This window comes from Streptomyces turgidiscabies Car8 (assembly GCF_000331005.1).
Taxonomy (GTDB): Bacteria; Actinomycetota; Actinomycetes; order Streptomycetales; family Streptomycetaceae; genus Streptomyces; species Streptomyces turgidiscabies.
The window spans coordinates 1-54,494 of record NZ_AEJB01000515.1 but is presented as its reverse complement, the minus strand read 5'-3'; the positions used below and the strand labels follow the sequence as shown (position 1 = coordinate 54,494).

At 68.9% G+C, this 54,494-nt stretch carries 43 protein-coding genes and 7 pseudogenes; 24 read left to right on the top strand and 26 right to left on the bottom strand.

Annotated features, from left to right (window positions below; all coding sequences use genetic code 11):
- Positions 1 to 185 precede the first annotated feature (185 nt).
- Positions 186 to 854 carry a maleylpyruvate isomerase N-terminal domain-containing protein gene (locus STRTUCAR8_RS37870; protein ID WP_006381600.1) on the bottom strand — a complete coding sequence of 223 codons (669 nt, stop codon included), beginning with the start codon at positions 852 to 854 and terminating at the stop codon, positions 186 to 188.
- Positions 855 to 1,075: 221 nt separating this feature from the next.
- On the opposite strand from STRTUCAR8_RS37870, the gene STRTUCAR8_RS37865 reads away from it, so the two are divergent.
- The 5 genes from STRTUCAR8_RS37865 to STRTUCAR8_RS37845 all read left to right on the top strand — a co-directional run bounded on the left by STRTUCAR8_RS37865 (position 1,076) and on the right by STRTUCAR8_RS37845 (position 4,624).
- Positions 1,076 to 1,444 (top strand): type II toxin-antitoxin system RelE/ParE family toxin, encoded by a 369-nt coding sequence (locus STRTUCAR8_RS37865; RefSeq protein ID WP_044473566.1) that lies wholly within the window; start codon positions 1,076 to 1,078, stop codon positions 1,442 to 1,444.
- On the top strand, positions 1,441 to 1,758 hold the full coding sequence (locus STRTUCAR8_RS37860) for a helix-turn-helix domain-containing protein (RefSeq protein ID WP_006381580.1): 318 nt from the start codon (positions 1,441 to 1,443) through the stop codon (positions 1,756 to 1,758). The genes STRTUCAR8_RS37865 and STRTUCAR8_RS37860 overlap by 4 nt, the downstream gene beginning before the upstream one ends.
- A 184-nt stretch (positions 1,759 to 1,942) precedes the next feature.
- Positions 1,943 to 3,244, top strand: coding sequence for a M48 family metalloprotease (locus STRTUCAR8_RS37855; protein ID WP_006381610.1), 1,302 nt, complete (start codon positions 1,943 to 1,945; stop codon positions 3,242 to 3,244).
- A gap of 43 nt (positions 3,245 to 3,287) precedes the next feature.
- The gene (locus STRTUCAR8_RS37850; protein WP_006381591.1) at positions 3,288 to 4,016 is read left to right on the top strand and encodes a DUF4253 domain-containing protein; all 729 of its coding nucleotides are present in this window, start codon (positions 3,288 to 3,290) and stop codon (positions 4,014 to 4,016) included.
- Positions 3,995 to 4,624, top strand: coding sequence for a DUF6461 domain-containing protein (locus STRTUCAR8_RS37845; protein WP_006381576.1), 630 nt, complete (start codon positions 3,995 to 3,997; stop codon positions 4,622 to 4,624). The genes STRTUCAR8_RS37850 and STRTUCAR8_RS37845 overlap by 22 nt, the downstream gene beginning before the upstream one ends.
- Before the next feature lie 140 nt (positions 4,625 to 4,764).
- Here the strand turns inward: STRTUCAR8_RS37845 and STRTUCAR8_RS37840 are convergent, their stop codons facing one another.
- Positions 4,765 to 4,977: a hypothetical protein gene (locus STRTUCAR8_RS37840; RefSeq protein ID WP_006381616.1), complete on the bottom strand. Its 213-nt coding sequence runs from the start codon at positions 4,975 to 4,977 to the stop codon at positions 4,765 to 4,767.
- Between the two features lie 633 nt (positions 4,978 to 5,610).
- On the opposite strand from STRTUCAR8_RS37840, the gene STRTUCAR8_RS37835 reads away from it, so the two are divergent.
- Positions 5,611 to 6,888, top strand: coding sequence for an NsdA family TPR-like regulatory protein (locus STRTUCAR8_RS37835; RefSeq protein ID WP_234372507.1), 1,278 nt, complete (start codon positions 5,611 to 5,613; stop codon positions 6,886 to 6,888).
- A gap of 7 nt (positions 6,889 to 6,895) precedes the next feature.
- Here the strand turns inward: STRTUCAR8_RS37835 and cutA are convergent, their stop codons facing one another.
- From cutA to STRTUCAR8_RS37825, 4 genes and pseudogenes are all read right to left on the bottom strand, one after another.
- Positions 6,896 to 7,228 (bottom strand): divalent-cation tolerance protein CutA, encoded by a 333-nt coding sequence (gene cutA / locus STRTUCAR8_RS37830; RefSeq protein ID WP_006381597.1) that lies wholly within the window; start codon positions 7,226 to 7,228, stop codon positions 6,896 to 6,898.
- Between the two features lie 25 nt (positions 7,229 to 7,253).
- Positions 7,254 to 7,477, bottom strand: a pseudogene (locus STRTUCAR8_RS55895) (helix-turn-helix domain-containing protein); the annotation flags it as partial.
- Between the two features lie 142 nt (positions 7,478 to 7,619).
- Complete coding sequence (locus tag STRTUCAR8_RS50690; RefSeq protein ID WP_078507435.1) at positions 7,620 to 8,057, bottom strand: DUF4259 domain-containing protein; 438 nt, start codon at positions 8,055 to 8,057, stop codon at positions 7,620 to 7,622.
- 360 nt (positions 8,058 to 8,417) lie between these two features.
- Positions 8,418 to 12,999, bottom strand: a pseudogene (locus STRTUCAR8_RS37825) (polymorphic toxin-type HINT domain-containing protein); the annotation flags it as partial.
- A gap of 46 nt (positions 13,000 to 13,045) precedes the next feature.
- On the opposite strand from STRTUCAR8_RS37825, the pseudogene STRTUCAR8_RS37820 reads away from it, so the two are divergent.
- From STRTUCAR8_RS37820 to STRTUCAR8_RS37810, 3 genes and pseudogenes are all read left to right on the top strand, one after another.
- Positions 13,046 to 13,759 (top strand): annotated as a pseudogene (locus tag STRTUCAR8_RS37820) (DNRLRE domain-containing protein); the annotation flags it as partial.
- Positions 13,760 to 13,918: 159 nt separating this feature from the next.
- On the top strand, positions 13,919 to 14,515 hold the full coding sequence (locus STRTUCAR8_RS37815) for a Uma2 family endonuclease (protein WP_006381605.1): 597 nt from the start codon (positions 13,919 to 13,921) through the stop codon (positions 14,513 to 14,515).
- Positions 14,516 to 14,639: 124 nt separating this feature from the next.
- The gene (locus STRTUCAR8_RS37810) at positions 14,640 to 15,047 is read left to right on the top strand and encodes a VOC family protein (protein ID WP_006381582.1); all 408 of its coding nucleotides are present in this window, start codon (positions 14,640 to 14,642) and stop codon (positions 15,045 to 15,047) included.
- Here STRTUCAR8_RS37810 and STRTUCAR8_RS37805 read toward each other — a convergent pair.
- Positions 15,042 to 15,701, bottom strand: a complete 660-nt coding sequence (locus STRTUCAR8_RS37805; protein ID WP_006381593.1) for a Uma2 family endonuclease — start codon at positions 15,699 to 15,701, stop codon at positions 15,042 to 15,044. The genes STRTUCAR8_RS37810 and STRTUCAR8_RS37805 overlap by 6 nt on opposite strands.
- A gap of 169 nt (positions 15,702 to 15,870) precedes the next feature.
- On the opposite strand from STRTUCAR8_RS37805, the pseudogene STRTUCAR8_RS54785 reads away from it, so the two are divergent.
- From STRTUCAR8_RS54785 to STRTUCAR8_RS37790, 3 genes and pseudogenes are all read left to right on the top strand, one after another.
- A pseudogene (locus STRTUCAR8_RS54785) lies at positions 15,871 to 16,277 on the top strand (hypothetical protein).
- Between the two features lie 14 nt (positions 16,278 to 16,291).
- Positions 16,292 to 16,819 (top strand): thiol-disulfide oxidoreductase DCC family protein, encoded by a 528-nt coding sequence (locus STRTUCAR8_RS37795; protein WP_006381587.1) that lies wholly within the window; start codon positions 16,292 to 16,294, stop codon positions 16,817 to 16,819.
- 9 nt (positions 16,820 to 16,828) lie between these two features.
- Entirely contained in the window at positions 16,829 to 17,614 is a 786-nt protein-coding gene (locus STRTUCAR8_RS37790; RefSeq protein WP_006381615.1) for a TetR family transcriptional regulator, read from the top strand.
- 17 nt (positions 17,615 to 17,631) lie between these two features.
- Here the strand turns inward: STRTUCAR8_RS37790 and STRTUCAR8_RS37785 are convergent.
- From STRTUCAR8_RS37785 to STRTUCAR8_RS37765, 6 genes and pseudogenes are all read right to left on the bottom strand, one after another.
- A pseudogene (locus tag STRTUCAR8_RS37785) lies at positions 17,632 to 18,037 on the bottom strand (ATP-binding protein).
- Between the two features lie 95 nt (positions 18,038 to 18,132).
- Positions 18,133 to 19,689, bottom strand: coding sequence for an ABC transporter substrate-binding protein (locus STRTUCAR8_RS37780; protein ID WP_006381601.1), 1,557 nt, complete (start codon positions 19,687 to 19,689; stop codon positions 18,133 to 18,135).
- A gap of 404 nt (positions 19,690 to 20,093) precedes the next feature.
- Positions 20,094 to 20,261 (bottom strand): hypothetical protein, encoded by a 168-nt coding sequence (locus tag STRTUCAR8_RS52965; RefSeq protein ID WP_006381609.1) that lies wholly within the window; start codon positions 20,259 to 20,261, stop codon positions 20,094 to 20,096.
- A gap of 55 nt (positions 20,262 to 20,316) precedes the next feature.
- Positions 20,317 to 26,583 carry a DNRLRE domain-containing protein gene (locus tag STRTUCAR8_RS55265; RefSeq protein ID WP_006381574.1) on the bottom strand — a complete coding sequence of 2,089 codons (6,267 nt, stop codon included), beginning with the start codon at positions 26,581 to 26,583 and terminating at the stop codon, positions 20,317 to 20,319.
- A 325-nt stretch (positions 26,584 to 26,908) separates the two neighbouring features.
- The gene (locus STRTUCAR8_RS37770) at positions 26,909 to 28,216 is read right to left on the bottom strand and encodes a metallophosphoesterase (RefSeq protein WP_006381602.1); all 1,308 of its coding nucleotides are present in this window, start codon (positions 28,214 to 28,216) and stop codon (positions 26,909 to 26,911) included.
- A gap of 79 nt (positions 28,217 to 28,295) precedes the next feature.
- Positions 28,296 to 28,538: an SCO4848 family membrane protein gene (locus STRTUCAR8_RS37765; protein WP_044473570.1), complete on the bottom strand. Its 243-nt coding sequence runs from the start codon at positions 28,536 to 28,538 to the stop codon at positions 28,296 to 28,298.
- A 91-nt stretch (positions 28,539 to 28,629) separates the two neighbouring features.
- Between STRTUCAR8_RS37765 and STRTUCAR8_RS37760 the strand changes: the two genes are divergently transcribed.
- Positions 28,630 to 29,940, top strand: a complete 1,311-nt coding sequence (locus STRTUCAR8_RS37760; protein ID WP_044473564.1) for a D-alanyl-D-alanine carboxypeptidase family protein — start codon at positions 28,630 to 28,632, stop codon at positions 29,938 to 29,940.
- On the opposite strand, the gene STRTUCAR8_RS37755 is transcribed toward STRTUCAR8_RS37760, so the two are convergent.
- From STRTUCAR8_RS37755 to trpS, 3 genes are all read right to left on the bottom strand, one after another.
- Positions 29,937 to 30,881: a YihY/virulence factor BrkB family protein gene (locus tag STRTUCAR8_RS37755; RefSeq protein WP_006381579.1), complete on the bottom strand. Its 945-nt coding sequence runs from the start codon at positions 30,879 to 30,881 to the stop codon at positions 29,937 to 29,939. The two genes, STRTUCAR8_RS37760 and STRTUCAR8_RS37755, sit on opposite strands and share 4 nt — an antisense overlap.
- Positions 30,882 to 30,920: 39 nt before the next feature.
- Positions 30,921 to 31,499 (bottom strand): 2'-5' RNA ligase family protein, encoded by a 579-nt coding sequence (locus tag STRTUCAR8_RS37750; RefSeq protein ID WP_006381614.1) that lies wholly within the window; start codon positions 31,497 to 31,499, stop codon positions 30,921 to 30,923.
- A gap of 174 nt (positions 31,500 to 31,673) precedes the next feature.
- Positions 31,674 to 32,687, bottom strand: coding sequence for a tryptophan--tRNA ligase (gene trpS, locus STRTUCAR8_RS37745; RefSeq protein ID WP_044473569.1), 1,014 nt, complete (start codon positions 32,685 to 32,687; stop codon positions 31,674 to 31,676).
- A 235-nt stretch (positions 32,688 to 32,922) separates the two neighbouring features.
- Between trpS and STRTUCAR8_RS37740 the strand changes: the two genes are divergently transcribed.
- Complete coding sequence (locus tag STRTUCAR8_RS37740; protein WP_044473563.1) at positions 32,923 to 33,573, top strand: hypothetical protein; 651 nt, start codon at positions 32,923 to 32,925, stop codon at positions 33,571 to 33,573.
- A gap of 156 nt (positions 33,574 to 33,729) precedes the next feature.
- Here STRTUCAR8_RS37740 and STRTUCAR8_RS37735 read toward each other — a convergent pair whose 3' ends face one another.
- The 3 genes and pseudogenes from STRTUCAR8_RS37735 to STRTUCAR8_RS37725 all read right to left on the bottom strand — a co-directional run bounded on the left by STRTUCAR8_RS37735 (position 33,730) and on the right by STRTUCAR8_RS37725 (position 37,034).
- Positions 33,730 to 35,193: a glycine hydroxymethyltransferase gene (locus tag STRTUCAR8_RS37735; RefSeq protein ID WP_006381567.1), complete on the bottom strand. Its 1,464-nt coding sequence runs from the start codon at positions 35,191 to 35,193 to the stop codon at positions 33,730 to 33,732.
- Between the two features lie 271 nt (positions 35,194 to 35,464).
- A pseudogene (locus tag STRTUCAR8_RS37730) lies at positions 35,465 to 36,654 on the bottom strand (glutathionylspermidine synthase family protein).
- 8 nt (positions 36,655 to 36,662) lie between these two features.
- Positions 36,663 to 37,034, bottom strand: a complete 372-nt coding sequence (locus STRTUCAR8_RS37725) for a hypothetical protein (protein ID WP_006381570.1) — start codon at positions 37,032 to 37,034, stop codon at positions 36,663 to 36,665.
- Between the two features lie 131 nt (positions 37,035 to 37,165).
- Between STRTUCAR8_RS37725 and STRTUCAR8_RS37720 the strand changes: the two genes are divergently transcribed.
- Positions 37,166 to 37,999 carry a DMT family protein gene (locus STRTUCAR8_RS37720; protein WP_006381566.1) on the top strand — a complete coding sequence of 278 codons (834 nt, stop codon included), beginning with the start codon at positions 37,166 to 37,168 and terminating at the stop codon, positions 37,997 to 37,999.
- 130 nt (positions 38,000 to 38,129) lie between these two features.
- On the opposite strand, the gene STRTUCAR8_RS37715 is transcribed toward STRTUCAR8_RS37720, so the two are convergent.
- Complete coding sequence (locus tag STRTUCAR8_RS37715) at positions 38,130 to 38,909, bottom strand: DUF3050 domain-containing protein (RefSeq protein ID WP_006381611.1); 780 nt, start codon at positions 38,907 to 38,909, stop codon at positions 38,130 to 38,132.
- 189 nt (positions 38,910 to 39,098) lie between these two features.
- Between STRTUCAR8_RS37715 and STRTUCAR8_RS50680 the strand changes: the two genes are divergently transcribed.
- From STRTUCAR8_RS50680 to STRTUCAR8_RS37690, 6 genes are all read left to right on the top strand, one after another.
- On the top strand, positions 39,099 to 39,731 hold the full coding sequence (locus STRTUCAR8_RS50680) for an antibiotic biosynthesis monooxygenase (RefSeq protein WP_006381608.1): 633 nt from the start codon (positions 39,099 to 39,101) through the stop codon (positions 39,729 to 39,731).
- Between the two features lie 45 nt (positions 39,732 to 39,776).
- Positions 39,777 to 42,044, top strand: coding sequence for an aminodeoxychorismate synthase component I (pabB, locus tag STRTUCAR8_RS37710; RefSeq protein ID WP_006381604.1), 2,268 nt, complete (start codon positions 39,777 to 39,779; stop codon positions 42,042 to 42,044).
- Complete coding sequence (locus tag STRTUCAR8_RS37705; RefSeq protein ID WP_006381613.1) at positions 42,041 to 43,645, top strand: benzoate-CoA ligase family protein; 1,605 nt, start codon at positions 42,041 to 42,043, stop codon at positions 43,643 to 43,645. Before pabB ends, STRTUCAR8_RS37705 begins: the two co-directional genes overlap by 4 nt.
- Positions 43,646 to 43,740: 95 nt before the next feature.
- Positions 43,741 to 45,327: a class I adenylate-forming enzyme family protein gene (locus STRTUCAR8_RS37700; protein WP_044473568.1), complete on the top strand. Its 1,587-nt coding sequence runs from the start codon at positions 43,741 to 43,743 to the stop codon at positions 45,325 to 45,327.
- Positions 45,324 to 46,562, top strand: a complete 1,239-nt coding sequence (locus tag STRTUCAR8_RS37695; protein ID WP_006381568.1) for an FAD-dependent monooxygenase — start codon at positions 45,324 to 45,326, stop codon at positions 46,560 to 46,562. The genes STRTUCAR8_RS37700 and STRTUCAR8_RS37695 overlap by 4 nt, the downstream gene beginning before the upstream one ends.
- A 52-nt stretch (positions 46,563 to 46,614) precedes the next feature.
- Complete coding sequence (locus STRTUCAR8_RS37690) at positions 46,615 to 47,442, top strand: aminotransferase class IV (RefSeq protein ID WP_078507431.1); 828 nt, start codon at positions 46,615 to 46,617, stop codon at positions 47,440 to 47,442.
- 74 nt (positions 47,443 to 47,516) lie between these two features.
- Here the strand turns inward: STRTUCAR8_RS37690 and STRTUCAR8_RS37685 are convergent, their stop codons facing one another.
- Positions 47,517 to 48,008 (bottom strand): carboxymuconolactone decarboxylase family protein, encoded by a 492-nt coding sequence (locus STRTUCAR8_RS37685; protein WP_006381589.1) that lies wholly within the window; start codon positions 48,006 to 48,008, stop codon positions 47,517 to 47,519.
- Between the two features lie 126 nt (positions 48,009 to 48,134).
- Complete coding sequence (locus STRTUCAR8_RS37680) at positions 48,135 to 48,551, bottom strand: hypothetical protein (protein WP_006381599.1); 417 nt, start codon at positions 48,549 to 48,551, stop codon at positions 48,135 to 48,137.
- Positions 48,552 to 48,732: 181 nt separating this feature from the next.
- Between STRTUCAR8_RS37680 and STRTUCAR8_RS37675 the strand changes: the two genes are divergently transcribed.
- Together STRTUCAR8_RS37675 and STRTUCAR8_RS37670 are read left to right on the top strand one after the other, a co-directional pair.
- Complete coding sequence (locus STRTUCAR8_RS37675) at positions 48,733 to 49,554, top strand: helix-turn-helix domain-containing protein (RefSeq protein WP_006381578.1); 822 nt, start codon at positions 48,733 to 48,735, stop codon at positions 49,552 to 49,554.
- Complete coding sequence (locus STRTUCAR8_RS37670) at positions 49,551 to 49,832, top strand: DUF397 domain-containing protein (protein ID WP_006381575.1); 282 nt, start codon at positions 49,551 to 49,553, stop codon at positions 49,830 to 49,832. Before STRTUCAR8_RS37675 ends, STRTUCAR8_RS37670 begins: the two co-directional genes overlap by 4 nt.
- 3 nt (positions 49,833 to 49,835) lie before the next feature.
- On the opposite strand, the gene STRTUCAR8_RS37665 is transcribed toward STRTUCAR8_RS37670, so the two are convergent.
- Positions 49,836 to 50,576: an SDR family NAD(P)-dependent oxidoreductase gene (locus tag STRTUCAR8_RS37665; protein WP_006381607.1), complete on the bottom strand. Its 741-nt coding sequence runs from the start codon at positions 50,574 to 50,576 to the stop codon at positions 49,836 to 49,838.
- 115 nt (positions 50,577 to 50,691) lie between these two features.
- On the bottom strand, positions 50,692 to 51,858 hold the full coding sequence (locus STRTUCAR8_RS37660) for a DUF5954 family protein (protein WP_044473567.1): 1,167 nt from the start codon (positions 51,856 to 51,858) through the stop codon (positions 50,692 to 50,694).
- A 101-nt stretch (positions 51,859 to 51,959) separates the two neighbouring features.
- On the opposite strand from STRTUCAR8_RS37660, the gene STRTUCAR8_RS37655 reads away from it, so the two are divergent.
- The gene (locus STRTUCAR8_RS37655) at positions 51,960 to 52,157 is read left to right on the top strand and encodes a hypothetical protein (RefSeq protein WP_044473562.1); all 198 of its coding nucleotides are present in this window, start codon (positions 51,960 to 51,962) and stop codon (positions 52,155 to 52,157) included.
- A 123-nt stretch (positions 52,158 to 52,280) separates the two neighbouring features.
- On the opposite strand, the pseudogene STRTUCAR8_RS37650 reads toward STRTUCAR8_RS37655, so the two are convergent.
- Both STRTUCAR8_RS37650 and STRTUCAR8_RS37645 read right to left on the bottom strand, forming a co-directional pair.
- Positions 52,281 to 52,931 (bottom strand): annotated as a pseudogene (locus STRTUCAR8_RS37650) (RNA-guided endonuclease TnpB family protein); the annotation flags it as partial.
- A gap of 397 nt (positions 52,932 to 53,328) precedes the next feature.
- Positions 53,329 to 54,318 (bottom strand): malate dehydrogenase, encoded by a 990-nt coding sequence (locus STRTUCAR8_RS37645; RefSeq protein WP_006381590.1) that lies wholly within the window; start codon positions 54,316 to 54,318, stop codon positions 53,329 to 53,331.
- Positions 54,319 to 54,494 lie beyond the last annotated feature (176 nt).

The following is a 54,494-nucleotide window of genomic DNA, read 5'->3' as shown; positions in this document are numbered from 1 at the left end:
TCCGCCCCACCCACCACGCCTGCCAGGGAAAGAGCGGCAGCCGTCAGTAGAGGAGCAGCCACAAAGAGAGCCATGGCCCCGGCCGGCCCGTAACCGAGAGGTTCGGGTGTGTTCCAGGCATAGCCCGCGCCGGGCTGCGGAACTCCGGGCTCTGTCAAACCACCTCGGCCCGGGTGGCGCGCCACTCAGCCGAGGATGAGCGGCAGCCTCGCGGCGAGGTCGACACCGAGACCGAGCGCGGCCGTCTCCGCGTTCGTGGGTGTACGGCGTCCGGTGCCGATGAGGAGCGCGTCCTTGTCGGACAGGGCGGCGGGGAACGGGGCCCCGCCGATCGCCTCCAGCAGGGCGCGCGCCGCCGCGAGGGTCTCGGCGGGCGGGTCGGTGGCGGCCGGCAGGTGCGCGACCAGGTCGAGGTGGTGCAGGGTCCATTCGAGGACGTACGCGGAAAGGTAGTCCCCGACGGTCAGCACCTCGTCGCGGGTGCTGACGCGAGCGGCGGGATCGGCGAGCCGGGCAGCCCGGCCGGCGGCGGAACCGACGTCGTCGAGATGGAACTTGAGGAGTTCCGGGTCACAGTACGCGGCGGCCAGGCGCGGGATCAGCGCGTCGAGGGGGTCGTCGCCGGTCGGGGGTTCGGGGAGGACGTCCCAGTAGGCGACGGCGTCCACCGTCGGTTCCCTGTCCGGAGCGGGCGTGACGAGGGTGATCAGGACGTCCTGCGCATCGATGACCAGGTGACACACCAGGTCCCGTACGAGCCAGCCGGTACAGCCGGAGGGGCGCTCGAAGTCCTCGTCGGGGAGTGCGGCTACGGCTGTGCGCAGCGCTGTCCAGGAACGTGAGAAGGGGTCCACGGTCCGCGACCGTAGTGGCGAACCTGAACCGCCGCCAAGGGCATCCGGGCGGGTTGGTTCGTGTAGCTGAGGGTGGGGCTGTGCGTGCGACCTCGGGACGTTGTCGTTGTCCACGATCGGGTGAACAGGGTTGGCAATCCCTCCGCAGTGGTCGACAGTACGCAAGGGTACTAGTATGAAGGCGTACTACTCGATGAGGATCGATGGCCTGGCATCTTGAAATGGCCGGGGAGGTCCGCGACTGGCTGCACACACTTCGCAAGGACAACCGGGCCACGGCACAGCTCGTGGGCCAGGCGATCCAGGCCCTCGTCGACGAAGGCCCCGATCTCGGACGTCCCCTGGTGGATCGAATCAAGGGTTCGACCCTGCACCATCTCAAGGAGCTGCGCCCCGGATCGGCCGGAAGCAGCGAGATCCGCATCCTGTTTGTCTTCGACCCGGAGCGCAACGCGGTCCTTCTCGTGGCTGGCGACAAGGCGGGCCAGTGGTCCGAGTGGTACCGCCGCGCCATCCCCATGGCCGAAGCCCGGTATGCGGAGTGGCTCGTTCATCTGAAGCAGCGGCAGCAGAAGGAGGCACAAACATGACCAGCTTCCACTCCTGGGACGAGGTCAAAGCGGAGGTCTTCGACGCGGAGGACCTCGACGAGATCTCGGCAGGAGCCCGGCGCATGGTGGCCGAAGCCCGCGCGCACCGACTCGCCGAGATGCGTCGCCAGCTCGGACTCACACAGCGCGAAGTAGCAGATCGCATGCACGTACGACAGGAACGGGTGTCCGCCATCGAACGTGGCAGGACATCATCGGCCGAGGTGGGGACGGTGGCCGCCTACGTCGCGGCCTTGGGCGGAGAGTTGGAGGTCGTCGCCAACTTCAACGGAACGCGGGTGGTTGTGGCGTAAGAGGGGGGCAGCCACAGGGAAATTTCCAGCAAAGGCGCACCAGTGGCCCCAGGACGAAGTCTGAGATCTCACACTCTGACGCCCCGCACCGTTGCAGCTTCGACGGCACTGGCATGATCGGCCCCTACGTGTCATGGACAGAGCAGCCTCTGGGGAGGGGCCGCAGGGGGAGGGGGACGCGGTCGTGCGCGCCATCAGAGAAGCCATGCTGGAGTCGAGACAGTGCCCCGAGTGCGGTACGGGGATCCAGGCGGACAGCCGTTTCACCACATGGTGTCCGGCCTGCGACTGGAACGTGGACCCGGGCGGCCCGGAGCCGAAGAAGGGCAGGCTGGAGACACTGCGCCGCACGCTGGCGCGACGGCACGGCGAGAAGCTGCTGGCCACGATGAGCACGGACACGGCTGATGAGCAGCGGGCTCGTCGTGATGTGTCCGGTGTGCTGGCGTACGTCATCGCGCTGCTGATCCACGGGGTGACCGGCGTGCTCGCCGTGACCGGCGTCTGGTGCGTGGTGAGCGGCTGGGGCAGCTTCCTCATGGTGCCGGGCCTGTTCCTGTTGCTGCTGGGCTGGGCGCTGCGTCCGAGGCTCAACCGGCTGCCCAAGGACGAGGGCACCGGCGTCGTCCTGCGCCGCCCGGAGGCGCCCGAACTGTTCGCGCTGATCGACGAGATCGCCGTGGCGTCGGGTACGAGAGGTGTGGACGCCGTCGCGGTCAACGCCGAGGTGAACGCGAGTGTCCGGACGTACGGCCTCCGGGGCCGCCTCCTGACCCTGGGCCTCCCGCTCTGGGAATCCCTGTCCCCCGAGCGCCGAATCGCCCTGCTGGGACACGAGTTGGGCCACTACAGCAACGGGGACACGCGTCGCGGCCTGGTACTGGCGACGGCGTACCACTCGCTCAACCTCTGGCTGTACTACCTCTCCCCCACCCCGAACCCGACTCCCATCCAGGCGATCACCAACCTGGCGTACGTCGTGCCGCGGTTCCTCATCCTGGGTGTGCTGATGCTGCTCGACACCCTCACCCTGCGCGCCACACAGCGCAGCGAGTACCTCGCCGACTCGGCTGCGGCGAGGGCCGGTTCGACGGAGGCCGCGGTCGGCCTGATGGACATCCTGCTCGTCACCGACTCCATCGACATCACCCTGCGCCGCGAGGTGAACGGACGCCGGTTGCGCGGTGGTGGACGGACACGGGGTACCGAACACGACGACCTGTGGGTGGAGTTGGCGGCCCACATGGACTCCATCCCCGAGTTCGAGTACGAACGCCAGCGCCGCGTCGGCGCATTGCGCGGCCACGCCGTGGACACGACCCACCCGCCTACCCACTTGCGACGGCGGCGCCTTCTCGATGCGGGGCCGGTGGCCGGGGTGGTTGCTGCGGACGGCGAGCGGACCGCCCGTATCGCGGCCGAGTTGGCGGGCGCTCGGGGGACTGTGGCTCGGGAGGTTGTCAGGGACGGGGTTGGCGGGGTGTAGGTCTGGGGGCGGCATTGTCAGTGGTGCCTCATATGGTCCGGTCATGTCCAAAGCACTTCACGAAAATCGCGCACGACTGCTGACCGACCTGCCGCCCGGCCACCTGCTGGGCCCGTCTCAGGATTCGCATCCTCTGGTGTGGCTCAGCGATGGCCCGGTCCGGGGCGCGGCCGACTGGTGGGCGCGGCTGTACTCCAGGCATCCGGAGACCGGTCTGTACCCGCTGCTGCTCGAGTATCCGGACGACTCGTTCGAGCCCACCCGAGGCGACTACGGAGCGGGCGTCGATGCGGCTTCCTACCTGCGGCGTGAGTGGACGCAGGATGCCTGGCCGGCGTTCGAGGAGTGGCCGGGTCTGGCAGCGCCTGCCGCTGCGGTTCCGGACGCCGCCCAGCCCGCCGGGGAACTCGCGACCGCGCTGGTCCGCAAGAGTCGGGCCCCGTGTCTGGCCCTCGTGGAGGTCTCCCGGGGTGCCGACGCACCCGCTGCCCTCAACTGGACCGGACCGGCGAACCACATGACCGCGGAAGAGCTGTCGGTGGTCCTGCGTTCCTGGGAAGACCGGTTCGGAGTCCGTGTCGTGGGCTTCGGACAGGCGTATCTCTACCTCTCGGTTGCCGCTCCACCTACGGACATCGACCAGGCCCGTGTTCTCGCCCTCGAGCACTACGCCGCCTGCCCGGACTGGTTCTTCGTCGACCCGTCCATGGACTTGGAGACATACCCCGAGGAGCTCATGAAGCGCCGCGAATGGGAGTTCTGGTGGGACTGACCGCGACTGCAGCCGACTACCTGTGGTTCCAGAAGCTGTTCCCAGACCTCGCAGAGGCGTACTGCCTCACGCTGGTGCACAATCTGCCGCCCTCCGAGGTACTCGCCCGCCTCGGCGGCAGAGTCGAGCCTTCCCGGACCGGGGCTGCGGAGATAGTGGACGCAGCGTTCGAACTCCTCGACCGGTCGGACAGCACCCGGCAGTTCATCGCCATGACCACCGTCGGCGACTGGACCCTGCTGATCGAGCCCATCGGCTATCTCGGGGTCACCGAAGAACGCGCCCTGCCGGCGTCCGCCGGGACACGCTGGGTATCGCACTTCGTCAACATCAACGGCGTCGACTCGTTCCTCTGGGCCGACGACACGGTCAAGCGCCTGACGTTCGAGCCCGAAATCCCCGACCACCGATGGGGGACCACCCCCGACGACCTTCTGGACGCCATGCGTCACTGCGGCTTCCAGTTCGGGGACGAGATCTCCGACACTGCGGATTTCCTCGGCGTTGAGGCGTCGTTCGCCCTCGCAGAGCACCTGACGGGCGTTCGCGTCACACCGGAACTGCTCCGGGAAACGACTTTCGTCTGCGGGAGCGCGGGGATCGGGTGAGGTGGCGTTGGCTCTTTCGTCCCGTGACGTCAGCGTCTGCCGCGTTCCCGCAGTTGGGGGCGGTCCGCCAAAATGAGGGGCCCGTTGACTGACGTGTGCTGTCGGTCTGCCTGTCTGTCACCGGGCCCTGGCGTGACGTTTCAGGGGGCGGTGCTCCCTGCGCGGAGCGCCCGGATGCGGGCCAGCAGGGCGAGTGGGTACGGGTCTGGCTGTACGAGGTGGGCGTGCGCGCTGTGCGCCCATACGACCCGACCGGGACCGGAGTTGACGTGCACGTAGGCCACGATGACCGCGTCATCCGGGTCGGTGATGAGCCCGTCGCAGTGACGGCAGACATACGGCCCGGCCATCATGACCAGCCGCCTGTCCCTGAGTGGCAGGTGCAGCCGCACCGGCGCAGCAACAACAGCCCGCCTCCATGGGGCAGGGGCACGTCCTTGGTTTGACGACAACTGGCGTGCAGATCCGCATACTCCGGCCGCTGCCCGACAGTACATTCCGCCGATGGGGGTGAAGTGTCTGTGGCGATGCGGGTGGTCATAGCGCGGCCTCCTGCCTGCGGTGAAGGGGACAGGCGCACGGCGGGAACGCGTTCCTCAGGGGAAGCGGACCGTCGCTCCCCAGAACCCTGACAGTGCCTCGATCCTCGACGATCTCACCGCTTCCGATGCTCACGGTGTAGACGCGGATCGTCATCCTGGCCCCGGGGTCACGCTTCCGTTCGGGGGATGTAGTTTTCGACATGTCGACGCTCCTAGTCAGTGTTGACCACGCCCCGGGACCGTTCGCGCGGTCGCCGGGGTATTTCGCGTCAACTGTCCGCCTTGGTAGGGCTGCCGACTTCCCACCTGTGGGTATCCCCATCATGGGTAGGCTGAGGGTTAGCCGAGTGCAACACACTGTCACCAGCAGGCACGACGGGACGTCTCATGACCGGTTACGTACCGCCGACCGCGCTTCCGCGCGGGCTCTTGGACCGTGCGGACATGAGTGCCGCGATCAGGGCGCACGACTTCGGCACGGTGTTCCGCCTGGCCAGGAGCGAGGCGGGGATCAGCTACTCGAAGATCGCTGCCGAATGCGACATCAAGCCAGAGCGCGTAGGGGTGTTGGCTCGCGGGCAGGGCAGCGTGACCACCTTCGAGAAGGTCGCCCGGATCGCCGACGCACTGCGCATCCCCGGGCACATGCTCGGCCTCGCTCCACGCCAGTGGGAGGAATCAGCCGGGCCGCACCACGTGTTTCCCAGACCTGTGCATTCGGCCACCACCGATGGAGACGGAGACGAAGTGAGGCGTAGGGAGTTCATCAGAACATCGGCCGGAACTGGACTCGCCGTGGGCTTGCCCGAGCTTTCCCGCCCCCGAGCGGGCCGCCGAATCGGAAGCGACTTCCCTGAACGGCTACGCGAGCGCACCACGCGGCTGCGGCGCCTGGACGACGTGCTCGGCGGCGGCGACACGTACCGTGTCTACCTGGGCGAATACCAGGCAACCAAAGCTCTGGTCCGGGATTCGACCTGCAGCGAAGGAACCTACAAGGCACTGCTTTCAGTGCTCTCCGAACAGGCGCAGCAAGCAGGTTGGGCCGCGTTCGACAGCGGCAGGCACCACGACGCGACAGGGCTGTACGAAGCGAGCCACACGACTGCCGTAGAGGCCGAGGACACCGAGCTCGCCGGCAACGCGCTCGCCTTCCTCGCCTACCAGGCAGTCAGCGGCGACCGCCAAGCCGGGATAGACACGGCCGCCCGCTCGTGTGCGACGGCAGGACCTGACGCGGCGCCCAGGGTGCGCGCACTGCTGGAGGAACGGCTTGCGTGGGCATACGCGGTCGCGGGACTCGCCGACGAGACGGAACGCGCCCTGGTTGCCGCAGAGTCCGCGCTCGCGGAGATCGACGACGCACCACAGCCGGACTGGACGGCGTGGGTCGACCAGAACGAACTGAGAATCATGACCGGCCGGTGCTGGACGGAACTCCGGCGCCCACTCCGCGCGGTCCCGGCTCTTGAGACAGCCCTGGCCGAGTACGACGACGCGCACGCACGGGACAAGAGCCTGTATCTGTCCTGGCTCGCCGACTCGTACATCGAGGCCGGGGAGATCGAACAGGCAGCCGCTGCAACGAGCCGCGCCCTCGATCTCGCCGCCGGAGTGGCATCTGTCCGCCCACGCGAGCGACTTGCCCCGGTTCTGCGACGGCTTGGCAACCATCGAGCACTCCCGGTGGTTGCCGAGACGCTTGAGAAAGCCCAAGCCTGACGGCCAGTCACTCTCCGGCCACCTGCCCAAGGGTCGCGGTCATCCATTTCAGGTAGGCATCCGCTCCGGCCACAATCGGCACCGCCACGATCTCCGGGTTCTTCCACGGATGACGTTCCAGAAGGTGCGCCTCCAGTTCGGCGTATCTGTCGGCCCGGGTCTTCAGGAGGAGTTGCCATTCCTCCCCGGTCCCGAACTCGCCTTCATGCCAGAAGACGGAGGCCACCGGCCCGACGATCTGTGCCCCGGCCGCCAAACGAGCGGTCACAACCGACCGAGCCAGCTCTACGGCCTGCTCACGCGTCTCGGTCGCCGTCGACACCTGCACGAAGTCAGCCATGACGACAAGCCTATCCCTCACCGACTAGCCGGCGCGGAAAGCCGTCGACCCCCTTGGAGGCCAGGGCTGCGCTCCGGCCTGGCGCCAAGCGGCGTTCCAGGCGTACGCAGACTTCCGCGATACCCGTAACCTGCGGGCCACCTCCGGCGGCCGCACCCCCTGCCCGAACATCTCCGCGGCCTCGAAGCTCGCCGCCTCACGCTTCGCCCGCCCCGCGGCTGTCTGGCCGCCGCCATCCGCATACCTCATAACGAGGATGTAGCACCGCCAACGCCCGCTGTCACCCCACCCTTTCAACCTCAGTGGCAAACCACTGAGGAGCCCCACCGAATCATGCTTCGGTGGGGCTCCTCGCATGTAGTGGACTCTCTGGTCGACCTCGACCAGCGAACTACTGGGATTCACCTTCACTGACGGGACGCAGTACAGACCTCAGACTGTCAATCGCAGCCTGAGCCTCTTCCCTCTCGCTGGCGTCGACCCAGCTCCTCCAGAACCAGCTGTCTGTCGGCAACGCCACTTCCAGCGCCTGAATCGCAGACGAGGCTAGGGCGGGCGCAATTGGTTTCGCCAGCCATTCCGTGATGCTCGGATATTCCTCGTTCCAAGCCAAAGAACTCCCCGTCGGAATATTGGCCGCAACCACAGCAGCAGCAGCCATTACCTCCTCAGGAAGCACAGAGGAATTCGATCTGCCCCCCGCCTCGATGGCGGAGCGGAAAGTGTTTTCGACGACAGTCAGTCGCCGCGATGCAGTCTGCTCTTCCAGCTCATCAAGGAAGTCCTCAGCGGTGTCGCTGTCGAACGGGCCCGATCCCCAGGTTCCCATCACAAACTCCAGTCGAGACTTACGGCAGGTATCCGCCGAATGGAACTTCGATTTCCGGATCTCTTCGATTCAAGAGAGTCCCACCCCTCGCCTTTACCCCTTCCATCATCGTCTGTTCCATACGGCGGATCGCTGTTTTGCTCGTACCGCTAGGCAGAGTGAAGTAGGTGACGTTCACCACGTCGTCGGCCGCATATCCGGCCCTGCGGACCGCATGCTTGGACCGCATCGACTTATTCACTCGCTCTCTAATGCTTGAAGTGGAGCTCCCTACGTACTTCGTTCCGTCATTCAGGTGAATGGTATAGATGCCCGGTTGCTCAGGGACGTCGAACCGCGTTCCCGGCAGCGTCCCTGGCGCGCAATTCGAATTATGGACCAGGACCGGCGTGGCCCCCGCCAGCACATAGTACGTGTGAAGGTCATCAACCGTCAGGTTGTACGTGCGAGCATGCTTCGAGAAGGGGCGGTTTGCGATGACCGTGACTGTCGAGCCGTCCGGCTTACGCAGGTGCATGTCCGCTGCAAGGTTGCGAGCCTCCACCCACTGGCCCAGCTCGGGGACCCAGAACGGGTGCTCGTGGGTGGCCGTGAGTGTCTCGACACCGCGATCCGCGGCAATGGACAGCTCGTTGAAGCTTTTGTCGTCCTCGGTGACGATCAGGCGGGTCACCTTGCGCGGGCCAGTTTCCCCAGTCTCGGGATCAGACGCCAGCACTTCATCGCCGACTTCTATATCCTCGATAGCCTTCGAGGCTCCATCTGCCAACAAGACGTCCGTACCGGCCAGGAAACACTGATTACAATCGGAAGATTTTTTGGACTTCCGATTTCCCCCGAACGCGATTCCACCTGCCGGGCCTTCCCCTCCATCTGCCGCTACTGCAATCAGGGCACCCATAGCAACAGATGCGCCGTAGCTCAATCCTGCAGGACAGTTCCCTCCTATCGCAAGGCAGGCTTTCCCCTTGACGTTATTTATGTCGACGACGTGATAAGGAAGTGACGTATCAGCACAGCCGTCACGGAAAGTGCACAGCCTGTCTATTTCCTCGTAAAACGCATCAATGTAGTCGTTGGCTCGATTCCACTTGGCTTCGATATTGACCGTGGGATATACGGAAATGTAGCCGTCCCGGTCATAGTCGGCCTGGCCCGCACCTTCGCTCTCCCATCCTCCCTTGAGGTTGTTCTTGGCCGGGGCGTCCCGCACACACCCGCCAGGCTTGGTGCACGGCGCGCCACCCATCCCATCGCCGTTCAACATCAAGCCGGTCGGGTCGCTCTTACTGACAGGACTGTTATTCGAGTACGCGTACCCGTTCATCTGCAACGGATCCGCGATGTCGATAACGGGATCCGCCGACAGGAACCGTCCCGAACTCTGGTCGTACTCCCGAGCCCCGATATGCGTAAGCCCAGTAGCAGCGTCGTCGATTCCGACGCCCAGGTAGCTTCGCTTGTCCGGCCAGCTTGTCGGTTTCGGGCCGCGCAGCTCGCCGTACGGCTTGAAGGCTCGGCGGGTTACCGGCTGGGTGGTGTTCGTGATGTCGATCGTCGTGTTGGCTGTGCCCAGGTGGTCGGCCAGCATCACGTTGCGCTTGTGGCCTGTTGTCGCGCCGTTGCTCGTCGAGCGGATGACTGTCGGGGCGCCCGGGTGGGCGTAGGCGCGGGATGCGCGGGTGATTTTGCCGGTCGCGTCCGTCGTCACCTCTGTTTCGCCCAGGTAGAGGGTCGAGCCCGACGGGGAGTTCTCCAAGAGGCGGTTGCCGGTGGCGTCGTAGACGTACGTCGTTGTCGTGCCGTCGTTCGTGATCGTGGTGGGCTTGTTCTCCTGCGTCCAGTTCAGGGACTGTGTTGTCGCCGACAGGTCGCGGACCTTCGTGTTGCCCACCGCGTCGTACTGGTAACTGCTGCCCTGGCCCATCGGGTTGGAGGTGGTCCAGGCGAGGGTGTGCGGCTGCTTGCCCGCCGTGTTGCCGTAGCCGTACTTGAACGTGACGTTCTTCGTCGCGTCTGCCGGGTCGTGTTCCGTCATCGTGGCTCGGTTGCCGAGCCAGTCGAACGTGAACGACTGGCGGTAGGCCGTCGTGCCCGTCGAGACGGTCGAGGCGTCGGGAGCCGTTGCCGTCAGGGTCGACTGGAGTGACGTGTCCGGGGTTGTCGCGTCCGACGCCGTGTCCGGGGCGTCCGCCACCGGGCCCGACGAGGTCGCGTAGTTCGCGCGGTAACCCCATGTCGTACCGTTCGACGCCTTGCAGCTCTTGCCGTCGACGGGTGCGATGTTCGACGTCCAGGCGTTGACCAGTTCGCCCATCACGTCGTACGTGAAGCACTGGGTGTCCCAGGGTGGAGTGGCCGAACCATCCGTCAGTTGGCGGGAGTTGGACGTGATCATCCCGGACTGGTCGTAGGAGTAGTAGCTGTCCGTGATCCGGTGCGGGTCCGCTGTCTCGCGGTCCGTGACCGTGCGCTGGAGGCGGCCCGTGGACGGGTCGATGAAGTTCGTCGTCCACACGCGGTAGGGCTGTGAGCCAGACACCGTGCGCAGCGGCTCGCCGTACGGGGAGTAGGTGACGTCCGCCGTGTACCAGGTCAGGCCGGATGTCGATTCCGGCAGGCCGTCGCTGTTGTAGCGGGTGACGACCTTTTCCTTCGGCAGGCCGCCGATCGCCGGCAGCGTCACCGACAGCGGCTTTCCGGTCGGGGTGTAGGTGTATCCGTAGGCGTATGTGCCCGAGAGGCCTGCGGCCGCCGGGCCCGCTGCCGGGATCACCGTCTCGGTGCCCGTGGGCCGGTATTCGGTGTCGTAGCCCGTGACGCGGTTGATGTAGTCGCCCTGCGACGTGCTCCGGGTCGACGCGACCGGCTGGCCCAGCGCGCCGGGCAGGCTGTCGTACGTGAACGACTTCACCGGGGCGGCCGTCTCCGAGCCCTCGCGGACGGCGGTCACACGGCCGAGTTCGTCATATTTCGTGAACGTCGTCCGGTTCTCCGCGTCCGTCACCTTGTTCGCGCGGTCCGCGTCGTCGTACCCGGTGACCGTCCTGCCGACGTCCGGGTCCGAGGTCGACTTCACTCGGCCCCGGGCGTCGTACTCGTATGACCAGAGGTTCCCGGCCGGGTCCTTGACCTCTGTGCGGTAGCCGCGGTCGTCGTACGTGTACGTCGTCGTGCGACCCACGGCCGTGGCGGACGCGTCCTTGTAGTGAAGGATCGAGGTGACACGGCCGAGGGCATCGGTGTACGTGCGTGTCCGAGGGGCGGTCGAACCGGCCGGGTTCACGTACATGCTCGTGTCGCTATAACTCGTGTAGGTCGCGTACTTGAACTCGCCCGCGTGATACGTCGACTCGCGGTAGGGGCGCTCCAGGCCGTCGTAGAGGAACTTGACCTTGCTCGGGACCAGGGTCTCGGACCTGGGGAGGAAGAGCGCGGTGGCCGGCTCGCCCTGCGCCAGATAGGGGCCCTTCTGCTCGTCCACCAGGCCGTGGTCGTCGTATGTCGTGTCGGTGACGACGCGGCCGGGGCCGTGTGCCTCCGACTGGGTCTGCACCTGGCGCAACAGGCCGTCGTAGATGGTGACTTGCCTGCTGTAGGTGCCGTCGTCCTTGAGTGTGCTGGTGGTGACGGCGGCCGGGAGGGTCACGCTCTTCGAGGCGATCGCCGACTGGTAGGCGATCACCACGTCCGGCTTGCCGCCCGCCGAACGGGACGGGGACCAGCCCTTCTCCAGGCGGCCGAGGGCGTCGTAATCGTTGCGCGTGACGCGGTTGTTGGCGTCGGTGACCGTCAACGCCAGGCTGCGGCCCGGGTCGAAGGTGGTGGTGACGGCGTGGCCCTTGGCGTTGGTCACCTTCACGGAGGTGACGGGGCCGCCCTGCGCGTCATCAGGCGTGTACTCCGTCCTCGTCGTGCCCGCCCCCGGCTTCGTGACCGTAAGAATGCGGCCCAATGCGTCGTACGTCGTCCTCGCGGCGACCACGTCCGAGGTTCCGGTGCCGTCGACACCGGTGACTGTCGTGACCAGGCCTCTCGACGGGATCTCGATGCCGGCCGTGCTGCCGTCGTAGCTGTTGCGCACCGACTTGATGAGCTTGGTCGCAGGGTCCGCTGTCCCGTACGCCGCGCATGAAGTACCCGTGCTGCGCTGCGACTTGGGCAGGCCGATCAGCCATGCCACAGGGTTGTGGACGTACGTCGTCACCGTGCACGTCTGGTCGGAGAGGATCACGCCGGTGCCGTTCGGCTTGACCACCGCGGTCTCCACGTGGATCGGTAGGCCGTACGTTTCGTCGACCGACGTCAGGGTGCGGACCGCCCGCCAGCTCGTGTCGACGGTCTGGATCGCGTCCGTACGCTTGACTCCGCTGCGGTGGGCGAGGAGCGGATCCAGATCCGTGGCGTCCTCGGCCTCCCTCGGGCGGGAGGCGGTCTGCTTCGACCAGGGGTAGTTCAGAGTGCGCTTCTTGACCGCTTTGCCGGAGTCGAGGTAGGTGATCGTCTCCGCCGTCATACCCGCGTACTGCGGATCGTCGGCGGCGAGAAGGGTCTCTGTGTTGGTGGAGTCCTTGACCTGTCCTCCGACGCCGAGGAAGTAGCGGGCGGCGGAGTGCGACTGGGCCTGCAGGGCGTCCGCCCCGGATACGGAGCTGCCCTTCGTCACTGCCACCTCGCGGTAGCCGCGCCAGTCGCTGAACGTTTGCAGGGACGGGCGGGTGAACTCGTCGTCCGACTTGGACCAGGCCGGGCCCGTGTACTCGTAGACGGTGTGGATGTCCTTGCCGTGCGAGGTGACCTTGTCCCGCTCCGTGACAGAGGCGACGACGTACTTGTTGAACCACGCCTTCGCGGGGGTCTTCTCGTCACCGTCCGGGGACCAGCGGACCGGGTAACACGTGCCGTTGTTACGGCCGTTGTCCGTGGCCGGCGCGCCTCCGCAGGACCGAAGCGGGCTGGGAACCCACAGCCACCAACACGCACATGAGCATTTCAAGGGTGCCCTGATCACGCACAACGGTGACATCTACGGCGGAGACGGCCTCCAGGACCTCGTCGTGCGCCTGGGCCAGCGGCTGTGGGTGTACCCCGGGGACGGGTACGGCGCCGTCAACTTCGACAAGCGCGTCGAGATCCTGCTGCCCGACGGCGCGCCGAGTCCCTCTGTCCTCACCCAGATCATGTCCGCGGGCGACGCCACGGGTGACGGCCGGACCGACTTCTTCGCCACCATCGGCGACGAGCTGTGGGTCCTCACCGGCTATAACGGGGCCACCATCGACCAGGCGACCCAGCTCTGGCCCTCCGGCTGGAAGGGTCGTGACCTCGTCACCGTTCAGGACGTCAGTGGCGACGGTGTGACGGACATCGTCTTCCGCGAGGACGCCACGGCCAAGCTGCGGCTCCGCAAGGGCATCGCGGCCACGGGCGGCGGAGTCGACATGAACTCGTTGGCCAGCGGCGGCGGTTCGTCCGGCGGCACCGACACCGAATACGCACCCGCCGGCTGGGACAGGGCCAGCATGCTCCATGTGCTCGGCACCCCGGACGTCAACGGCGACAGCGTGCCCGACCTCTGGGCCATCCGCGCGGACGGCTCCGTCCGCTTCTACGCCGGCGGCAAGGCGACGGTGGTCCCGGGTTCCGGACGCGAGATCCTCCCGGCGAGGGACTACTGGAAGAACCGGATCGCTGTGGGCTGAGCAGCCGCACTCGTACGACACCGGCGGGCCCCGTTTCCCCAGGAAACGGGGCTCCCGTGCGCGTCGGCCACACGATCGGGTGACCAAATGTGATCAGGACACCCACGTCCTGACCGGCCTACGATGATGGCCTCGACACCAGCCCCCAGGAGGCACGCGATGGCCGCAGCTTCCGTCGAGCGGCCCCACGGAGACCGGTCGTTGATCGCGGAGGCGAACCGTCTCATGGAGCGTAACCCGGGCTGCCGCGTCGAGATCATCGGAGGCCTGATCCTTGCGTCCCCGCCGCCGGACGGCCCGCACGCCGATGCCCTGACCAGTCTCACTGTGCCCTTTCTGACAGCAGGACTGCACGGGACGGAATCACGTGTGCTCCAGGGGATCGGGCTGTGGCTCCCGACTGGTGCCGAGGACTACGCGATCCCCGACCTCTCGGTGGTGGACGGCGACTACCGGGACCGCCATGTCGAAAGCGGCTGTTACGACCCGGTCTGTTTCCGCCTCGTCCTGGAAGTCACCTCCAGCAACTGGAAGGCCGACCTGCAGACCAAGGTCGCCGCGTACGCCGACGCCAGGGTGCCCGTCTACGTCGTCGTCGACCGCAAGCACCAGCGCCTCCACGTGCTCACCCACCCCGAGGGCAGCACGTATGCCACCCACCGTGTCCACGCCCCCGGTGAACTCGTCGCCCTCCCCGACTCCGTCGGCGCCAAGGTCACCCTCGATGTGGCGGAGATCCTCGACGCCGGGCAGTAGAAGCGGGCTGCCTGATCAGCAAGCACATCCTGGTCAGCGCACCCTGACCACCGCCCGGCCACCGCCCCCCGTTCGCCTCACACGCCTCCCCCGATTCCGCCGACCATCCCCTTACCCTGACGCCATGTCAGATGACGAGTCGTACGAGCTGCTCGGGTTCGACAACGTGCTGCTGCCTGTCGGGGATCTCGGGGAGGCGGTCGACTTCTACGAGCGGGCCGGGTTCGGTGTCAACGCTCGGCTCGACGAGGCCGGGATCGCCGTGTTGAAGGTGGGCGCCGAGACCCCTGGTCTCTTGCTGCGTGTCGAGGAGGCGCTCGGGCACCGGTCGCCGCCGTGGGCTTCGCCCCGGATCTGGCTGGAGGTGCCGGACGCCAAGGCCGCGTTCCGTGCCATGTCCGCGGCCGGGATCACCCCGCTCGACGCCCCGCTCTCCGTGGCCACGGGCTGGACCGTCGAGATCGCCGATCCGTGGGGCAACGTCATCGGGTTCACGGACTACACGAAGCGGCCGGAGCTGGCACGTTCATGAGCCCGGCCGGCGGTTGACCGCCGTCAGGTCGATCTCGATCCCGTACGGCACCGCGACCTTCAGGCGGTCGCGGAAGACGCCGGTGAGCGCGTACGTCTTCGTGGCCGGGTCGCGCTCGTAGACGTACACAACCGGCAGGCCCTCCTCTGCGTCCGGCTCGACCCGCCAGAAGTGCGGGACTCCTGCCGCCGCGTACTTGCGGGGCTTGACCTCGCGGTCGCGTTCCAGCGTGTCGGCGGCGACGACTTCGACGGCAAGGGCGACGCCCTCCGGTTCGTACCAGGTCTGGTCCGGGCCGGTGTTCGCGGATTCCGGTACGACTATGACGTCCGGTTCGGGGCGGTTGCGGGCGTCCAGCTTCACGGTCATCTGCCGTACGACATCCAGCCCGGGCGGTGCCCGCTCCAGGAGGGTCCGCTCAAGCAGGCGCAGCGTGCGGGCGTGGAAGCGCGTCTGCGGGCTCACGAAGACGAGGACTCCGTCGAGCAGCTCCGTGCGCCGTGGGAGGTCGGGAACGCGGTCGAGATCGTCCGCCGTCCAGCCCTCCGGGGGCGGGATCGGCCACCGGTACGGCGGTTCCGCGTCGAACCAGTCTTCCCACCCTTCCCTCTCTTCCTGCTCCTCCTGCCCTTCCCGCTCGTCTCGCGCGCTCACACCCTCTCCCCCTTCGACTTCTTCAGGCAGCGCCACGTCCTCGGAACAACGCTGCCAGCTCAGCCCAGTTACCGCTTGAACGTGTTCAAAAATAGGTCTACAGTCTTCCCCGTAAGCACTTTTGAACGCGTTCAAGTCGTTCAAGGAGTACGGGGACAAGGACGAAGACATGGACCTCACAGTCGTCGCATACGTCGTCTACCTGCTGGTCAGCATCGGGTTGACCGTCTGGGTGGCGCGCACCCTCAGCAGCAATGGGCGGGTCTTCATCGCCGATGTGCTGCGGGGGAACGAGAAGCTCGCCGATGCCGTCAACCATCTGCTCGTCGTCGGCTTCTATCTCGTCAACCTCGGGTTCGTCGCCCTCTATCTGAGCGGGGACGGGGACATCGGCACCACCCGGGAGGTGTTCGAGGCGCTCTCGACCAAGCTCGGGGTCGTGCTGCTGGTGCTCGGTGTCATGCATCTCGCCAACGTGTTCGTGCTCAGCAAGATCCGTCGGCGCGGTGTATGGAGCGGGAGCAGGTGCCGCCCGTCGCGCCGCAGGGCTGGGTCGCCCCCACGACCGGGGCGTGAGCGCGATGAGCCACATGAACGCGGTGGGGTCGGGGGACACCATCGCCCGAGCGGACCGGGATGCCACGGGGGGCGTCCCGGTCCGCCGGCTCACCGTCCTGTACGACGCCGACTGCGGCCTGTGCACCTTCGTGCGCGGCTGGCTCGTACGGCAGCCGCAGTTGGTGCCGCTGGACATGGTTCCGGCTGGTTCGCCGCGGGCTCGGGAGCTCTTCCCCGGCCTCGATCACGCCGCCACCCTCGACGACATCACCGTCGTCGGGGACTCCGGGCAGGTCTATCGCGGCACCGGTGCCTGGGTCGTCGTGCTGTGGGCGTTGCGTGAGTACCGGCCGCTCGCCCATCGGTTCGCCACCCCGGCCGGGGCCCGGCTGGCCAAGGGTGCCGTGCTCGCCGCCGCCAAGTGGCGCGGCAGCCAGTGGGGCACCGGCAGGAGTGGGCGCCCGGTGTACCGGCAGGCGGACGGGTGGTCGTACGACCCGCGGTTCGGGTGGGTCCACAGGCCGCCCGGCTGTGACAGCGGCACCTGCTCCACTGGTTAGGCTCGTGCCGTGCCAGCAGCGAAAGACAGCCCCGAGTCGCCCGAGTCCGCCGAGCCCTCCGCTCGTACTCCCGCCAAGAGTGAGCAGACCCGTGCGCTGATCCTGGACACGGCCATGCGGCTGTTCAAGGAGCGCGGGTACGAGAAGACGACCATGCGGGCCATCGCTCAGGAGGCCGGCGTCTCCGTCGGCAACGCGTACTACTACTTCGCCGGCAAGGAGCATCTGATCCAGGGCTTCTACGACCAGCTCGCCCGCGACTACCAGGTGGTCGCGCGGGAGGTCCTGGACCGGGAGACCGACCTGGAGGCCCGGCTCGCCGGGGTGCACCGGGCCTGGCTCGATGTCGCCGCGCCCTACCACGAGTTCGCCGTGCAGTTCTTCAAGACCGCCGCCGACCCGAACAGTCCGCTCAGCCCCTTCTCCCCCGAGTCGGAACACGCGCGCACGCAGGCCATCGAGGTGCACCGGGAGGTGCTCGCCGGGTCGAAGGCCAAGGTTCCGGAGGAACTCCGGGACATCCTGCCCGAGTTGATGTGGCTGTCCCAGATGGGCATGGTCATGTACTGGATCTACGACCGTACGGAGGGCCGTGAGCGCACCTACCGGCTCGCCGGGCGCGGCGCCCGCCTCACCGCGCGCGGAGTGACCCTGGCCCGTTTCCGGGTGCTGCGCCCGCTGGTCCGAGAGGTCCACGACCTGTTCAGCGACTTCCTGCCGGGGATGACCAACGCCCTTCCCGTACCGGAGCAGGATGAAGGAACAGCTGGCAGGAAAGGCGAGTCGGCCAAGTAGGGGCGCCTCAGGCGGCGTCACCCGACCGGCGCCGTGATCAGCGCCCATACCGTCTTGCCGTGTCTCCCCCTGTTCCGTACTCCCCACGCCGCCGCGATGTTCTCGACCAGGTGGAGGCCCCGGCCGTGTTCCTCCCAGTCCCCCACCGGGCGGAGTCTGGGTGCCGTCGTGCTCTCGTCGGAGACCTCGATGAGGCAGGAGCCGTCGGAGAGTGCGGTGACGGGCGACCTCGAACTCCGGTTCCGCGAGGGGGCCGTGGCGTACGACGTTGCTCGCCAGTTCGGAGACGAGCAGGACGGCGTCCGCCAGCGCGGGGCCGTCCGCGCTGTGTCCCCAGCCGGCCAGATGGTCGCGTACCCGGCGCCGGGCGAGCGCGACGGACGAGGGGTGACGGGGAAGCCGGAAGGAGTCGCGCCTCAACACGTCCGCTTCTCACCCCGTCCGCAGCACCTTCGCCCTACCTGGTGCCGCGTCGGGTACCCGCCCAGCGCCACTTAGTCAGGGTCGGACGGTCCGCGTCAGATCCAGTCGAGGCTCCAGAGGCGGAACACCCCGGTGCCGTCCGAGAGGTACTGGCCGCCGCTGACGTCCTCGCTGCTGACCGTGTACTCCTTGCGCTGCCACAGCGGGATCACGGGCACGTCCAGGGCGATCAGTTGCTGGAGCGCGCGGAAGTCCTGGGCGGCACGGTCACGGTCCGCGTACCGGCGGCTGTCCAGGATCAGCCGGTCCACCTTCTTGTTGCTGTACTCGTTCTTCATGCTGTTGCCGGTGCCGACCAGCGGGCCGGTGAAGGTGTCCGGGTCGGGGAAGTCGGCGACCCAGCCGACGGCGTAGGCGTCCAACTTCCCTGCCGCGTACCGCTTCTGGTAGTCGGTCCACTCGTAGCCCCTGACGGTGACGTCGAACAGGCCGCCCTTCTCCAACTGGGTCTTGAGGAGGGTCGCCTCCTCGGCGGCGGCGCCGCGCCCCTTGGCGTAGCCGTAGGTGAAGCGGACGGGGAGCTTCACGCCTGCCTCGGTGAGCAGGTCGCGGGCCTGGGTGACGCTGGGCTCGGGGTAGTCGTCGAAGAACGAGGTGGTGTGGCCGGTGAGGCCTGCCGGGATGAGGGAGTAGAGGGGCTCGGCCGTCCCCTTGTAGACCGTGGCGGCGAGTTCCTCCCGGTTGACCAGCCAGGCCAGGGCGCGGCGGACGGACGGGTCGTGGAGGGGGGAGTCCGCGCGGAGGTTGAGGACGAGGTTGCGGGTCTCGGCGCTGTCGTTCTCGATGACCTGCCGGCCGGGGTCGCTGGGCGAGAGGCCGGCGAGGACGGCGGGCGGCAGCTGACGGGTGGCGACGTCGATCGCCTTGGCCTTCCACGCCTTGTCGAGCGCCGGCGGATCGGCGTAGTAGCGCAGGCGGATGGGGCGGCCGATGCTCTTCACGGCGCCCTTGTAGCGGTCGTTGGGTTCGAGGAGCGCCTGCTTCTCGTTCGTATACGTCTCGAGGACGTACGGTCCGGTGCCGTCGGCGCCGTTGTCGGTGCGCAGGCCGTTCTTGGGGTAACGCTCGTGGTCGACGATCGCACCGGCTCCGGTGGCCACCTTGAACGGGAAGGTGGCGTCGGGCGAGTTGAGGTGGAAGGTGACCGTCAGGTTCCTGGCGTCGACCGAGGCGAGGGTGCCGAGCAGGGAGGCGGGGCCGACGTCGGAGTTGATGCGCTTGACGCGGTCGAAGGAGAACTTCACGTCCTCGGCGGTCATCTTCCGGCCGCTCGGAAAGGTGAGGTCGTCGCGCAGGACACAGACGTAGGTGCGCAGGTCGGAGCCCTTGAAGTCACAGCTCTTCGCCGCGTCCTCGATGGGGGCCGTGCCGTCCGCCCGGTAGGTCAGCAGGGTCTGGAAGACGTTGCTGAACAGGGCCCAGGAGCCGGCGTCGTAGGCGCCGGCCGGGTCGAGGGAGGTCACGGCGTCGGTGGTGCCGACGGTGATCGTCCTGCCGTGGTCGGTCCGCGACGGCATGAGCTGCCAGGCGACCGCGCCCGCGGCTGTCACAACGAGCAGCGCCGCGAGAATCCGTACGCGTACCGAGCGCATCGGTGTGTGCCCTCCCCAGGCCCCCTGCCACGGCGACTCGCCTGTGGCGGTGATCACCTAAGCACAGGTGTTTCGTGTGGGGAAGGGACTTCCTGCGAGATGGGAAAGACGTTACCGACGATCTGTTGCCGGTGGATTTCAGACCCGGCCGCTGCTCGGCCGGGGCCGTCGGCACCTGGCGCTCCAGTGTGCCCGCAATCGCCCAACTCGCCCCGCTGTCAAGGCGTTTCAAGCTGGGACCGTACGGCTTCGGCCAGATCCGGGAGACCTTTCCGTACGCCGGCTCCCTGGGTCGGCGTACGGATCCACGCGGCCGTGGACCAACGCCGACTGCCGGCTCCGCGGGGTGCGCGGAGCCGGCAGTGGTGGTTCGCCGGTGGTCGGTGACGGCCTCCCGGTTGGATCTACTTCCCCCTGATACGCCGTATCAGCAGGGCGAGCAGGATTCCGGCAACCGCCCCCGACACTCCCCAGGCGATGCTGGGAGTGCCGTCATTGAGGGTGTAGCCGATCGCGCACGCCGCCAAGAAGACGGCGAGTGCCAGAATTCCCCCGAACTGTCGGGTCCGCATCTTCACTCCTGGATTCCCGCGTGGCTGGTGAACTACTGGGCGTGTGCGGTCTTGGCTACTTGAACCGGAATCCACAGTTGCTGTTGGTGCACTTCGCTCCCCACGACGGCTTGAACCAGCCGCCGACAGGGCCGTACTTCACACCGTAGTGCATGGTCATTTTGAAGCGTTCCTGGAAGCCGCAGACCGGAGTGATCTTGGCCAGGCAGACCTGGCCCTTACCGTTGGCCCTCCAGTTCGTGTAGAAGCCCCCGCTGGAGCTTTCGTACGGCGAATTGAGGTTGAGTGACCAGCCGAGGACCGAGGCCGCTCCGTTCATGTCGTCCTCGGAGGAGCCCCTCGAACTCTTGATGGTTCCGTTGCTTCTGACACAGACCTGGACGTGCATGGCGATGGTGGCGATCTGGATCTTCACGCCGCCCTCGTAGACCTTGTAGCTCTTGTTGAAGGTCTTGCAGCCGGCGGTCATCGCGCCCGAGAGGTCGGACTTGTTGACCGGGTCGGCGCACGCGTAGTCGTAGCCGGAGCAGCTTCCGCCGGTCACCGGGTCCGTGCTCAGGAAGCGTCCGGTCTCCGACGAGTAGAGGCGGACACCCATGAGGGTCATGCCGCTCACGGTGTCGGCGGAGCGCTGCATACCGCCGAGCCAGCCATAGGCCGAGGACTGTGCACTGGCGCCGGCGCTCTTGCCGTACTCGTCGTAGTGGCTGACGGTCGCGGCCGCCGTGTCGAGGGCCAGCGTGACGGAGACGTCCCCGTGCAGGTTGAGCATCTGCAGGGTGGTGCCGCCGTTCGCCGTGGTGACAGCGGCGAGTTGCCCCAGAGGATCGGACACGTAGCGTCTGACGGTGCCGTCGGACCGCTTGATCCAGGCAGGGTTGTCCGAGGCGTCGCCGTAGTGGTTGGTGGTGACGGTTCCGTCGGTCCAGGTGCCGTCGGTGGTCCGGCTCGCGTCGGTGGCCACGGCGGTTCGTGACGCCGCGTCAAGCGACCACGTCTTGCGTTCGGTGCCGACGGTCTCCGCGCGGACGAGATCATTGTTGTAGTACGACAGGCTCGTCGTACCGGTCACCGTGGTGCGCCCGAAGGCGTCGTACGACGTGCCGTCCGCGATCAGGCGGCTCGCGCTGTCGTACACATAGGAACTGGTCTGGCTGGTCCTGTCGTCGGTGCTGCTGTCGCAGTCGTCCGAGGAGGAGGTCAGGGATGTTCGGTTGCTGCTCGCGTCGAAGGCGTAGGACCGGGTCGTGCAGCCGGTGGCCGACTGGTCCCCGGCCGTGACCAGGCGTCCGAGTGTGTCGTAGGACGTCTCCGTCCGGATCGTGCCGCCTGCGGTCTGGGCGTGGGTGACCTGCCTCCCGTGGACCGTGGTGTCGGCCGAGTCCGACAGAACGGTGTTGTTGGCGGAGTCGGTGTACTCGCGGGTCGTCACGTCACCGGAGGGATCCGTGGTGATGGCGAGCTTGTAGTTCCCGGGCAGCGTCTCGGCGGTCAGAGTGCCGTCCGCGTCGTAGGTGCCGGTGAAGGTTCCCGCGACCGAGTCGGTCAGGGTCTTGGTGTTGCCCGCCGCGTCGTAGGTGTAACTCACGTTGGACGGGGCCGAGTCGGTGGTCTTCACCACCCGGTCGAGGATGTCGTAGGCCGTGGTCCTGGTGTTGCCCGCGCCGTCGGCGTACGAGATCTGGCGGCCGAGGGCGTCAAAGGTGTACGCGATGGTCTGGCCGTTGGCGGACTGCGTGGCGATCCGTCCGCTGGCTGGGTCGTAGGTCACGGTGGATGTGCCGACCGACGTGCCCAGACCGCCGGAGACCGAGCCCGCGACGATGCGTCCGGCGGTGTCCGAGGTGCGCGAGACGGTGCGGGTCACGCTGTTGGCGGTCTCCACCGTCTGGACCATGTTGCCCCGACGGTCGTACGTGTAGACCGTGGTGACGGCTTCGGTGGGATTGCTTCCGCCGCCGGTGATGGAGGCCGCCGGCGCGGTCCTGCACAGCATGCCTGCCCACTCGCGACGGGCGCCGCAGGTGCCGGACCCGTCAGCGGTGTAGTACGTGTAGTTCAGCGTGGCGGCGTCGGAGCCCGTGGCCCCTGCGGGTCGGGTCGTCGCCACCCGCCCCGCGTCGTCGTACGTCGTCACGGTGCTGGTGGTGTCGCCGCCTGCGGTGGCCTTCGTTCTGCCTGTCGACCAGTCGTACGTGGTGGTCGAGGTGACCGTGTCGGCGTCGGATCCGTAGCCGGTGATCGAGGCGCCGGTGACGGTCGAGGTGACCAGGTCGGAGACCGCCGCGTCGCTCGGCCGGTTCTCGTCGTAGGCGTAGGTCGTGTGTTCCCGGGCCGGCACGACCGTCCCGGCCGCCAGGGTGGACTCGCTGGTGGAACCGGTGAGTTCCTTGGCGAGGGCGACCTGGTGCAGCGGACCGTACTCGTCGGTGAGGTGCTGCCCGTCCGCCGAATACGTCGAGGTGGTGGCGAGTTGCTCGGCCCGCTCCGCGGTCGACAGGTCGCTCAGCCCGCTCAGGCCCTGGGACGTCAGCGCGTCGGCGCCGCCGAGGGCGAGTTCTCGGTTGGCAGCCGTCAGTTCGCTGACGACGTTGCCGTATTCGTCGTGTTCCGCCGTGGTGATCGCACCGCCGGGACCGGCGATGTTGGTCTCCTCGCCGCCGACACCGATGTACGTGATCGTGGCCCGGGCGTACTGGTCCGCGGTCAGGTCGTTGCCTGTGCTGGAGGCTGGGACGGAGTCGGCGGGGAAGATCGCCGTCGCGTCCGTCGGCGCCACGTCCTGCGCCCAGGTGGCGACCGCGGTGGTGTCCATCGCGTGCGGGGCCTTGGCGCCGGTGAGCGGTACGTCGTAGACGACGGTGGTGGCCGCTGTGCCGGAGGTGGTGCTGGCGGAGCCCTGGGCGAGCGCCGGGCGTGAGGCGTTGAGCAGCATGCCCGTGCCCGAGGTCAGCGCGGAGCCGGCCTTGCCGTACGCAAGGGTCCAGGGCAGCTCCCCCGGCTCGGTGAGGGTCTGGATGCGGCCGTCGGAGTCGTAGGTGTACTGCATCTTCACCGCGGGACTGATCCGCGGGTCCCACACCTGGCGCAGCTGGCCGGAGGCGTTGTACGCGTAGGAGGCGATCGTCTCGGCCGTGGAAGCGGAGGCGTCGGGGGTGGTGGCCCACAGGTTGACCGACGCGACCTGGCCCGCGTAGTTGCCGAGCGCGCCGGCGGTGGCGGTGGTGGCCGTCGCGTAGACGTACTCCAGGACGCGGCAGCCCTTGGTGGCCGGGGTGGCCTGGCAGGTGGCCGCGGTGACCGCGCTGGTCGGCGAGATCACGTATTTGGGACGGGCCAGCGTCTTGCCGTTGACCGTCACGGGCTCCGAGACGGTGACGACCTTGGAGTCGTCCACCGCGGTCGCGCTGGAGGACAGCGTCCACGTCGGGGAGGCATCGGCGGCCTTGGCGAACACGGTCACGTTCGCGCTCGTGTCGGTGAGCGTGAACGCGGATCCGCTGAGGCTGCCGGTCAGGGTCAGGGACTCGGCCCCGGTCTGCGGCTTCCAGCCGCCACCGCTGGTCGCGGTGAAGGCGATCGCGCTGCCGTCCGCGGAGAGCAGCTCGACGGATGTGCCGGATGTCTTGCGGAGCTGGGTGAAGCCGCTGCCTTCGGCGCCCACGGACGGGGTCCAGCCGGGACCGAAGACCTGGGCCTGGCCCTCGATGTCTGTGTCGTTGGCGCGCGAGGAGTACGTACGGCCCACGCTCGCGGAGAAGGCGGAGGCGTCGGTGGCCGAGAGGGTGTAGTCACCGGTGAGCTCGTTGACCTCGCCGGGGCCGACCTGGGCGGTGGGGGCGGTGCCCGCGTCCCGGTCCAGGGTGACGTCGGTGGTCTGCGAGTAGCCGGTGGTGGTGCCGTTGGTGAAGGCGGCCCGCAGCTGGATGACGCCGTCCTCGGACAGCGAGTTGACGGTGTTCCAGACCAGCTTGGTGGCGGTGCCGCTGGTGACGGCGACCGGCCAGGCGGACACGGCCGCGCCGGCGGCGGTCACGTCACCGACGGGCACGGTGTGCCAGGTGTCGGTCTCGCCGCGCCGGTACTGCCAGGTCACCCCGGTGTAGGTGGTGAGGCCCTTGGCGGCGAGGGTCAGCCGGCGGGCGGTGGTGTCACCGTCCAACGGGGAGAGGATCGCGGCCCCGTCGGCGCCGACTCCGAACGAGTAGGCGGTAGTCGCTGTCGACAGGTTGCCGCCGGAGTCGATGGTGCGCGCGTACAGCGTGTGCCAGCCGTTGGCCGGGTTGATGCTGACGGTCTGCGTGTCGCCGCCGGTGCCGTTGGTGGTGTCGAGCTTCTTGTTCGGCAGGGACGCGTCGTCCAGGCCCCACTGGAAGCCGGCCCCGTCGGTGGCGGCGGTGGCGAGGGTGCAGTTCACGGCGGCGGAGGCCTTCGCGGTCCAGCCGTTCTGCGTGTACGTGTCGCAGGTGACGGTCGGCGCGGCCGGCTTGGCCGTGTTCAGCACGAACGTCGTGTAGCCCGACCACGATCCGAAGTCGGTGCCGTCGTAGGCGCGGGCCCGGTAACGCAGATGGCTGCCGGCCGGGAACGCGGACGCCGTCGGGATCGCGAGGGTCGAGGTGCTGCCCGAGGCCACCGTCTTGCCGTACGCCGTGTACGCGTACGTCGTGTCCGCGTACGCCGGGTCGGCCGTGATCTCGTACTGCGCCTGGGAGTTGGAGCCGTCCGGGTCGGTCACCTTCGACGAGATGGTCGGGGTGAGCGAGGTGACGTACCGCTTGCCGTTGTAGGCGTTGACCTGCGAGGGCGCGACGGCCGTCGAACTGGGCACCGCCGGGTACGAGTTGTAGGTCACCGTCAGGTGGGGCTCGGTGGAGCCGTCGCCGGAGACGTAGTTGGCGGAGCGGTAGCGGCGCCAGGTGGTGGAGTCGGTCTCCGAGGCGCCTGCGATCCGCACGCCCTGGTTGGTGGCACCGTCCGCCCACGCCTGCACGATGGCGTCGATGTCGAAGTTGACCGTGCCGGCCGGGCAGCTGGTGCTGTAGCCGAGCGCCGCCTTGTTGGTGGCGGCGCCGGTGGCGGTGGTGGCGGGCTGGGCGGCCCAGGTGATGTCGGCCGACGTCCAGGTCCCGGTGATCCGCCGTACCTCGGTGCCCGCGCCGGTGGTGTCACAGGTCGAGGAGTAGTACGAGTACAGGGCGAGGTTCGTGTCGGTGATGTGCTTGCCCTTGAACGGGGCGACATCGAACTTCATGTACGAGCGGGCCTTGGTGGTCCCCGCGTCGTACGAACCCGACTTCAGCTCCTCCGAGGAGACCTGCGAGTCGGTGTAGTTGGTGGCCACCCAGGTGTCCGTGGTCACCGCGAGGGTGGAGGTCGGGTCGACGGTGACGGGGTACGTCAGCTTGTTCTTCGTGAAGTAGCCGGCGTCCGGGGTGAGAACGAGGGTCTGTGCCCCGTCCTCGGCCGTCTCGACCTTCGTGGCGACCCTGGCCTGATGCTTCGACTCGCCGGACCTGCGGTCCTTGGAGGAGTCCCACATCATGGGCGCGGGCGCCTCCGCGACCAGCTTTCCGGCCTTGTCCTTCAGGAGCAGGTGACCGGATTCGGCCACCGACAGCTCAAGTCCCTTGAGCCGCATGGGTATCCGGTACTCCAGCGGACCGGTGGGCGCCTTGTCCAGGATCACGTTCTGGCTGAAGCCCTGCGACAGCGCGGTGACCGTCAGCCTCTCGCCGTCACGGAGTGCGTAGGAGGCGGTGTCGTCCTTCACGGACGGCGTCGGAAGCTTCGACTCCCAGCCCATCCCGAACGACCGCGCGCCCTTGGTCACCGACGCGAGCGCGGTGTCCCCGCCGTCGGAGACCGCGATGTCCGCCGCCGCCACGTCGGGCTCCAGCGACGCCCCCGCGTCCGACAGCGAGGTGTCGATGTCGCGCCAGGTGCCGTCCACCTTCTGCCGGATCGGCGCCGCGTACGTCGACGTCTGCAACTGCCCGTTCGGCAGCGCGTACGTCGTCGACGACGCCGAACGCTCCGACAGCACCTCGATCTTCCGGCCCTGCAGACGGGCCATCAGCAGCGCCGCCGCAGTCGAATCGGCCGTCGACGCAGCCGACTTGGCCGACTTGGCGGCCGTCGACGTCACCTTCGCGGTGCCGGAGTCGGCGGCCGCGAAGGCCTGGCCCGAGCTCAGCGACACCAGTGCGGCTTCGGCCGCGAGCACGGCCGCCACCGCCAGCGCGGTCCGCCGCAGCGATGTCCCGGTTGTTCTGTCCCGCCCCCGTGAGGCAGGGAAGACACGTCTTCCCTTGAGTCCCATGCACACTCCTGTGATCGCGCCCCGACACCTCTTGCGTCCTGAGCGGGGCTGATCAAAGCAGGGATGTGTAAAGAGTTCTCCATGGCTTCACCACTCGTAGCCCACAGTGATCCTCAGATCCTCCTCAATAGCCTTGACTTGAATTCGATCAACAAGTTTCGGCCACACGGAAGATGACCCTCCGTTGAGTGTTCCCTGTGGGACTAATTCGACAAATGGGACACCTCGGACCCGAGCCCGACGAGCGGACCCCGGACTCACGGGTCGCGCCGGAGGTTCCGGCGACCGCGAAGCTTTATCGACCCGTGATCTTCACTGGGTGTGATCAGGCATGTCCGGACGCCAGTTCCACGACCGTGATGTCCGACGGCGCCCCCACTCGCGTGGGCGGGCCCCAGGCGCCGGCGCCCCGGGAGACGTACAACTGCGTGTCGCCGTACCGTTCCAGCCCCGCGAGGGTGGGGTTGGCGAGGTCGGCGACGAAGTTGCCGGGCCACAGCTGGCCGCCATGGGTGTGGCCGGAGAGCTGGAGGTCCACGCCGTGTTCGACGGCGTCGTGGATCTGCACCGGCTGGTGGGCCAGCAGCACGCTCGCCCGTGAGGTGTCCCGGTCACCGAGCGCCTTGGTGAAGTCGGGGCCCTGGCCCTCGCTCTCCCCGGCGATGTCGTTGACACCGGCGAGGTCGAAGGCGGGCAGTTCGACGCGGGCGTTCTCCAGCGGGCGCAGACCGAGCCGCCGTACCTCCTCGACCCACTGTTCGGCGCCGGAGAAGTACTCGTGGTTCCCGGTCACGAAGAACGCCCCGTGCCGTGCCCGGAGCCCGGCGAGAGGGGCGGCGGCCGGGCCGAGGTCCTTGACGCTGCCGTCGACCAGGTCACCGACGACGGCGATCAGATCGGGCTGCGTCGAGTTGATCGTGTCGACGACCTTCTGCGCGAAACCCCGGCCGAGGACGGGCCCGAGGTGGATGTCGCTGACGACGGCGATCCTGAACCCGTGGGCGCCGCGCGGGAGTTTGGCCAGCGGCACGGTGACGCGCTTCACGCGGGGGCCGCGCAGGACGCCGTACGTGCCGTAGCCGACGGTCCCGGCGGCCACGGCGGCGGCCGAACCGGCGACCACCCGGGAGACGAAGAGACGCCGGGAGGGGGCGGCGAGGAGACGGGGTGAGTCGGAGGTGCCGGGGATGGTGCCCGCCGTGTCGGGGGTGTCGGGGGCCCCCTTGGCGGCCTCCGGGGTCTCGGGAGCACCCGCCGGTACGGTCTCCGTCTTCCGGAGCTGCAGGGGCGGTACGGGAGCCCGGGCCGCCCCGCGCCGCTCCAGGAAGCGGCGCAGCAGTGGCCGTACGAACTCGCCCGCGATCAGGGCCAGCCCCAGATACATGAACAGGGCGAGCCACAGGAAGCCCGGCCAGGCCAGTGTGCGCTGGAGCCAGAAGGGCGCGCCGCCGCGCTCGGCGGCCAGGGCCGCGACCATCATGACGGGCAGCGCGACGAACACCACCGTGCCGGCCCGGCGGGCGGGTCCGGGGCCAGCTGTCGTGTCGCGCACCAGACGGCGCCAGACGTACCAGTGCAGGCCGACAAGAGCGGCGAGGGCCGCGAGCCCGGCGAGGAGAAAGACGATGACCATGCGGGTGTGTCTCCCGTTGTTGCGGGTGTGGCACCCGTTGTCGCGGGTGTGTCTCGCGTTGTCAGGGGTGGGTCTCGCGCTATGAGGTCTGGCGCAAAGCGCGAAGCCCGCGCAACCCGATGCCCCCGACGACCGTCCCCAATACGAAGGAGACGACCGCGAGCACCAGATGCACCCAGAAGTACGCCGTCGGGGTGCCCGCGTCGTCGAACGCGAGCCCGCTGCCGTCCTTGACCAGATTCTTGATGAAAGTGACCCAGATGACCCAGCTCCACACCCCGAAGGCGAGCAGGAACCAGGAGACGGGGCGGCTGAGCTTCATGAGGCCAGTATCGCCGCCGTCCTCCGGGTCCTTCGGCCGGGGTGGGCAGGGCGGTACGACTTCCCGGGCCGGTACATGTACGTTCTCGTTCGTGTCCGCCTCGAAAAAGACCGCCAAGCGCTCCTTGCTGGTCACCTCCGCCACCCTGTTGTCCGCCGCGCTGATCGCGCCCGTACCGGCGTTCGCGGCTCCCAAGCCCACGCCGAGTGCCACGCCCTCGGTGACTCCCCCGGCGAGGATGTCGAGCGTGGGCGGGGCGCGGCTCGGCCTGGCCGGGACGCAGGTGAACCTCTCAGACGGCGTGCCGGTGATCCCCAAGGACATCAGCGCCCGCTCCTGGATCGTCTCGGACGCCGAGTCCGGGGATGTGCTCGCCTCCCACAACGCGCACTGGCGGCTGCCCCCGGCCAGCACGCTGAAGATGCTGTTCGCCGACACCGTGCTGCCCAAGTTCCCGAGGACGCTGAAGCACAAGGTCGCGCCCACCGATCTGGCGGACGTCGGCGCCGGGTCCAGCATGGTCGGCATAAAGGAGAAGGAGACGTACACGGTCCACGACCTGTGGCTCGGTGTCTTCCTGCGCTCCGGCAACGACGCGGTGCACGTGCTGTCCCACATGAACGGTGGCGTCGAGGCCACCGTCAAGGAGATGAACGAGCACGCCGAGGAGCTCCAGGCCCTCGACACGAACGTGGTCAGCCCGGACGGCTACGACGAGAAGGGGCAGGTGTCGTCGGCGTACGACCTGACGCTGTTCGCGCGTTCGGGGCTGCAGAAGAAGGACTTCCGCGAGTACTGCTCGACGGTTTCGGCCAAGTTCCCGGGCGAGACGAAGAAGAACAAGAAGGGCAAGCTGGTCCGCGGGTCCTTCGAGATCCAGAACACCAACCGGCTGCTCGCCGGTGACTCGGACATCTCCGTGTACCAGGGCATCGCGGGGGTGAAGAACGGCAACACCACCAACGCGGGCGCGACCTTCACGGGGGTCGCCGAGCGGGGTGGCAAGGTGCTGCTGGTCACCGTCATGAACCCGGAGAAGTCCGAGCACAACGAGGTCTACAAGGAGACCGCCCAGCTGCTCGACTGGGGCTTCCGGGCCGCCGGAAAGGTGCAGCCGGTGGGCGAGCTGGTGGCGCCCAAGGGTGCGACGGGGGCGACCACGCCCGCGAACTCCGGCGACGACTCAGGAGAGGCGGGGGGCGGCTCCGGCGACGGTTCCGCCACGGGCGGCTCCTCCGCGTCACCGGTCGCGAACGCGTCCACCGCGTCCGGCTCCGACGGGCGCGGGATGGGCGTCGCGCTCGGGATCGCCGGGGGTGTGCTGGTACTGCTGGCGGGCGGCGCGTTCCTGATCAACCGCCGCTGGCCCCTGCCGGAACTGGTACGACGCCGCCAGCGTTAGGCTCCGCCGCCCGGACCCCCTTCGCGCTGAACGCGCTCGTCCTCAAACGCCGGACGGGCTGGGGGCGCGGGCGACTCAGCCTCCTCAGGCGCCCCGGACCCACCCGTCGCCGTCCACGACGCGCAGAACAGCACCAGCTTCGACGTCAGGTTGATCCACAGCAGCAGAGCCACAGGGACGCCGAACGCGCCGTACATACTCTTCGCCGCCACGCCCTGCATATAGCCGCTCAGCAGCAGCTTCAGCAGCTCGAACCCCGCCGCGCCCATCAGCGCGGCGACGACCAGCCGACGCCGGGTCGGCTCCACCCCGGGCAGCAGGGTGAGGACGTACAGGAGGAGCAGGAAGTCCGCGCATACGGCGACGGCGAACGCGGCGAGGCGCAGCAGCACCGCACCCCAGCCGGCCTCGTCGATGCCGAGCCCCCGTGCCGCCCAGCCGACCGCCGCCGAGGCGACGGCGGACGCGGCGATCGTGACGAGGACGGCCCCGCCGAGCCCGACCAGCACACCGGTGTCCTTGACCTTGCGCAGGACGGGGTTCCCCTCGTCCTCGGGCACCTCCCACACCGCCCGCAGACACTCCCGCATCGAGCCGACCCAGCCGATGCCGGTGAACAGCAGCACGGCGCCGGCGATCACCCCGATCGTGCCGGCGTTCTGGACGAGACCGTCGATGTCCAGCTGCTCGGAGATGCCGGGCACCTGCTCGGAGAGCTTGTCCTGCAGCTCGTTCTGCCGACTGGTGCTGAGCGTGGCGGCGGCGATCGCGGCGGCCACGGTGAGCAGCGGGAACAGTGCGACGAAGCTGATGAAGGTCATCGCCGCGGCGAGACGCGACCACTTCACCCGGTCGAGGCGCTCGTACGACCGCCATACGTGTGTGGCGGTCAGACGGACGACGATCGGTCCGACGCCGGGGAGCTTCTTCAGCCAGTCCATGGTGACCTTGTACCCTGCGGGCGCCGGATCCTCGTGGTCCTACCTGGTCGGAAGGGGGCCGCGCTCCACATGGGCGGCCTGCGGCGGTACGAGGGTCCCGCCGAAGGTGAACTCGCGCAGCTTGCGCCACACCGCGTCGGGCCCCTGCTCGTAGAGCGCGAAGCCGGTGCAGGGCCAGGCGGCCTCGTAGTCGGCGAGTTCCGCGTAGGCGCGGTCCATCGCCTCCTCGGAGATGCTGTGCGCGACCGTCACATGCGGGTGGTACGGGAACTGCAGTTCGCGCGCCACAGGTCCGGAGGCGTCCCTGACCTGCTTCTGCAGCCAGGTGCAGGCCTCCGCGCCCTCGACGATCTGGACGAACACGACGGGCGACACGGGCCGGAAGGTGCCGGTGCCGGAGAGCCGCAGCGGGAACGGCCGGCCCGCCGCGGCGACCTCGACGAGGTGTGCCTTGATGGCGGGGAGCGCGGCGGAGTCGACTTCCGTGGGCGGCAACAGGGTGACGTGGGTGGGGATACCGTGAGCAGCGGCGTCGCCGAAGCCCGCGCGCCGCTCCTGGAGCTGGCTGCCGTGGGGCTCCGGGACCGCGATCGACACACCGATCGTTACGGTCCCCACGTCGTCTCCTGTTCGTAGTCTCGGTGTTGCTCATATCGGCTGTTGCTCGTACCGGTCGGCTATCGACTGTACGGCCACGGCGTGTCTGCGGGCAGGCGCAACCGTAGTGATGTGCAGCGCTCTCGTGCCGCTTCGTGCGCCGTGCGGTGGTACAGGTACCCAGGCGACTGCGGATCAGTGCTTGGCGGGCAGGAAGCCGACTTTTCCGTAGGCCTGGGCGAGGGTCTCCGCGGCGACGGCCCGTGCCTTCTCCGCGCCCTTGGCGAGGATCGAGTCGAGCGTCTCCGGGTCGTCCAGATACTGCTGGGTGCGCTCCCGGAACGGCGTCACGAAGTCGACCACGACGTCGGCGAGGTCCACCTTCAGCGCACCGTAGCCCTTGCCCTCGTATTTCCGCTCAAGTTCGGCGATGTCCGTGCCGGTGAGGGTGGAGTGGATGCCGAGGAGATTGCTGATGCCGGGCTTCTCCTCGCGGTCGAAGCGGATCACTGTGTCCGTGTCCGTGACCGCGCTCTTGACCTTCTTGGCGGTGGTCTTCGGGTCGTCGAGGAGGTTGATGAGGCCCTTGGGCGTGGACGCCGACTTGCTCATCTTGATCGACGGGTCCTGAAGGTCGTAGATCTTCGCCGTCTCCTTCAGGATGTACGGCTTCGGGATCGTGAAGGTCTCGCCGAAGCGGCCGTTGAAGCGCTCGGCGAGGTCACGGGTCAGCTCGATGTGCTGACGCTGGTCCTCGCCGACCGGCACCTCGTGCGCCTGGTAGAGCAGGATGTCGGCGACCTGGAGGATCGGGTACGTGAACAGCCCGACGCTCGCCCGGTCGGCACCCTGCTTGGCGGACTTGTCCTTGAACTGGGTCATCCGGGACGCCTCGCCGAAGCCGGTGAGGCAGTTCATGATCCAGGCGAGCTGGGCGTGCTCTGGGACATGGCTCTGGATGAACAGCGTGCAGCGGTCCGGGTCGAGCCCCGCGGCGAGGAGCTGGGCGGCGGCCAGCCGGGTGTTGGCCGTGAGCTCCTTCGGGTCCTGCGGGAGCGTGATCGCGTGCAGGTCGACGACCATGTAGAACGCGTCGTGGGACTCCTGCAGGGCCACCCACTGGCGTACGGCGCCGAGGTAGTTGCCGAGGTGGAACGAGCCTGCGGTGGGCTGGATTCCAGAGAGCACGCGGGGACGGTCAGAGGCCATGTTCACCATTCTCTCAGGTCTCGGGGCCCGGTCCGGTACGGGTTCGGACACGGGTCGACCACCGATCGGAAACAGCGTCGGACAATGAGACGAGGAACACAGTCGGAACACGGCCGGAAAACAGTTCGGACGGCGGTGTGGCGGGATGGGGGGAGGCGCTGTGCGCAGGATGCGTAGCAGACGTGGGGTGTGTGAACTGGCGGCGTTAGCAGGGGCGTTGACCCTGACCCTGGCCATGGGGACGGGTGCGGGCGCGGGGCCTGCCCGGGCGGGGACGGCGTCCTCGGGGAGGGTGTCCGGTACCGACGAGCCGGACCTCGCGCTGGTCCTGGCCGGCGACACGGGACGGACCCGAGCCGTGCCTGCCACGGATCCGGACTTCGCCCGGCTGCGGGGGCTTCTGCAGCCCACGTACTCCGGTACGGAGCGGGTGTCCGAGGTCTGGGCTGAGGGGCGGTACCCGCCGGTCCGGGTCACGGTGATCTGGGGGCTGACCGGTGTCGGGGGCTGGCCCGACACGGACTCGCCGCCGGGAGGCGACGTAGCGATGGAGCGGCAGGACCAGCTGTTCCTGGACGAGGAGGGCACGCCCTGGGTGCGCTCCGATCCGTCGCCGGAGATCGAGGACGACGACATCCGCTGGCACCGGGTGTCCCGCGCGGACTACGACCGGCTGGAGCGGGCCGGAGTGTTCGCGGCGGGCTCGGCCGGTACGGGGCGTGCGGGAGCGGGTGCGGGCCGCCGGGACGAGGTCCGGTGGGCGGTGGCGGGACTGGCCGTGGGGCTCGGGGTCGGCGCCGGGGGCGTGCTGCTGATGCGGCGGGCGGCGGACCGGCGTGAGGCCGGACCGCCGCAGGGGCCACGTCAGGAGCTGAACAACCTGTGAGCCAAGCCCGCCCGCCCGGGGCCGGGGCCGGGGTCAGCCGAGATCGATCAGCTCCTGACGCGGCGAACGACGAACCAGCCCGAGGCCCAGCCGCCACAGGGGCCACGTCAGGAGCTGAACAACCTGTGAGCCAGGCCCGCCCGCCCAGGGCCGGGGTCAGCCGAGGTCGATCTCCGGGTACAGCGGGAAGCCGGCCACCAGGTCGGTCGCGCGGCGGGAGATCTCGTCGGAGATCTTCGCGTCCAGGACGTGGGACGCCTTGGAGGTGGCGCCCGACTTCGTGGTGCCCGGCTCGGCGGCGGTGAGGACGCGGTCGATCAGGCCGGCCACCTCGTCCATCTCCGCCGTGCCCAGGCCCCGCGTGGTGAGGGCGGGGGTGCCGATGCGGATGCCGGACGTGTACCAGGCGCCGTTCGGGTCGGCCGGGATGGCGTTGCGGTTGGTGACGATGCCCGAGTCGAGGAGCGCGGTCTCCGCCTGGCGGCCGGTGAGACCGTACGAGGAGGCGACGTCGATCAGGTTGAGGTGGTTGTCGGTGCCGCCGGTCGCGAGGGTGGCGCCCCGGCTCATCAGGCCCTCGGCGAGCGCGCGGGCGTTGTCGACGATGCGCTGGGCGTAGTCCTGGAAGGCGGGCTGCCGGGCCTCGGCGAGGGCGACGGCCTTGGCGGCCATGACGTGCGGGAGGGGGCCGCCGAGGACCATCGGGCAGCCGCGGTCGACCTGGTCCTTGAGGGAGTCGTCGCACAGGACCATGCCGCCGCGCGGGCCGCGCAGGGACTTGTGCGTGGTGGTCGTCACGATCTGGGCGTACGAGACCGGGTCGAAGTCGCCGGTCAGTACCTTGCCCGCGACCAGACCCGCGAAGTGGGCCATGTCGACCATGAGCGTCGCGCCGACCTCGTCGGCGATCTCGCGCATGATCCGGAAGTTCACCAGGCGCGGGTACGCGGAGTAGCCGGCGACGATGATCAGCGGCTTGAAGTCACGGGCCGACGTGCGCAGCGCCTCGTAGTCGATGAGGCCGGTCGCCGGGTCGGTGCCGTAGGACCGCTGGTCGAACATCTTGCCGGAGATGTTGGGGCGGAAGCCGTGGGTGAGGTGGCCGCCGGCGTCCAGGGACATGCCGAGCATGCGCTGGTTGCCGAAGGCCTGGCGCAGCTCGGCCCAGTCGGCGTCGGAGAGGTCGTTGACCTGGCGGGCGCCGGTCTTCTCCAGGAACGGGACCTCGACGCGGTCGGCGAGGACGGACCAGAAGGCGACGAGGTTGGCGTCGATGCCGGAGTGCGGCTGGACGTAGGCGTGCCGGGCGCCGAAGAGCTCACGGGCGTGCTCGGCGGCGAGGGACTCGACAGTGTCGACGTTGCGGCAGCCGGCGTAGAAGCGGCGGCCGATCGTGCCCTCGGCGTACTTGTCGCTGAACCAGTTGCCCATGGCCAGGAGGGTGGCCGGGGAGGCGTAGTTCTCGGAGGCGATCAGCTTGAGCATCTCGCGCTGGTCGGCGACCTCCTGGCCGATGGCGTCGGCGACGCGCGGCTCGACGGCGCGGATCACGTCGAGGGCGCTGCGGAAGGCGGTGGATTCGGTGGAGAGGTGCTCGGTGTTGCGGGGCTCGGCTGACATGGGGACCTCCGGACGTGGCGTTCGGCGTTCACGGCTCGGCCCAGGCGCACGGCACTCACTCACGGACCCCGGCAACGGGTTGCGACGGTCCTGGGGCCGCTTCCCGATGGTCGGTCCCATCCCAGCGCGCCAGTCACGGCCCGCCGGTCAGCCTACCGGGCAGGCCGGAGGGCCGAGCCGCGCTGTCCACCATGCGAGCGAGGTCACCCACACGGGTGCCGACGGGGGCCTCGGAAAGTTTTCAGAGCGCTACAGCCGGCTTCAGACGGCTTCAGAGGATGACGTGGGGCAGGAAGCGGGCGTACTCGTCCGTGATCAGACCGGCCGACTCGCGGATGCCCAGGCCCGCCGACTCGTCCTCGACGACCCAGGCACCGAGGACGACATGGTTGCCGTCGAAGGTGGGCAGGGGCGCCAACTCCTGGTAGCAGCAGGGGTTTTCGGGGTCGGCTGCGGTCGGCGTGGTCCCCCGCTCGTGGACCGTCACGCCGGCGCCTTCCCGGCCCAGCAGCGGCTTGGCCACGTAGCCGGTGGTGTGGGCCAGCTCCCGGGGGCCGTCCAGGTAGGCGGGGAGGAGGTTGGGGTGGCCCGGGTGGAGTTCCCAGAGGACGGCGAGGAGGGCCTTGTTGCTGAGGAGCATCTTCCAGGCCGGTTCGATCCACAGGGTGCTGCCCGTGCCGCCGCCGTTGTCCAGGGTGTCGAGGACGTGGCCGGCGAACTCGTCGGCGGTGAGCCACTCCCACGGGTAGAGCTTGAAGCAGCTGCGGATGAACCGGAGTCGGTTGTCGACGAAACGGCCCGAGAGCGGATCCCAGCCGATCTCCTCCATGGAGATCCAGTCGGTGTCGAGGCCCGCCTGTTCCGCCGTCTCCTTCAGATACGCGACGGTCATCAGGTCCTCGCCGATCTCGTCGGCGGCGGAGTGCGCGAAGTGGAGGGGGCTGCCGGGCGGGAGGAGGGCGGCCTGCTTCTTCCAGGCGGCGACGAGGCGTTCGTGGAGGGAGTTCCACTGGTCGGCGCCGGGGAAGCGGTCCTCCATCCAGAACCACTGAGGGACGGCGGCCTCGACGAGGGAGGTGGGGGTGTCCGCGTTGTACTCGATGAGCTTCGCGGGGCCCGTCCCGTCGTAGCGCAGGTCGAACCTGCCGTAGACGGAGGGGAGTTCGGCACGGCGGTGCCAGGCCTCGGCGACCGCTGCCGCGATGCGCGGGTCGGTGATGCCGAGGTCGGCGAAACGGTTCGCGGTGACGATGTGACCGGCCGCGGCGAGGCACATGGCGTGGAGTTCCTCGACGGTCTCCTCCAGCGCCTCCACCTCGGGGAGCGTGAAGACGTAGTACGCGCTCTCGTCCCAGTAGGGGCGCAGGGAGTTGTCGGGGTGGCGGGTGAGCGGGTAGATGAGCCCCTGCTCCTCGACGTCCGCTGCCAGTCCGGGCGGGGCTCGATCGTGCGGCGCTGCATGTCGGGGCTCAGCCGCCCGAGCTGTCGCCGCCGCCGCCGAAGCCGCCGCGGTGGACGCCGGTGCCACTGCGGTCGTCGTCGCTGCTCCCGGAACCGCCGCTGCCCTTACCGGACTTGGTGAACGAGCCGCCCTTCACCCAGCCGGACTTCTTCTTGCCGCCGTAGTAGTGGGCGCCGTTGACGGCCGTGGTGGTCTTGCAGTTCTTCTCGGCGACGACCTTGTAGCCCTTGGCGGCGCGGTAGCTGTCGCGGTCGACGCAGCGCTTGTCGGGGTCGTCGGAGGAGCAGGCGGTGAGGGCGGCGGCGAGCAGGCCCATGCCGCCCAGCACGACGGTTCCCGAGCGGAGTTGTCCGCGCGTTCTTCTGCTGACGTCGGCCATGTCATGTCTCCCCGTTGGCGTTTCGTGCGGTTTTCCGTGCAGTTTAGGGATCACCCGGGGAGCGCCTTCGGCTGACCCCTGTTCCTGCCGCCCGCACCTCTCCCCCCTAGAGTCACTTTGTGCTCTTTGGAATGGTGTGCGCGCTCAGCGCGGCGGTCTGCTTCGGTACGGCGACGGTGTTGCAGGCGGTGGCCGCGCGGGCGGCGGCCGGGAGCGAACCGGCGGGGAGCGGTGGCCCGGGCGACGACGCGGCGCTGTTGTTGCGGGCGTTGCGGCAATGGCGGTACATCGCCGGGCTGGCCCTGGACGGGCTCGGCTTCGTCTTCCAGATCGCCGCGCTGCGGTCCCTTCCGATCTACGCCGTCGGCGCGGCGCTGGCCGCGAGTCTCGCCGTCACCGCGGTGGTCGCCGCCCGGTTGCTGCGGGTGCGTCTGAGCGGGGTGGAGTGGGCCTCGGTGGGGGTGGTGTGCGCCGGGCTGGGGATGCTGGGGCTGGCGTCGGGCACGGAGGGGGACCGTGCGGGAACGGACACGCTGAGGTACGCGATGCTCGCGACCGGTGTGGGCGTGCTGGTCCTGGGTCTGCTGGGCGGGCGGTTGCCGGAGCGGGGACGGGGGCTGCTGCTCGGGTTGGCGGCCGGGTTCGGATTCGGGGTGGTCGAGGTGTCGGTGCGGCTCGTCGATGACGTGTCGGTGGGGGCGCTGGTGAGCAACGCGGCGGTGTACGCACTGGTGGTGGGGGGCGGGGCGGCGTTTCTGGCGCTGACGTCGGCGTTGCAGCGGGGGGCTGTGACCGTGCCGACGGCGGGGATGGTGATCGGGGAGACGATCGGGCCCGCGCTGATCGGGGTGGTGTGGCTGGGGGACCGTACGCGGGAGGGGCTGGGGTGGCTGGCGGTCGCGGGGTTCGGGGTCGCCGTGGTGGGGGCGTTGGCGTTGGCCCGGTTCGGTGAGGCGCCGGAATAGTCTCGCCCCCGCCCGCCCCTACCCGCCCCTGGGGGCTGCGCCCCCGGACCCCCGCTGCCGGCCCTGAACGGGCCTTGTCCTCAATCGCCGGACGGGCTGGAAACGCGGGCCGGCGGAGAGAAGGTCCGGTTCACCCCATCGCCCCGACCACCCCGTCCCACAGCCGCACCCTCGCCACCAGCGCGTCCGTCGCCGTCTCCGCCGCCTCCGCCCAGTGGGCGTCGTTCGTACCGCACAGGTCCGCGACCATCTGCATCGCCATGGGTGTGTGCTGCTCGCCGTCGACCTCGATGTGGCGGGAGAGGTAGTCGCGGAACAGGGGGAAGCTGTCGGTGCCCTCCTCCTTGATCACCTGGTCGAACATGTCCGGGATCAGGTCCTCGCGGGAGAAGGCGAAGGCCGCGGCCCGGCAGTGCAGCGGACGGTCCCTGATGATCTCGAACGTGGTGCGGACGAACTCAGCTGCGGGACCGGGGACTTGGGCGACCCGTAGCGCCGAGTCCACGTCGTGCCCCTCCCCCACCAGGGCGATGAACGTGTCGATCCGGGACGTGTCCGCCGTCGCCTCGCTCATGCCGGCCCGGTAGAGCTCGAAGTGGCTGGTGAAGCCGCCGTTCAGCTCGTCGCTCTCCTCCACGAGCACGATGTCGTTGATGAGGCGCCGGCTCACCTCCGACCCGCGAGGCACCCAGGGGACGTCGACACAGGTCAGCTCCCGCTGCAACGACTTGAGCAGGGACATGAAGTCCCACACCGCGAAAACATGGTGTTCCATGAACGTCGCCAGGTGTTCCCTGGTGTTTATCCGCTGGTAAATCGGGTGGGCGGTCACTTCTTTCCGCACCGGTTCGATCACGGAGCGGGCCCGTTCGATTCCCTCGTGGGTCATATCCCAGTCGTACCTGGACATGAAATCTCCCTCGCGTCGGTCGAATGGCGATCGTGCAGCTATTCCGCTCTCCGGGGCAAGCCCTTTCCCGAATTCCAGGAAAGTTACCCCGAGTATCACTGGAAAGAACCCCGAAAGCCGCCCTAAAGCCTGATAAAAAGTAACCTTCCGGACATCCTGGCGGAGGTTTCGAAAATCTTCGTTGAATATTTGAGCGCGAGCGGTTCCCGCTGCGTATACGACGGGGTGACCAGGAATCCCGTCACCGTCACGGTGGCGTATCAAGTGATCCCGGGCCGCGAGACCGAGTTCCACTCCTGGGGGTGGGCCGTGCTGCGTGCGAGGGCGCGTGAGCCGGGTTTTCTGGGGGGTGGTGTGCTTGTCGACGGAGAGGCTGAGTGGCATGTGGTCTACCGCTTCGACAGCGAGGGTACGGCCCTGGCCTGGGAGAACTCCGCCAGTTGGGCTCAGTGGAGAGCCAGGGTCGAGGGGCTCGCCCGGGAGACCGGGCGCCGTAGCGTCCAGGGATCGAGGGTGTGGTTCGACTCCCAGGCCGACTCACCGCCCCCCGCCGCAGCGCCCGCTCCACCGCGTCCGCCGGACAAGTGGAAGCTGTGGTTCGTGAATATGAGCGCGGTTTTTCCACCCGTGCTTATATTCAATCTGACCATTCTTCCGTTCCTCGGCGGTGTTAATCCGCTCATTCGCACTTTGTTGCTCTGTCTGGCCGTGACGGCACTCGTCACCTGGATTCTCATGCCGCGCCTTCAGCGCTTTTTCAAGAAATGGCTGTATCCGCCGCTCCAGGCACTTCGTGGTCGGCACAAACGGCGAACAGCCTGAAGACTGCCTGAACGACGGCATGAACGATGCAAGGGAGGTGGGCGGGTGAAGACCCTGCTCATCGACAATTATGACTCGTACACGTACAACCTGTTCCAGCTGATCGCGGAGGTCAACGGCGAGGAGCCGTCGGTGATCCGCAACGACGCGCTGACCAGCAGAGTCGACAGTCTGCTGGAATTCGACAAGTTCGACAACGTGGTCGTCTCCCCGGGCCCCGGGCACCCCGCCGCCGCCCGCGATTTCGGGATCAGCGCACGTGTACTGGCCGAGTCCCGGATACCCGTACTGGGCGTCTGCCTGGGCCATCAGGGGATCGCGCTCGGCGAGCGCGGCGGCGTAGAGCCCGCCCCCGAGCCCCGCCACGGGTATCTCTCGACGATCCGGCACGACGAGCGGGACCTCTTCAAGGGCCTGCCGCAGAACTTCACCGCCGTGCGCTACCACTCCCTCGCCGTGCGCGAGCCGCTGCCCGACACCCTTGAGGCCACCGCCTGGGCCGAGGACGGCGTGCTGATGGGTCTGCGGCACCGCACGCGCCCCCTGTGGGGAGTGCAGTTCCACCCGGAGTCGGTCCTCACCGAGTACGGCCGCCGCATGCTCATGAACTTCCGCAACCTCACGGCGGAACGCGCCCGCAAGCTCCGGGCCAAGAACACCGCCGTCACCCGCACCGCTGCGGCGATGCCCGAGCCCTCCGCGCAGCCGCTCGTCCCCCGGACCACGCGCATCCCCGCCCAGCGCCGCTCCCCCCAGCAGCGCCCCACCCACCGTCTCCACACCCGCCGGATCGCCACCGCCGTGGACACGGAGGCCGCGTTCGGCCGGATGTACGCCGGCTCGCCGCGCGCGTTCTGGCTGGACAGTTCACAGGTCGAGAAGGGGCGGTCACGGTTCTCGTTCTTCGGGGACGGGTCCGGCCCGCTCGCCGAGTTCGTGCGCTACGACGTCACGAGCGGCGTCTGTGAGATCGAGCGCGCCGGACGGCCGACGCGCAAGGTCACGGCGAGCGTCTTCGACTACCTGAAGCGGCAGTTGACGAACCGTCATGTCGACGCCACCGGCCTGCCGTTCGACTTCACCGGCGGCTATGTCGGCTACTTCGGGTACGAGACGAAGGCCGACTGCGGAGCTTCACCCAACGTCCACCGGGCCGAAACCCCCGACGCCTGCTGGCTGTTCGCCGACCGGCTGATCGCGGTGGACCACCAGGAGGGCTACACCTACGCGGTCTGCGTCGCCGAGGACACTCCGCAGGCCACGCTGGAGGCCGCCGACTGGCTCGACAGCGCCCTGGCCCAGCTCTCCTTCGTGTCCGGGGAACAGCCGTCGCCGCCCGTACCCGCCGCCGAGCCGGACCCCGCCGCCGCCGAACCGTGGCTGGTGCGCGACCGGGCCACCTATCTCGCCGACATCGCCGCCTGCCGACGGGAGTTGACGGCCGGCACGAGTTACGAGGTCTGTCTGACCGACGCGGCCCGGATGCCGGCGCCTCGGGACGCGTACGACTACTACCGGGTCCTGCGCCGCGTGAACCCGGCGCCGTACTCGGCCTTCCTGCGGTTCGGGGACCTCGATGTGGCCGGTTCCTCTCCCGAGCGGTTCCTGCGGATCACCCGGGACGGCATGGCCGAGGCCAGGCCCATCAAGGGCACCGCCCCGCGCGGTCAGGACCCGGCGGAGGACGACCGTCTGCGCGACTCGCTCGCCGCCGACGACAAGACACGCGCCGAGAACCTGATGATCGTCGACCTGCTCCGCAACGACCTGGGCCAGGTCTGCCGCACCGGCACGGTCCGCGTCTCCCGGCTCATGGTCGCCGAGACGTACGCCACCGTGCACCAGCTCGTCTCCTACGTCGAGGGACGGCTGCGCGAGGGCACCGGCGCGGTCGACGCGGTCCGCGCCTGCTTCCCCGGCGGCTCCATGACCGGCGCGCCCAAGCTCCGCACGATGGAGATCATCGACTCGCTGGAGACCCAGGCCCGTGGCGTGTACTCGGGGGCCCTCGGCTACCTCGGGTGCAGCGGCGGCGCCGATCTCAGCATCGTCATCCGGACCGCCGTGATCGCCGACGGCGAGATGCAGCTGGGCGCGGGGGGCGCGATCGTCCTCGGCTCCGACCCGGTCGCGGAGTACGACGAGATGCTGCTGAAGACGGCCGCGCAGATGCGGGCCTACGAGGAGTACCAGCAGCGGGACCAGGACGACCGGGAGCGCGAGGAGTACCCGGAGCGCCAGAGGTATTCGGAGTACCCGGAGTACGAGCGGTCCTCGTCCCTGTCGGCCGCCGCCGAGGAGGCCGCCCGATGACGACCCACCCGTCCACCACCACCGCTCCCCCCAACCCCACACCCCTTTCCGCACCCTTCCCCGCCGATGCCGACGCCCCCGGCAACCTCGCCGCCCATCTCGTCGCGCTCGCCGAACGGCGCGGCTGGAACGACCGGCCCGCCTTCCACCAGAGCCAGCAGGGCCACCGGTCCTGGACGCACGGTGAGGTGCACGACCTGGCCGCCCGTACGGCGACGGTGCTCGCCCGGCACGGGGTGGGCGCCGGCGACCGGGTGGTCCTCGCCCTGCCCGACGGCATCACCTGGGTGACCGCCTTCCTCGCCCTGGCCCGACTCGGTGCCGTGGCTGTCCTGGTCAACCCCGAACTCCCGCCCGCCGACCACGCGTTCATGACCGAGGACGCCGAGGCCGTGCTGTGCGTGACCGGGCCCTGGATGGAGGAGGGAGCCGGAGAAGCGGGACGTTTCGCGGGCCGGCCCCTCCTCGGCGCGGACCAGCTCGCCGCCCTCGCGCCCACCGCCGAACCGGCCACCGGCGCCCACCCGGTGGACGCGCACACCCCCCTGTACGTGCAGTACACGTCAGGAACGACCGGGCGCCCCAAGGGAGTTGTGCACTGTCACGGCGACCCGAAGACCTACCACGACCTCATCGGGCGCCGTCTGCTGCGGATCACCGAGGACGACGTCACCCTCTCCGTCTCCAAGCTGTACTTCGCCTACGGCTTCGGCAACGCCTTCGTCTTCCCGCTCTTCTCCGGCTCCTCGGCCGTCCTGGTCGACCGGCGTCCGGCCCCGGCCGCCGTCGACGAACTCGTCACCCGGCACCGGGTGACGCTGCTCTACTCCGTGCCGTCCGCCTACGCGGCCCTCGTCGCCGACCGGGGCAACGGCCACCAGGCCTGCTTCGCCTCCGTACGGGCCGCCGTCTCGGCCGGAGAGGGGCTGCCGGACGGGCTCGGGCAGCAGATCGGCGAGCTGCTCGGCGCGCCGGTGCTGGAGCAGATCGGCTCGACGGAGGCCGGACACGCCTTCTGCGCCAACAGCCTCGACCACAACCACCCCGGTACGGTCGGCCGCCCCGTCCCCGGTTTCGAGGTCGAACTGCGCGACCGTGCCGGGCTTCCGTTATCCGACACCGAGGCCGACGGCGGTGCCGAGGGCGAACTCTGGGTGCGCGGGCCCACGTTGACGAGCGGATACCTCAACCGGCCCGAGGAGACCGCCCGTTCACTGGTCGGCGGCTGGCTGGCGACCCGGGACCGGGCGGTACGTGAACCGGACGGCAGCTACCGGCATCTGGGCCGCGCCGACGACATGGAGATGGTCGGCGGCATCACGGTCTCGCCGCTGGAGGTGGAGGCCGTACTGCGCACCCATCCGGCGGTACGGGAGATCGCCGTCGCCGCCCTCACCGACGAGCGGGGCTTCAGCAGACTGCGCGCCTTCGTCGTCCCCGTCGGACCGGCCCGGGCAGGGCTGGAGACGGAACTCATCGAGCTTGCCCGCGCCCGTCTCGCCGCGTTCAAGGTCCCCCGGAGTGTCAGCTTCGTCCCGTCGCTGCCCCGCACCTCGACGGGGAAACTCCGCCGCCATCTGGTCCGCCAGGGCGCCTGGTGACCCCGGCGGCCAACGCGGCCCCCGCGACCATCCCGACGACCGTGCCGACGGCAGCCGTCGCGAACACCAGCCGTACTTCAGAAGGGAACGGGCGCATGCCACAGCCGCAGCCCCTGCTCGCCGACCGCGGTTTCTATCTGGGCCCGATCTTCCGGCGGGCCGCCGACCGCCACGGAGCCGTCTTCGTCACCCTGGACCGGCCGCTCGACGTCAGCCCCGACCTCGGAGTCGATCTCAGCTACAGCCAACTGGCCGATGTGGTCGAGGAGTTGTCGGCACAGCTGTGGGCGGCCGGGGTGCGGCCCTCGGAGGAAGTGGTGGTCCACAAGACGGACAACGTCGACATCGTGCTGCTGACCTGTGCCGTCTCCCGGATCGGCGCGGTCCCCGTGCTGCTCTCCCCCGGCCTCGCCGGACCGGTCGTCGGCCAGCTGCTGGCCCGTCTGCACCGACCCTGGCTGCTCACCGACAGCGCCAAACTCAACGGCCCGCTCGCGGAGTTGGACCTCCCCCCGCTGGTCCGCCGGACCCTCGCCGTGGACGCCGACGCCGGCGCGGACGCACCCGGCGCCGAGCCGCTGGCCATGTACGCCGGTGCCGAGCCCGCCGCCCCCGTCCGCCTCCATCCCCGCGAACCCGCCCTGATCACCCACAGTTCGGGCACCACCGGTATCCCCAAGCTCGCCGTGCACTGCGCGAACACCATGTGGAACCGGCTCGTACCGCAGCAGGCGATGGGCTGGCCCACGCGCGGGGAGACGGCCGCGCTGCACATGTCGTTCGTGCACTCGCGCTTCTACCATCTCCTCGGCGTTCTCCTGCACTTCGGCAGCCCGCTGCTCCTCATCACCGATCCGACCCCGGCCGCCGTGGGCCCACTGCTCGCCCGCCACCGCCCGGGCATCGTCGAGACCCACCCCAACACCTTCGTCCTGTGGGAGGAGTTGGCGGACGCGCCGGGTCAACCGCTGTCGCGCGTACGGTCGTACGGGTCGACGTTCGACGCGATCCACCCCCGGACCGTACGACGGCTGCTGAACGCCTCGAAGCGCCGTAGCGCCTGGCTGATCCAGCTGTACGGGCAGAGCGAGACCGGGCCCGTCGCCTTCCAGTGGTTCACCCGGCGCAGTGTCGCGAAGATGGACGGCCGCCGGGTCGGGATCGGGATACCCGGCTTCACCCGGGTCCGGGTCACAGACGACGACGGCCGGCCCGCCGCACCCGGCAAGCCGGGTCGCATCGAGGCCCGTACGCGCGGACGCATCCTCACCTACCTCGGGGCGCGCGAGCAGTACCAGCGCCAGCTCGACGGCGGCGGATGGTGGCAGATGGGCGACATGGGCTACCGGAGCAGGCTCGGCGCGCTGTATCTCATCGACCGCGAGGTGGACCAGATCGACTCCGTGCACAGCAACCTGGAGGTCGAGGACACGCTGATGGACCGGCTGGAGGAGCTGCGCGAGGTCGTCATCGTGCCGGGCGCCGACCGTGAACCGGTGCCCGTGATCTGCGTACGGGACGAGATGCCGCTGGACCCGGACCGCTGGCGGCAGGCGACCGCCGACCTGCCGACGATGGCCGAGCCCCGGCAGTGGCGGTTCGAGGAGCTGCCGATGACGGCGACGTGGAAGGTGAAACGGGTGGAGATCACCCGCATGCTGGCCGAGGGCGCACGCGCATGACCTCCTCGGAGCAGGTGACGGAGCAGGTGACCGGGCAGGTACTGGTCGTCGGGGCCGGTCCCGTCGGCCTGTCCGCCGCCCTCGGGCTGCGCGCCCACGGGCTGCCCGTCGTCGTCCTGGAGGCGGACCCCGAGGACCGTCAACGCCCGGGCAGCCGCGCCCTGTTCGTACACCGCGAGACCCTTCGTCTGCTGGACGGGATGCGCCCGGGCCTGGCCGCCGAGTTCGCGTCGTACGGACGTACGTGGCACACCCGGCGCACGCTGTACCGGGGCCGCGAGGTCTACTCCCGCACCTTCCCCGAGCAGCCGAAGGCGTCCACGGCCACCCCGCCCTTCACCAGCCTCCGCCAGGTGGACACCGAGCGCTTCCTGCGCGCCGCCTGCCGGGACGCGGGCGTGGAGTTCGCGTGGGGCGTACGGGTGACGGGCGTCAGCTCCTCACCGAACGGGGTCACCCTCACCGACTCCGACGGCGGCGTCTGGCAGGGCTCCTACGTCGTGGCGGCCGACGGCGCCCGGTCCGCCGTACGGGCGGAGCTGGGGATCACCATGGAGGGGACGCGTTCGGAGGGGTTCCACGTGGTCGTGGACGTCGCCGACATCCCCGGTGCCGAACTCCCTCTGGAGCGGGTCTTCCACTACGAACACCCGGGCGTGGGCGGCCGAAGCGTGATGCGGGTGCCGTTCACCGGCGGCTTCCAGGTCGACCTCCAGTGTCGCGACGACGACCCGCAGGAGGCGTACGGCACGGAGGAGGCCGTACGGGACTGGCTGCCGGGGGTGCTGGAGGCGCCCGGGTACGGGAACCAGATCCTGTGGGTGTCGACGTACCGCTTCCTGCGCAAGGTCGCGGACGTCTTCACCGACCGGCACCGGCGGGTGCTGCTCGTCGGGGAGGCGGCCCATCTGTTCCCGCCGTTCGGGGCACGCGGGATGAACAGCGGCATCGCGGACGCGGCGGCAGCGGCGGATGCCATCGCGGCGGTGGCCAGGACGGGCCTGGTGGGAGCGGTCGCCGAGTTCGCCGAAGTACGGCACGCGGCGGCCGTGTTCAACAGCGCCGCCGCCGGCAACGCACTGGACCACCTGCGGCCACGGCGCCGGATCGTCCGGGCCAAGCAGCGCGCGGCGGCGGCCCTCTCCCCGGTTCTGCCGTGGTGCGGATCATGGCTGGAGCACGCGCCGTACGGCCCCCGGAACGGGGCACCGGCGGTGGCGGGCCGCAAGTACTGACCCAGGTATCAAGGCATTCAGAGGCATCAGCAGTATCAAGAAAGAGCACTTGATGACGCGAACAGCAACACAAGCAACGGCCACGGAAGGGCGGTTGGCGTGGTCGCCGCGCCGGGGGCTGACCGGGGCGGACTCCGTCGGTTCCGTGCCGGCCCTCGGTGAGCGACTGGCGGTCGCCGACTCGTGGCTGCTGCGCGACGGCCGGGTACGCGGCCTGGGCAGGCACCGGGAGCGTTTCCTGCGGGCGTGCGGCGATTCGGGCGGCCCCTCCCTTCGCCAACTGGTGGACTTCTGGCGCGACATGACCGACGCGCTGCCCCACACCGGAGAGTGGTTCCCCCGGGTCGAACTGGGCGCGGAATCGCGGGAGTTGAGGCTCCTACTCCGTCACGCTCCGCCGCTCGGCACGGGCGTACGGGTCTGGGCGGCGGGCCAGACCGACCCGCGTACCGTCCCTCGCCGCAAGGGACCCGACCTGGACATCCTGGGCCGGGTCCGGCAGCGGGCGTCCACCGAGGGCGCGGACGAGGCGGTGCTGATCACGCCGTCGGGCCTGGTCCTGGAGGGCGCCACCTCCAGCCTCCTCTGGTGGGAGGACGACACCCTGTGTCTGCCGTCGCCGCAACTCCCCGTCCTGGCCGGAGTCACCTCGGCGCTCATCCAGGAGCGGGCCCAGCGCACCGGCGTCCGCGTCGCCCACCGCGAACGCACCCTCGCCGACCTGGAGGACCGTGAGGTGTGGCTGGTGAACGCCCTGCACGGAATCCGCCCGGTGACGGAATGGACGGGCGGAACCAAACCCCTTCTGCGGGCAGGAGGCGCGATACGGGCAGCCGAATGGCGGCAATGGCTGGAGGGCCTCATGGAGCCGCTGGAGTAAACGAGAACAAACGAGAACGAAAAATAGGGCAGGCCGATTGAAAATCGCCCTGCCCTGCTTTTCCATTTCCAATTTCAGCTGGTCTTCTGAACCGGCTGATAACCACCGGGAACCATGCGTGTGGCGATGGCTATCCGGTTGTAGGCGTTGATGACGGTGGCCGCCCAGATCAGCGCGGCGACCTGCGCCTCGTCGAAGACGGCGGCGGCCTCGGCGTACACGTCATCGGGGACGTGCCCGTCGTGCACCAGGGTCACGGCCTCGGTCAACGCCAGTGCGGCGCGCTCCCGTTCGGTGAAGAAGGGGGTCTCCCGCCAGGCGTTCAGGGCGTAGATCCGCTGCTCGGTCTCACCGGCCGCGCGGGCGTCCTTGGTGTGCATGTCGAGGCAGAACGCGCAGCCGTTGAGCTGGGATGCGCGAATCCGGATGAGCTCCAGGATTTCTGGTTCGACCTTGGCATCCTGCGCTGCGGAAACGGCGGCGCCGTGCAGGGCGCCCATCGAGGCGGAGACCGCGGGGGTGATTTTCTTGAGGGCGACGCGGGATACGGTTTCAGTGGTGGTCATGGGAATACTGTAACCGTTGACGAGGACCCCGTGATCGTGAATTGGACGACACGGGAGAAACCTCGGAATATCCGCCGCCGTGGGGTCCTGGACGACCCGTACGGCACGTGGCGGAACATCCGGGGGTCATCCGCCGTGCTCCCGTAGCTGATGGGAGCGGAGCAGTACGTTCGCGTCCGTCTCCCCGCTCCAGTCGAACCCGGCGCGGGCGGTGGCGCGTCGGGCGCCGAGTTCGGCGCACTCCGTACAACCGGGGACCGGCACCGGCGGGCGGCACACCTCGCGGCTCGGACCGTTCACCGGTTCCGCCCGGTTGCGCACGGCCTGGTCGTTCGCCGCCCGCACCTTGGCGCTCAGTTGCTCGGCGGGAGTCGCGAGGCGTACGTCCGCCGGGGCCGCCTCCCACTCCCGACCGCCCCCGAGCGGGCGGAGCAGCAGATACGGGCCGACCTTCGCCCGGTACTCCCCCACCTTCTCCAACTCCACGTCGTACAGAACCGCTCCGGCCTCCGGGGCCGTACCCGCACACTTGTCTGTCTCCACGCGCTTCTCCCAGGCCGAGGTGTCCCCGTGCCCACGTGCCCCTTTGGGGTGGGCAACTACCGGTTGTGGAGACAGCGTTGCGCTCCGCTCGGTAGCTTCACCAGGGAGAACGTCATGACCGAATCGGGGTCATGGCAGGCCACCATGACCGGGATCCGGTCATGACGGAGGAGGTTTGCGCATGGCTGTCGAGACCGACCCGGCCCCCGACCCGACTACGTCCCTCCTGGCCTTCTTCGGAACGGAGTTGACCCGCCTGCGCACCAACGCCGGGCTGTCACAGGAGAAGACAGCGAAGCTCGCCCACACCACCCAGTCCATGCTGTCGAAGGTGGAGGCGGCGAAACGCGTGCCGTCCCTGGACCTCGCACGCGACCTCGACCTCGCGCTGAAGACGGACGGACACTTCGCGCGGCTGCATCCGCTGGTCATCCAGTATGCGTACCCGTCCTGGTTCCTGCCGGTGGTGGAACTGGAGCAGGACGCCGTGTCCATCCGGTCGTTCCAGAGCCAGATCCTCTCCGGCCTGCTGCAGACCGAGGAGTACGCACGCTCAATGCTGGCCGCAGTCCGGCCGGACAACCTCGAAGACCTGGTGGCCGCCCGGATGACCCGGCAGGAGATCTTCGAACGCGAGGAACGCCCTCGCACCTGGTTCATCATCGACGAGTACGTCCTCATGCGGCACATCGGCGGTGAGGCCGTGATGCGCGGCCAGTTCGAGCGTCTGCTGGAGGCGGGCCAACATCCCCGCACGGTGATCCAGGTCATCCCGCGGACGGTTGTCACGCATCCCGGGCTTGCAGGTCCATTCACCGTGCTCGGGTTCGACGAAGGGCCGGACGTGCTCTTCGTGGACGGCTTCTCCCAAGGCCGAACAGCCCTTGGCCAGGACGAGGTGGCGGAGGGGATCCGAGCCTATGATCTGCTCAGGGCGGTTGCCCTGTCGCCCGACGCGTCGACCGAGTTGATCCGAAGGCATCTGAAGGAGCTAGACGCATGATCAGCGCAAGCGAGCTGTCTGTTGTGTGGCGAAAGAGCAGCTACAGCACCAACGGCGGCGACTGCCTCGAAGTCGGCGGAACGATCAGCGCGAGCGAACTGCCCGTCTCCTGGCACAAGAGCAGCTACAGCAGCTCCAACGGCGGCGAGTGCCTCGAGGTCGGCAACGGGCTGACCGACATCGTCCCCGTCCGCGACTCCAAGGCCCCCCACGGCCCCGCCGTCCTCTTCACCGCCGCGACCTGGGCGTCGTTCGTCGCCGAGGTCAAGGGCGTCTGACGGTCAGGCCGTGAAGCCGCCGTCCACGTGGATCTCGGCTCCGGTGATGTACCTGCCGTCCACGCTTGCCAGGTGGGCGACGGTGGCCGCGATCTCGGCCGCTTCCGCATAGCGGCCCACCGCGGTGAAGCCGGCGATCGCCTCGGCGTTCGGGCCGTCCGCCGGGTTGGCGTCGGTGTCGGTGGGGCCGGGGTGGACCACGTTGACCGTGATGCCTCGGGGGCCGAGTTCCCGGGCCAGGCCCTTTGCCATGCCGACGAGGGCCGTCTTGCTCATCGAGTACAGCGCCAGGCCCGGGAACGGCGCGCGTCCGGCGACATTGCTGCCGATGCTGATGATGCGTCCGCCGTCGCCCATGTGACGCGCCGCCGCCTGTGACGCCACGAACGGTGCCCGGACATTCACGGCCAGGGTGCGGTCGATCTCCACCGGCCCCAGGTCGTCGAGCGGGCCGACGAGAAAGACACCGGCGTTGTTGACCAGGATGTCCAGCCTGCCGAATGTCGCGGCGACCTCGTCCACCGCGGCGGTCAGTTCCTGGGGGACCGCGCTGTCGGCCTGGATGGCCAGACCGCGACGCCCCAGGGCCTCGACCTGCTTCACGACCTCGGCAGCACGCTCCAAGCTGTTCTCATAGGTGACGACGACGTCGGCGCCTTCCTCCGCCAACCGGAGCGCCGTGGCGGCGCCGATGCCCCGGCTTCCACCCGTGATCAGAGCGACGTTTCCTTCGAGTCGGTTCATACGTCGAGCATCGCGGGCCCCACCGGCGGAAGCTGGCGGGAATCCGACCTGGGGTTCGGCTACGAGGAGCCGCTCAACGTGTTCGCCACGCCCGACGGCCCCTGACCACGGTCCTTCACCCGCCACCCGCCCCTGTCCCCTGCCCCTTCTTCCTGCTCTCGCGCACCGCCTGCCTCCGCGCCTCCTCCGCATCCCACCGGCGCTTCAACTCCAGTGTGCGTTCGCTGAGTGGAATCGGCTCGTCGTCCTCCTCCCGCCACAGGCCCTGTTCCTTGAGCCGGCGGGTCTGTACGTCGACGGGCGGATCGGGGTCGAAGTCGGAGGGGCGTGGGCCCTCGGGACCGTCGGGGCCGACCCTGACGAGGCGTTCGACCCGGGTGACCCGGTAGCGGATGCCGTCGACGGTCGCGACGTTGGAGCGCCGCTCGTCGACGCGGTCGGCGGCCAGCGCGTACTCCGCCGCCTTCTCCTCGCTCAGCCGCAGGGTGAAGGGGGCCATCACGCGCAGCCAGTGGGCGAGGGCGTCCCGCGCGCCCTGGGGTGTGGAGTCCGAGGCGCCGGGATCGTGCGCGCGCCAACTGCCGTCCACGCGCTCGGAGATCATGTAGACGGCGGGCAGCAGCACCCCGCCCGGATGCGTGTGGATCGCCCGCCGCGCGTCGTCCCGGACCTCCGGCGGCGCGCCGGGCGTGACGCCGACGAACTGGATGAGGTCCATCCTGAGGATGCCGTCGGACAGCCCGGTGCCGGTGACGGGGTCGACCACGAAGCCCTTGGTGCGCGGTCCCACCCGGTACGCCTCGCCGACCTCCGCCGGGTCCGGGTCGGAGGGGCGGGGCGGCTCGGGCCCGTTCGGTCCCATCCGGACGAAGCGTGAGGCTCGTACGATCCGGAAGCGCTCGCCGCGCACCCGTACGTCGTTGACCACCTCACGGTCCATGCGCTCCGCCGCCGCCGTCCACTTGCGCCGGGCGACCTCGTCCCCGGCCTCGTGCGCTTCGCCGGCGCGCATCCGGAACACCGAGCCGAGCGAGTCCCGGGAGCCCTGCGGTGTGTCACTGCCGTGGCCGTAGAGCTCCCAGCCGCCGGTCTCGCACTCCCTGGCGTGGAAGAACTCGGGGATGCCCACTCCCATCAGGTCGGGGTACCGCCGCGCGGCCTCCCCCGCCTCCTGCTCGGCGAAGGCCGCGATCGGGCCGTCCTGGGCGGTGACCCGGACCGTCAGATAGGCCGGGACATCGTCCCTGTAGTCACCCCGGAAGCCATCCCTGTAGTCGCTCATGTACTGAGCGTGCACGCAACAGGCCTGCCAGACATACGATTTCGTAGAATTCAGGGATTTTCTGGTGCGAAATCCTGTGGAATCGCCGGGTCGCAGACGCCATGGGGCGGGCAGAACCATTCCAACGCCGTGGTAAAGAGCTCCAGTTCGTCGTCGTAGCCGCGCCGCGCCCGTGGTGGGCGACAGCGCGCGCGTTCCTGCCGATGGCGAAGGTGCCGCTGTCGACGGGCGCGATGCTCATCACGTCGCCGTTGTTGTTCATGGTGGTGATTTTCTGCATGAACTCGCTGGTCTGCTAACCGGATTCGGCGAGCGCCCGCACCCCGTTGACCACCCCGTCCTGCACGTTCTTCAGTTGACATGCTCCTCGATCTGAAGCTGAAGACCGAGGATTCTGGCCGTCCCTGCCGGTTGCTGTGCCGCTACGCGACATGGCTCTCGGCAGGGATTCCGTGGCTTCCTACTTCTTCACGCTGTGCCGGGACAAGTCCCGGTCTTACCGGCGCTCCGCAGGCCGATACCGCCAGTCCGGCGGCCTGTTTCACGTTGATCGCGGCGTTGTGGTCGCGATCGTGGAGCGTATTGCAGGCCGGGCAGGTCCACTCCCGTACATGCAGGGGTTTGGGCCCATCCCGATACCCGCAGGCCGAGCACACCTGGCTGGTCGGCTCGAACCGGCCGATCCTGACGAAGGTCCGGCCGTACCGCTGCGCCTTGTACTGAAGCATGGTCACGAACTGGGCCCAGCCCGCGTCGTGCACGCTCTTGGCCAGCCGAGTGCGCGCCAGTCCCGAGACCGCCAGGTCCTCCACCGCGACCGCTTGGTTCTCGCGGATCAACTTCGTGGAGAGCTGGTGATGGAACTCCTTGCGCGCATCGGCCACAGCCGCGTGGGCGCGGGCGACCTTCACGCGGGCCTTGGCCCGGTTCTTCGATCCCTTCCGCTTACGGGACAGCTCCCGCTGCGCCTTCTTCAGTTTCTTCTCCGCGCGACGCAGAAACCTCGGACTGTCGATCTTCGTACCGTCGGAGAGGACCGCGAAGTGCGTGAGACCGAGGTCGATGCCGACGGCGCTGCCCGGTTCCGGCTCCTCCCAGCGAGCCCGCTGTTCGTTGAGGTGCAGTTCCTCGATGACCCGGTCGCGGTAGTGGGAGTCCAGATAGGTGCCGGCGCACAGCAGCCGGGTGGCCTCGCTGGCGTGCGGTGGTGTGGGCGCCGGGGCGGGCGGGGCGCCTGGTGTCGGCTGTGGCTGCTGCGGCACGTTCGCGGTACTCACACAATCCCCCGATGCGTGTTAACGGCCCTTGTCAGACGGCCAGTTGACGACAGATCAGCATAGGGGGACGGGACGTGCCGGGGACAGTGGATTGTCAGAGCCCGACGGCCGTGCGCGCGGGGCGAAGCCCGGACACGGCCGGGCCCCGTCCGGCGAAAGCCTGAACGGGGCCCGGGAGAAAAGCTGTTGGGACTCAGATGAGACCGAGGGCGCGGACCGCGTCGCGCTCCTCCGACAGCTCCTGCACGGAGGCGTCGATGCGGGCGCGGGAGAACTCGTTGATGTCCAGGCCCTGGACGATCTCGTAGACTCCGTCCTTCGTGGTGACCGGGAAGGAGGAGATGAGGCCCTCCGGGACACCGTACGAGCCGTCGGACGGGATACCCATGGAGGCCCAGTCGCCGTCCGCCGTGCCGTTGACCCACGTGTACACGTGGTCGATGGCGGCGTTGGCGGCGGACGCGGCCGAGGACGCGCCACGGGCCTCGATGATCGCGGCGCCGCGCTTGGCGACGGTCGGGATGAAGTCCTCGGCGAGCCACTTCTCGTCGCTGACGACCTCGGCGGCGTTCTTGCCCCCGACGGTGGCGTGGAAGATGTCGGGGTACTGGGTGGCGGAGTGGTTGCCCCAGATCGTCAGACGCTTGATGTCGGCGACCGTCGAGCCCGTCTTCTTCGCCAGCTGCGTGAGCGCGCGGTTGTGGTCCAGGCGGGTCATCGCGGTGAACCGCTCGGCCGGTACGTCCGGGGCGGCGGCCTGGGCGATCAGCGCGTTGGTGTTGGCCGGGTTGCCGACGACGAGGACCTTGATGTCGTCCGCGGCGTTGTCGTTGATGGCCTTGCCCTGGGGCTTGAAGATGCCGCCGTTGGCCTCCAGGAGGTCACCGCGCTCCATGCCCTTGCTACGGGGGCGGGCGCCGACCAGCAGGCCCACGTTCGCGCCGTCGAAGGCCACGTTCGGGTCGTCCGTGATGTCGATGCCCTGGAGCAGCGGGAAGGCGCAGTCGTCCAGCTCCATGGCGGTGCCCTCGGCGGCCTTGAGCGCCGGGGTGATCTCCAGGAGGCGGAGCCTGACCGGCACGTCCGCGCCGAGCAGCTGGCCGGAGGCGATGCGGAAGAGGAGGGCGTAACCGATCTGGCCGGCCGCGCCGGTGACGGTGACGTTCACGGGAGTGCGGGTCATGGCGTTCTCCGTATGACAGCTGGCGGTGGGGCGTCGCTGCCCCGGGGTTCGGATGATCGATCTCTTGGCGTCAAGAGAGATCCGGCCGTCAGGCTATCGCGCATCCGGGATCCCGGACGTCCGGGTCCCGTGTGGCCCACCCCACAGAATCGCGTTGACCGTGTCGCGGACGGCGG

What these genes read in the sequence shown, in the direction of transcription:
- STRTUCAR8_RS37815 (WP_006381605.1), top strand. Translation starts at nt 13,919, where the DNA reads ATGGCCGCAGCTTCCGTCGAGCGGCCCCACGGAGACCGGTCGTTGATC.
- STRTUCAR8_RS37715 (WP_006381611.1), bottom strand. Translation starts at nt 38,909, where the DNA reads ATGTCCAGGTACGACTGGGATATGACCCACGAGGGAATCGAACGGGCC.
- STRTUCAR8_RS50690 (WP_078507435.1), bottom strand. Translation starts at nt 8,057, where the DNA reads ATGGGAACCTGGGGATCGGGCCCGTTCGACAGCGACACCGCTGAGGAC.
- STRTUCAR8_RS37665 (WP_006381607.1), bottom strand. Translation starts at nt 50,576, where the DNA reads ATGAACCGACTCGAAGGAAACGTCGCTCTGATCACGGGTGGAAGCCGG.
- cutA (WP_006381597.1), bottom strand. Translation starts at nt 7,228, where the DNA reads ATGGCTGACTTCGTGCAGGTGTCGACGGCGACCGAGACGCGTGAGCAG.
- trpS (WP_044473569.1), bottom strand. Translation starts at nt 32,687, where the DNA reads ATGGCCTCTGACCGTCCCCGCGTGCTCTCTGGAATCCAGCCCACCGCA.
- STRTUCAR8_RS37795 (WP_006381587.1), top strand. Translation starts at nt 16,292, where the DNA reads ATGAACGCGGTGGGGTCGGGGGACACCATCGCCCGAGCGGACCGGGAT.
- STRTUCAR8_RS37700 (WP_044473568.1), top strand. Translation starts at nt 43,741, where the DNA reads ATGCCACAGCCGCAGCCCCTGCTCGCCGACCGCGGTTTCTATCTGGGC.
- STRTUCAR8_RS37685 (WP_006381589.1), bottom strand. Translation starts at nt 48,008, where the DNA reads ATGACCACCACTGAAACCGTATCCCGCGTCGCCCTCAAGAAAATCACC.
- STRTUCAR8_RS37840 (WP_006381616.1), bottom strand. Translation starts at nt 4,977, where the DNA reads ATGATGGCCGGGCCGTATGTCTGCCGTCACTGCGACGGGCTCATCACC.
- STRTUCAR8_RS55265 (WP_006381574.1), bottom strand. Translation starts at nt 26,583, where the DNA reads ATGGGACTCAAGGGAAGACGTGTCTTCCCTGCCTCACGGGGGCGGGAC.
- STRTUCAR8_RS37835 (WP_234372507.1), top strand. Translation starts at nt 5,611, where the DNA reads ATGAGTGCCGCGATCAGGGCGCACGACTTCGGCACGGTGTTCCGCCTG.
- STRTUCAR8_RS37770 (WP_006381602.1), bottom strand. Translation starts at nt 28,216, where the DNA reads ATGGTCATCGTCTTTCTCCTCGCCGGGCTCGCGGCCCTCGCCGCTCTT.
- STRTUCAR8_RS37845 (WP_006381576.1), top strand. Translation starts at nt 3,995, where the DNA reads ATGGGAGTTCTGGTGGGACTGACCGCGACTGCAGCCGACTACCTGTGG.
- STRTUCAR8_RS37705 (WP_006381613.1), top strand. Translation starts at nt 42,041, where the DNA reads ATGACGACCCACCCGTCCACCACCACCGCTCCCCCCAACCCCACACCC.
- STRTUCAR8_RS37655 (WP_044473562.1), top strand. Translation starts at nt 51,960, where the DNA reads ATGGGGCGGGCAGAACCATTCCAACGCCGTGGTAAAGAGCTCCAGTTC.
- STRTUCAR8_RS37670 (WP_006381575.1), top strand. Translation starts at nt 49,551, where the DNA reads ATGATCAGCGCAAGCGAGCTGTCTGTTGTGTGGCGAAAGAGCAGCTAC.
- STRTUCAR8_RS37690 (WP_078507431.1), top strand. Translation starts at nt 46,615, where the DNA reads ATGACGCGAACAGCAACACAAGCAACGGCCACGGAAGGGCGGTTGGCG.
- STRTUCAR8_RS37660 (WP_044473567.1), bottom strand. Translation starts at nt 51,858, where the DNA reads ATGAGCGACTACAGGGATGGCTTCCGGGGTGACTACAGGGACGATGTC.
- STRTUCAR8_RS37810 (WP_006381582.1), top strand. Translation starts at nt 14,640, where the DNA reads ATGTCAGATGACGAGTCGTACGAGCTGCTCGGGTTCGACAACGTGCTG.
- STRTUCAR8_RS37860 (WP_006381580.1), top strand. Translation starts at nt 1,441, where the DNA reads ATGACCAGCTTCCACTCCTGGGACGAGGTCAAAGCGGAGGTCTTCGAC.
- STRTUCAR8_RS37865 (WP_044473566.1), top strand. Translation starts at nt 1,076, where the DNA reads ATGGCCGGGGAGGTCCGCGACTGGCTGCACACACTTCGCAAGGACAAC.
- STRTUCAR8_RS37755 (WP_006381579.1), bottom strand. Translation starts at nt 30,881, where the DNA reads ATGGACTGGCTGAAGAAGCTCCCCGGCGTCGGACCGATCGTCGTCCGT.
- STRTUCAR8_RS37695 (WP_006381568.1), top strand. Translation starts at nt 45,324, where the DNA reads ATGACCTCCTCGGAGCAGGTGACGGAGCAGGTGACCGGGCAGGTACTG.
- STRTUCAR8_RS37735 (WP_006381567.1), bottom strand. Translation starts at nt 35,193, where the DNA reads ATGTCAGCCGAGCCCCGCAACACCGAGCACCTCTCCACCGAATCCACC.
- STRTUCAR8_RS37765 (WP_044473570.1), bottom strand. Translation starts at nt 28,538, where the DNA reads ATGAAGCTCAGCCGCCCCGTCTCCTGGTTCCTGCTCGCCTTCGGGGTG.
- STRTUCAR8_RS37645 (WP_006381590.1), bottom strand. Translation starts at nt 54,318, where the DNA reads ATGACCCGCACTCCCGTGAACGTCACCGTCACCGGCGCGGCCGGCCAG.
- STRTUCAR8_RS37740 (WP_044473563.1), top strand. Translation starts at nt 32,923, where the DNA reads ATGGGGACGGGTGCGGGCGCGGGGCCTGCCCGGGCGGGGACGGCGTCC.
- STRTUCAR8_RS52965 (WP_006381609.1), bottom strand. Translation starts at nt 20,261, where the DNA reads ATGCGGACCCGACAGTTCGGGGGAATTCTGGCACTCGCCGTCTTCTTG.
- STRTUCAR8_RS37675 (WP_006381578.1), top strand. Translation starts at nt 48,733, where the DNA reads ATGGCTGTCGAGACCGACCCGGCCCCCGACCCGACTACGTCCCTCCTG.
- STRTUCAR8_RS37850 (WP_006381591.1), top strand. Translation starts at nt 3,288, where the DNA reads ATGTCCAAAGCACTTCACGAAAATCGCGCACGACTGCTGACCGACCTG.
- STRTUCAR8_RS37780 (WP_006381601.1), bottom strand. Translation starts at nt 19,689, where the DNA reads ATGCGCTCGGTACGCGTACGGATTCTCGCGGCGCTGCTCGTTGTGACA.
- STRTUCAR8_RS37725 (WP_006381570.1), bottom strand. Translation starts at nt 37,034, where the DNA reads ATGGCCGACGTCAGCAGAAGAACGCGCGGACAACTCCGCTCGGGAACC.
- STRTUCAR8_RS37720 (WP_006381566.1), top strand. Translation starts at nt 37,166, where the DNA reads ATGGTGTGCGCGCTCAGCGCGGCGGTCTGCTTCGGTACGGCGACGGTG.